Annotated in this window: 50 protein-coding genes, 1 tRNA gene and 1 pseudogene (1 of these 52 running past the window's edge); 29 read left to right on the forward strand and 23 right to left on the reverse strand. The window is 63.0% G+C overall.

The genetic code is table 11. The annotated features are described in order from the left end of the window. Positions 1-718 precede the first annotated feature (718 nt). Complete coding sequence (locus ARC39_RS22565) at positions 719-1,360, forward strand: DUF4386 family protein (RefSeq protein ID WP_068118348.1); 642 nt, start codon at positions 719-721, stop codon at positions 1,358-1,360. An 832-nt stretch (positions 1,361-2,192) separates the two neighbouring features. Here the strand turns inward: ARC39_RS22565 and ARC39_RS22570 are convergent. Beyond that, positions 2,193-4,526 (reverse strand): sulfatase family protein, encoded by a 2,334-nt coding sequence (locus tag ARC39_RS22570; protein ID WP_068118349.1) that lies wholly within the window; start codon positions 4,524-4,526, stop codon positions 2,193-2,195. Between the two features lie 155 nt (positions 4,527-4,681). Between ARC39_RS22570 and ARC39_RS22575 the strand changes: the two genes are divergently transcribed. From ARC39_RS22575 to ARC39_RS22585, 3 genes are all read left to right on the forward strand, one after another. Then, the gene (locus tag ARC39_RS22575) at positions 4,682-5,386 is read left to right on the forward strand and encodes a Crp/Fnr family transcriptional regulator (protein ID WP_068118350.1); all 705 of its coding nucleotides are present in this window, start codon (positions 4,682-4,684) and stop codon (positions 5,384-5,386) included. Between the two features lie 361 nt (positions 5,387-5,747). Then, positions 5,748-6,983, forward strand: coding sequence for an AI-2E family transporter (locus ARC39_RS22580; protein WP_068118351.1), 1,236 nt, complete (start codon positions 5,748-5,750; stop codon positions 6,981-6,983). Positions 6,984-7,031: 48 nt separating this feature from the next. Next, positions 7,032-7,532 (forward strand): DUF1269 domain-containing protein, encoded by a 501-nt coding sequence (locus tag ARC39_RS22585; protein ID WP_068118352.1) that lies wholly within the window; start codon positions 7,032-7,034, stop codon positions 7,530-7,532. 398 nt (positions 7,533-7,930) lie between these two features. Here ARC39_RS22585 and ARC39_RS22590 read toward each other — a convergent pair whose 3' ends face one another. Next, entirely contained in the window at positions 7,931-8,965 is a 1,035-nt protein-coding gene (locus ARC39_RS22590; protein ID WP_068118353.1) for a zinc ABC transporter substrate-binding protein, read from the reverse strand. A gap of 86 nt (positions 8,966-9,051) precedes the next feature. On the opposite strand from ARC39_RS22590, the gene ARC39_RS22595 reads away from it, so the two are divergent. The 8 genes and pseudogenes from ARC39_RS22595 to ARC39_RS22630 all read left to right on the forward strand — a co-directional run bounded on the left by ARC39_RS22595 (position 9,052) and on the right by ARC39_RS22630 (position 14,970). Next, the gene (locus tag ARC39_RS22595) at positions 9,052-9,537 is read left to right on the forward strand and encodes a Fur family transcriptional regulator (protein WP_068118354.1); all 486 of its coding nucleotides are present in this window, start codon (positions 9,052-9,054) and stop codon (positions 9,535-9,537) included. Continuing rightward, a complete protein-coding gene (locus ARC39_RS22600) occupies positions 9,534-10,274 on the forward strand; it encodes a metal ABC transporter ATP-binding protein (protein ID WP_068118356.1) in 741 nt (246 codons plus the stop codon). Before ARC39_RS22595 ends, ARC39_RS22600 begins: the two co-directional genes overlap by 4 nt. Next, positions 10,271-10,657: pseudogene (locus ARC39_RS22605) on the forward strand (metal ABC transporter permease); the annotation flags it as partial. The gene ARC39_RS22600 and the pseudogene ARC39_RS22605, both read left to right, overlap by 4 nt. Positions 10,658-10,701: 44 nt before the next feature. Beyond that, complete coding sequence (locus ARC39_RS22610) at positions 10,702-11,784, forward strand: CobW family GTP-binding protein (RefSeq protein ID WP_068118357.1); 1,083 nt, start codon at positions 10,702-10,704, stop codon at positions 11,782-11,784. Then, positions 11,781-12,692, forward strand: a complete 912-nt coding sequence (locus ARC39_RS22615; RefSeq protein ID WP_068118360.1) for an NAD(P)/FAD-dependent oxidoreductase — start codon at positions 11,781-11,783, stop codon at positions 12,690-12,692. Before ARC39_RS22610 ends, ARC39_RS22615 begins: the two co-directional genes overlap by 4 nt. After that, on the forward strand, positions 12,689-13,885 hold the full coding sequence (locus ARC39_RS22620) for a GTP-binding protein (protein ID WP_068118361.1): 1,197 nt from the start codon (positions 12,689-12,691) through the stop codon (positions 13,883-13,885). Before ARC39_RS22615 ends, ARC39_RS22620 begins: the two co-directional genes overlap by 4 nt. A gap of 162 nt (positions 13,886-14,047) precedes the next feature. Next, positions 14,048-14,686: a DUF1826 domain-containing protein gene (locus ARC39_RS22625; RefSeq protein ID WP_068118362.1), complete on the forward strand. Its 639-nt coding sequence runs from the start codon at positions 14,048-14,050 to the stop codon at positions 14,684-14,686. Further along, positions 14,683-14,970, forward strand: coding sequence for a DUF6525 family protein (locus ARC39_RS22630; RefSeq protein WP_068118363.1), 288 nt, complete (start codon positions 14,683-14,685; stop codon positions 14,968-14,970). The genes ARC39_RS22625 and ARC39_RS22630 overlap by 4 nt, the downstream gene beginning before the upstream one ends. A gap of 157 nt (positions 14,971-15,127) precedes the next feature. Here the strand turns inward: ARC39_RS22630 and ARC39_RS22635 are convergent, their stop codons facing one another. After that, on the reverse strand, positions 15,128-15,787 hold the full coding sequence (locus tag ARC39_RS22635; RefSeq protein ID WP_068118365.1) for an outer membrane protein: 660 nt from the start codon (positions 15,785-15,787) through the stop codon (positions 15,128-15,130). Positions 15,788-16,084: 297 nt separating this feature from the next. On the opposite strand from ARC39_RS22635, the gene petA reads away from it, so the two are divergent. From petA to ARC39_RS22650, 3 genes are read left to right on the forward strand one after another with little or no spacing between them, the layout of a single operon-like run. Then, positions 16,085-16,663, forward strand: a complete 579-nt coding sequence (petA, locus tag ARC39_RS22640) for a ubiquinol-cytochrome c reductase iron-sulfur subunit (RefSeq protein ID WP_068118367.1) — start codon at positions 16,085-16,087, stop codon at positions 16,661-16,663. Between the two features lie 11 nt (positions 16,664-16,674). Next, on the forward strand, positions 16,675-18,012 hold the full coding sequence (locus ARC39_RS22645) for a cytochrome b (RefSeq protein ID WP_068118369.1): 1,338 nt from the start codon (positions 16,675-16,677) through the stop codon (positions 18,010-18,012). Between the two features lie 19 nt (positions 18,013-18,031). Further along, entirely contained in the window at positions 18,032-18,826 is a 795-nt protein-coding gene (locus ARC39_RS22650) for a cytochrome c1 (RefSeq protein WP_068118371.1), read from the forward strand. Positions 18,827-18,902: 76 nt separating this feature from the next. On the opposite strand, the gene ARC39_RS22655 is transcribed toward ARC39_RS22650, so the two are convergent. Next, the gene (locus ARC39_RS22655; RefSeq protein ID WP_068118375.1) at positions 18,903-19,487 is read right to left on the reverse strand and encodes a DUF1349 domain-containing protein; all 585 of its coding nucleotides are present in this window, start codon (positions 19,485-19,487) and stop codon (positions 18,903-18,905) included. 180 nt (positions 19,488-19,667) lie between these two features. On the opposite strand from ARC39_RS22655, the gene ARC39_RS22660 reads away from it, so the two are divergent. From ARC39_RS22660 to ARC39_RS22675, 4 genes are all read left to right on the forward strand, one after another. Further along, positions 19,668-20,318 (forward strand): GDSL-type esterase/lipase family protein, encoded by a 651-nt coding sequence (locus tag ARC39_RS22660; protein ID WP_068118377.1) that lies wholly within the window; start codon positions 19,668-19,670, stop codon positions 20,316-20,318. 107 nt (positions 20,319-20,425) lie between these two features. Beyond that, on the forward strand, positions 20,426-21,529 hold the full coding sequence (gene aroC, locus ARC39_RS22665; RefSeq protein ID WP_068118380.1) for a chorismate synthase: 1,104 nt from the start codon (positions 20,426-20,428) through the stop codon (positions 21,527-21,529). A gap of 232 nt (positions 21,530-21,761) precedes the next feature. After that, positions 21,762-22,643: an SPFH domain-containing protein gene (locus ARC39_RS22670; protein ID WP_068118382.1), complete on the forward strand. Its 882-nt coding sequence runs from the start codon at positions 21,762-21,764 to the stop codon at positions 22,641-22,643. Beyond that, positions 22,643-22,927, forward strand: a complete 285-nt coding sequence (locus ARC39_RS22675) for an NfeD family protein (RefSeq protein WP_068118385.1) — start codon at positions 22,643-22,645, stop codon at positions 22,925-22,927. The genes ARC39_RS22670 and ARC39_RS22675 overlap by 1 nt, the downstream gene beginning before the upstream one ends. 108 nt (positions 22,928-23,035) lie before the next feature. Here the strand turns inward: ARC39_RS22675 and ARC39_RS22680 are convergent, their stop codons facing one another. From ARC39_RS22680 to ARC39_RS22730, 11 genes are all read right to left on the reverse strand, one after another. Further along, positions 23,036-23,356, reverse strand: a complete 321-nt coding sequence (locus ARC39_RS22680; protein WP_068118389.1) for a 2Fe-2S iron-sulfur cluster-binding protein — start codon at positions 23,354-23,356, stop codon at positions 23,036-23,038. Then, the gene (locus tag ARC39_RS22685; RefSeq protein ID WP_068118392.1) at positions 23,353-24,789 is read right to left on the reverse strand and encodes an amidase; all 1,437 of its coding nucleotides are present in this window, start codon (positions 24,787-24,789) and stop codon (positions 23,353-23,355) included. Before ARC39_RS22685 ends, ARC39_RS22680 begins: the two co-directional genes overlap by 4 nt. After that, a complete protein-coding gene (locus ARC39_RS22690; protein ID WP_068118401.1) occupies positions 24,789-26,168 on the reverse strand; it encodes a glutamine synthetase family protein in 1,380 nt (459 codons plus the stop codon). The genes ARC39_RS22685 and ARC39_RS22690 overlap by 1 nt, the downstream gene beginning before the upstream one ends. Before the next feature lie 18 nt (positions 26,169-26,186). After that, positions 26,187-26,918, reverse strand: a complete 732-nt coding sequence (locus tag ARC39_RS22695; RefSeq protein WP_068118404.1) for a type 1 glutamine amidotransferase — start codon at positions 26,916-26,918, stop codon at positions 26,187-26,189. A 10-nt stretch (positions 26,919-26,928) separates the two neighbouring features. Next, positions 26,929-27,969, reverse strand: coding sequence for an NAD(P)/FAD-dependent oxidoreductase (locus ARC39_RS22700; protein WP_068118407.1), 1,041 nt, complete (start codon positions 27,967-27,969; stop codon positions 26,929-26,931). Further along, a complete protein-coding gene (locus ARC39_RS22705; RefSeq protein WP_068118411.1) occupies positions 27,966-30,005 on the reverse strand; it encodes a molybdopterin-containing oxidoreductase family protein in 2,040 nt (679 codons plus the stop codon). Before ARC39_RS22705 ends, ARC39_RS22700 begins: the two co-directional genes overlap by 4 nt. A gap of 17 nt (positions 30,006-30,022) precedes the next feature. Continuing rightward, complete coding sequence (locus ARC39_RS22710; protein ID WP_068118414.1) at positions 30,023-31,129, reverse strand: ABC transporter ATP-binding protein; 1,107 nt, start codon at positions 31,127-31,129, stop codon at positions 30,023-30,025. Continuing rightward, positions 31,126-32,226, reverse strand: coding sequence for an ABC transporter ATP-binding protein (locus ARC39_RS22715; RefSeq protein ID WP_068118417.1), 1,101 nt, complete (start codon positions 32,224-32,226; stop codon positions 31,126-31,128). Before ARC39_RS22715 ends, ARC39_RS22710 begins: the two co-directional genes overlap by 4 nt. After that, positions 32,223-33,083, reverse strand: a complete 861-nt coding sequence (locus ARC39_RS22720; protein ID WP_068118421.1) for a carbohydrate ABC transporter permease — start codon at positions 33,081-33,083, stop codon at positions 32,223-32,225. The genes ARC39_RS22715 and ARC39_RS22720 overlap by 4 nt, the downstream gene beginning before the upstream one ends. Further along, a complete protein-coding gene (locus ARC39_RS22725) occupies positions 33,083-34,072 on the reverse strand; it encodes a carbohydrate ABC transporter permease (RefSeq protein ID WP_078059433.1) in 990 nt (329 codons plus the stop codon). The genes ARC39_RS22720 and ARC39_RS22725 overlap by 1 nt, the downstream gene beginning before the upstream one ends. 78 nt (positions 34,073-34,150) lie before the next feature. Next, positions 34,151-35,710, reverse strand: a complete 1,560-nt coding sequence (locus tag ARC39_RS22730) for an ABC transporter substrate-binding protein (RefSeq protein ID WP_201455794.1) — start codon at positions 35,708-35,710, stop codon at positions 34,151-34,153. Between the two features lie 188 nt (positions 35,711-35,898). Here ARC39_RS22730 and pdxR point away from each other — a divergent pair, with 188 nt between their 5' ends. Continuing rightward, complete coding sequence (pdxR, locus tag ARC39_RS22735; protein ID WP_068118425.1) at positions 35,899-37,434, forward strand: MocR-like pyridoxine biosynthesis transcription factor PdxR; 1,536 nt, start codon at positions 35,899-35,901, stop codon at positions 37,432-37,434. 173 nt (positions 37,435-37,607) lie between these two features. Here the strand turns inward: pdxR and pyrF are convergent, their stop codons facing one another. From pyrF to ARC39_RS22755, 4 genes are all read right to left on the reverse strand, one after another. After that, positions 37,608-38,318, reverse strand: coding sequence for an orotidine-5'-phosphate decarboxylase (gene pyrF / locus ARC39_RS22740; protein ID WP_068118427.1), 711 nt, complete (start codon positions 38,316-38,318; stop codon positions 37,608-37,610). 288 nt (positions 38,319-38,606) lie between these two features. Then, positions 38,607-42,002, reverse strand: a complete 3,396-nt coding sequence (locus ARC39_RS22745) for a M10 family metallopeptidase C-terminal domain-containing protein (protein ID WP_068118429.1) — start codon at positions 42,000-42,002, stop codon at positions 38,607-38,609. A gap of 305 nt (positions 42,003-42,307) precedes the next feature. Beyond that, the gene (locus ARC39_RS22750; RefSeq protein WP_068118431.1) at positions 42,308-43,345 is read right to left on the reverse strand and encodes a CAP domain-containing protein; all 1,038 of its coding nucleotides are present in this window, start codon (positions 43,343-43,345) and stop codon (positions 42,308-42,310) included. A gap of 92 nt (positions 43,346-43,437) precedes the next feature. Beyond that, positions 43,438-44,028: a LuxR C-terminal-related transcriptional regulator gene (locus ARC39_RS22755; RefSeq protein WP_068118432.1), complete on the reverse strand. Its 591-nt coding sequence runs from the start codon at positions 44,026-44,028 to the stop codon at positions 43,438-43,440. 106 nt (positions 44,029-44,134) lie between these two features. On the opposite strand from ARC39_RS22755, the gene ARC39_RS22760 reads away from it, so the two are divergent. Genes ARC39_RS22760 through ARC39_RS22785 form a run of 6 tightly spaced genes read left to right on the forward strand, consistent with a single transcriptional unit; the run spans position 44,135 to position 49,792 of the window. Continuing rightward, on the forward strand, positions 44,135-45,331 hold the full coding sequence (locus ARC39_RS22760; protein WP_068118433.1) for a substrate-binding domain-containing protein: 1,197 nt from the start codon (positions 44,135-44,137) through the stop codon (positions 45,329-45,331). Between the two features lie 60 nt (positions 45,332-45,391). Next, complete coding sequence (locus tag ARC39_RS22765) at positions 45,392-46,156, forward strand: ABC transporter ATP-binding protein (RefSeq protein WP_068118434.1); 765 nt, start codon at positions 45,392-45,394, stop codon at positions 46,154-46,156. Beyond that, positions 46,153-46,857, forward strand: a complete 705-nt coding sequence (locus ARC39_RS22770; RefSeq protein WP_068118437.1) for an ABC transporter ATP-binding protein — start codon at positions 46,153-46,155, stop codon at positions 46,855-46,857. The genes ARC39_RS22765 and ARC39_RS22770 overlap by 4 nt, the downstream gene beginning before the upstream one ends. 7 nt (positions 46,858-46,864) lie before the next feature. Next, positions 46,865-47,857, forward strand: coding sequence for a branched-chain amino acid ABC transporter permease (locus ARC39_RS22775; RefSeq protein ID WP_068118572.1), 993 nt, complete (start codon positions 46,865-46,867; stop codon positions 47,855-47,857). Positions 47,858-47,864: 7 nt separating this feature from the next. After that, positions 47,865-48,938, forward strand: coding sequence for a branched-chain amino acid ABC transporter permease (locus tag ARC39_RS22780; protein WP_068118439.1), 1,074 nt, complete (start codon positions 47,865-47,867; stop codon positions 48,936-48,938). After that, a complete protein-coding gene (locus ARC39_RS22785) occupies positions 48,935-49,792 on the forward strand; it encodes an alpha/beta fold hydrolase (protein ID WP_068118441.1) in 858 nt (285 codons plus the stop codon). The genes ARC39_RS22780 and ARC39_RS22785 overlap by 4 nt, the downstream gene beginning before the upstream one ends. Positions 49,793-50,422: 630 nt before the next feature. On the opposite strand, the gene ARC39_RS22790 is transcribed toward ARC39_RS22785, so the two are convergent. After that, positions 50,423-50,499: transfer RNA gene (locus ARC39_RS22790), tRNA-Met, on the reverse strand. Positions 50,500-50,662: 163 nt separating this feature from the next. Further along, positions 50,663-51,727: a tRNA 2-selenouridine(34) synthase MnmH gene (gene mnmH, locus ARC39_RS22795; protein ID WP_068118444.1), complete on the reverse strand. Its 1,065-nt coding sequence runs from the start codon at positions 51,725-51,727 to the stop codon at positions 50,663-50,665. A 340-nt stretch (positions 51,728-52,067) separates the two neighbouring features. Between mnmH and ARC39_RS22800 the strand changes: the two genes are divergently transcribed. Beyond that, positions 52,068-52,964, forward strand: coding sequence for an isopenicillin N synthase family dioxygenase (locus ARC39_RS22800; protein ID WP_068118447.1), 897 nt, complete (start codon positions 52,068-52,070; stop codon positions 52,962-52,964). A 32-nt stretch (positions 52,965-52,996) separates the two neighbouring features. Here the strand turns inward: ARC39_RS22800 and ARC39_RS22805 are convergent, their stop codons facing one another. Beyond that, positions 52,997-55,531 (reverse strand): ABC transporter permease, encoded by a 2,535-nt coding sequence (locus ARC39_RS22805; RefSeq protein ID WP_068118449.1) that lies wholly within the window; start codon positions 55,529-55,531, stop codon positions 52,997-52,999. Further along, complete coding sequence (locus tag ARC39_RS22810; protein ID WP_068118451.1) at positions 55,528-56,217, reverse strand: ABC transporter ATP-binding protein; 690 nt, start codon at positions 56,215-56,217, stop codon at positions 55,528-55,530. Before ARC39_RS22810 ends, ARC39_RS22805 begins: the two co-directional genes overlap by 4 nt. Here ARC39_RS22810 and ARC39_RS22815 point away from each other — a divergent pair. After that, positions 56,204-56,923, forward strand: a complete 720-nt coding sequence (locus ARC39_RS22815) for an arylesterase (protein WP_078059434.1) — start codon at positions 56,204-56,206, stop codon at positions 56,921-56,923. The genes ARC39_RS22810 and ARC39_RS22815 overlap by 14 nt on opposite strands. A gap of 15 nt (positions 56,924-56,938) precedes the next feature. Continuing rightward, a protein-coding gene (locus tag ARC39_RS22820) for an FAD-binding oxidoreductase (protein WP_068118453.1) crosses the window boundary here: on the forward strand, positions 56,939-57,671 show its 5' portion. 680 nt of this gene lie beyond the right edge of the window; the window shows 733 of its 1,413 coding nt (coding positions 1-733); it begins with the start codon at positions 56,939-56,941; the stop codon falls past the right edge of the window.

Genomic DNA, 57,671 nt, shown 5'->3' on the forward strand with positions numbered 1-57,671 from the left:
ATGGCAGCTACGGGCCGTTCGCGACGTTGGCAACGATGTATCGGCTGCCAAGTCTCGCACATACCCAAACGACGTGAACGGCCCAGAGTTGACCTCGGCGCACGTTCGCGGCGCTGCGGTGCAGCCCGCCATTCCGGACCTTCGCTGCGTATGCTTGATCACCCGACGGCCGAACGGCAGGGGCGCGGGACCTTGCTGACCTTCGACCGATTCCCACGAGCACCCGCAACGTCGCGCAACGCCGACATTGGAGCAGGTTGAGGAAAGGTCGGAAATGCGGGACTATTCCGTCGTTCATCTGCTCGGCCCGTGCGGCTGCTATCTGCGCATTGCCGTCATCGAGCCGATCTCGCAGCTTCGCAGTTGCAGCAACGCTGTTTCAACCGGAGGCGGCCATTTGTGCCCGACGCGACTAAGGGCAGCGAGGAGCCCAAAGCGGATGGTCATTTGACTTGCCGGACACCCCAACCCAGCAGATGACGGTTTCGAGCCGAAAGCACCTGATACTGCGGCATGCAGTCAGGACTATCCCCATGCGCATTCGCCGAGGATTGTGGTCAGCAAGGCTATCCCCGGACTGACTTCAGACTTGGATCGGGTGAGCAAGATCTCCCTAGACCTTCCCTGTTATTGAACCTACATGCTTGCGAATTCGAAGGGGAGGCCTTCCGCAGAAGGCGCCCCTGTTTCTTCTTTATGAATCGGAAGGTGCTTTGTGATGGCGCAACTTGGAAAAATCGGTGGGTTTGCCGCACTTTACCTAGGGCTGGCCTATGCTGCCGGGATCGGCTTGTTTTTGGTTGTCCTTGACCTTCCGAGCGTCACAACCGCAGAACAGAAACTGGAACTCGTGGCGGCAAATGCGCTTGTGTTCCATGGCATGCACCTGGCCATCTATGTGATCTTCGGCGTCGTGCTCACGGCCTTCGTATTCGCTTTGCACGAATCCCTGAAGGACGTGGCTCCAATGTCCGCCCGGTTCGCGTCCGTTTTGGGTTTCATTTGGGCCGGACTATTGATCGCGAGTGGCATGGTCACGATCGCCGGGATCGACCCCACTCTCCGGCTGATGGAGACGGACCCGAGCGCGGCTGCGCTCTACTGGTCCGGTATTGAAACGGTCGCCGAAGGGGTCGGTCTGGGGCAAGGGGAAATCCTTGGCGGGCTGATGACGCTGATTTTCTCATTGGCAGCGCTGCGCGGTGGGATATTCCCAAAGATCTTGAACTACCTTGGGATCGTCGTTGGAATGGCGGGATTGGTCTCGGTCCTGCCTGGATTGCACGACGTGGCAGCACTGTTCGGTATCACCCAGATGGTTTGGTTCATCTGGTTGGGGGCGGTCTTTTTGAGGTGCTGACGTTGTGCCGAACAGCCAAGCGAAGGCGCGCGTCGCTTGAAACACCTCTCGATCATGGCAATGGCTGCTATGTCAGCATGTGAGACGGTCAACGCGCCTGCAGCGAACGACCGGATTGTCTTTCGACCCGTCTGGCCTTGTTGAGTGCTGGAGTAATCCAAGGTTCCGCGCATTTCGGCCTGATCATGTGGTTGGCTCGAGGTGGGAGGATCAGCACAGCATTGCCCATCCAGATTAACCGGCCCAACGACATACACGCACAGGTCTCGGCCATTACACTGGATGGATTTGTCGACTGAGATTATTTTCCGCCGGGCATTCGCGCTCGTCGCCACGTCCAACATCCGGCACGTTCAGGGGGAATCTTTGAGGGTACGGATTGGGTTTTGATTCTGAATGATATTTCATATGAATGGCTTGGGAATATTCTGCGAAGCCGCCCCCGGGCACCATCAATATCAAACAGTTAGACTGAACCGCACGACATTCGTTTCCGGCGGAGTCGTTGTCCAATCTGGGTGCGAATGAGTTACTCCCCAATCGTTGGACAGGATCTGGTTCGTTTCAAGCTACGCCCTGCTCTTGCTGATCGGGTTTGATGGTTTCGTTCGTCAGTCAGTGGACCACGGCCGGGTTCTTTCCGCGTGCTGAATGCGGGCGCTTCCGGCTGACGGCATCCATCCGATCCGCCTTGTCGGCGGCGTACTCATCTCGCGGCGACGAGACGTGATGTGGGCGTCTTTCACCGGGATCGGCGAGAGCGTCGGGATGGCGGCTAGGGCGGCCGCTCGTTGAAGGTCCAAGCGAGCGGCTATCCCGTTTTTTGCCGTCGTCACTGCACCTCTATCACGACGCTCTCGATCACGCCTGTGAAGGCGAAGGGTGGCTCGTAAGCGGTTGTGACGGGCTGGCCGCTGTCTTCGCCGATGCCGAAGGTGTCGATGCCGAAGCGCCCGGCCACGGTCGAGTTCATCGTTGCGGCCGCCACCTCAGTGCCGTTGACCGCGAGGGAAATCTCGGCACCCTTGCCAGCCTCGCCCTCGGCGCCCTGGTAGGCAAAATCGACGGTGATCTGGGCCTCGCCCGCCGGCAGCGGCTCCGTTCCTTTCAGCACCGTATGCTCCTCGAAGAGGTTGTAGTCGAAGACCGGCACCCCGCCGTCGAGATACAGCACCATCCCGGCAGCGACCCCGCCGAAGCCCATGATCACGCCTTCGGTTTCGGCCCCATCGGTCCCGACACTTGCGCTCAACGCCCAGGAACGGTTCTTCATCGGCGGCGCGGCGGGTTCCGCGATGCGAATAGCGCCTTCGTAATAGGTATAGGTCCTGGTATCCTCGTCGGCCCCGGGCACTGGCGGTTTGGCGCTGGCAAGGCGGCCCGCGCCCCGATCATCGAGTGGCAACACACCGTATTTTCCGAACGCCTCGTCGAGCATCGCCTTCAACTCTTCGAGCTTCTCGGGGTTCTCGGCGGCGAGGTCATTCGCCTCGGAAAAATCCTCTTCGAGGTTGTAGAGTTCCCAGTTATCCTTTTCCCACTCACCGGGGGCGAAGTCCTGCCGCCAGGGGAAGGTGTGCTGGGCGTTTGCCTTCCAACCGTCGGCGTACATCGACCGGTTGGAGAACACCTCAAAATACTGCTGGGTGCGGCCCATATAGCCCGGGTCGGTGAAACTGGTGAGGAAACTTTCGCCCTCCAACGGTTTCTGACCGATGCCGTTCACGGTGTCCGGCATGGGGATACCGGCCGCGTCGAGAATTGTCGGCACGACGTCCACCAAGTGCAGGAAGGCGGTGCGCGGGGCGGCGTCATGCTCGATCCGCGCGGGCCAGCTGATGACCATCGGGTTGCGTGTGCCACCCAGGTGCGAGGCAACCTGCTTCACCCATTGAAACGGCGTGTTCCCGGCCCAGGCCCAGCCTACCGGGTAGTGCGGTTCGGATTCCGGCCCGCCGAGCTTGTCGAGATTTGCCTTGATGTCGTCGATGTTCGAGGGGATGCCGTTGAGGTTCATGATCTCGTTCAGCGTGCCGTCCGGTCCGCCCTCGGAGGAAGCGCCGTTGTCGCCGACGATGTAGATGACCATGGTGTTCTCGGCGTCGGGGAGGACCTTCACCGCGTCGAGCAGTCGGCCGACCTCGTGATCGGTGAAGGCGAAGTAGCCAGCGTAATTCTCGAAAAGCGCGTTGTAGACTTCCTTCTGTTCCTCGCTGAGGGTGTCCCACGCGGGCACCCAGTCAGGGCGCGGTGTCAGTTCCGTACCTTCGGGCACGATCCCCATTTCCTGCTGCCGGGCAAAGACCTGCTCGCGGTAAGCCTCCCAGCCCATGTCAAAAGCGCCGTCGAACTGCTCCCGCCATTCGGCGGTGACATGGTGCGGCGCGTGCATGGCGCCGGGCGCGAAATACATGAAGAACGGCTTGTTCGGTGCGACCGACTTGGCAAACTTCATCCGTGCAATGGCCCGATCGGTCATGTCGGTCATGAAGTGATAGCCCTCTTCGGGCGTTGTTTCGGGCTCGACCGGCACGGTGTTCTCGAACAGCACAGGGTAATACTGGTGCGTCTCGCCCGAGTTGAAGCCGTAGAAATAGTCGAACCCCATGCCGGTCGGCCAGCGATCGAAGGGGCCAGTGACGGTCTGCTCCCAGTCCGGCGTGTTGTGGTTCTTGCCGAACCACCACGTGGAATAGCCATTGCCCTTGAGGATCTCCGCGATTGTCGCGGTCTCCTTTGGCAGCATGGTGGAGTAACTCGGGAATCCCGTCGCCCATTCCATCAGAAAACCGTTTCCGGAGCTGTGGTGGTTGCGCCCGGTCAGAAGCGCAGCCCGCGAGGGGCCGCAGATGGCGGTGGTGTGGAAGCGGGTGAAGCGCAACCCCTCCTCGGCCAACTGGTCGAGCGCGGGGGTCGGGATAAGACCGCCAAAGGTCGAGGTCTGGCCGAAGCCCACGTCGTCAAGCAGGATGACGATGACGTTGGGCGCTCCCTCGGGTGCCGCGACCGGCTCCTGCCAGTCGGATTCCGAGTCCTGATACGTCTCGCCGATGCTACCCTCGAAGGGAGCAAGTGGAATGGGAAGGTTATTGCGGTCGGGCCAGTCCTGCGCGTGAACTTGGGTCGCCAGAAAAAGGGTGGCCGCTGCCAAAATGAATCTCGCCATATCAGCTCCTCTGTCTTCAACGGCTGCAAAACTTGTCGGAGAATTCCATGTTTCGAATGGGTTAAACCGGGCCGAATCGGCCCTTTGTCGCTTTGATTGATTATCACGATGGCACGAAGTAACTTGCACAGAATTGTGCAAGCCACGGAAATGGTATGAGCCACGCAGACGCCGCGGAGATATTTCACCGCAAGGGCTGGCTGGCCACACAGCCTAAGCCGTTTCGCGATGCCTGGATGGACGTTGGCGAATTTCGCAGCGTCCCGCGCGGCATCCGCCTCTATTCGCTGGGCGATCCTCCCAGCGGGGTCTATGGGATCGCCGAAGGGTTTGCGGATGTGCTGGTGGCTTCGAGCTACCTGCCACCCGTTCTGGGCCACATCGCACGGCCAGGCTGGTGGGTCGGCGAGGCGGCGGCCGTTGCCGGTTCTCCGCGACGCGTCGAGGTCCGCGCCCGCACGGATCTGCGGGTCTGCTACGTCTCGCCGCAGAACATCGAAGAACTCGAACGGCGTTTCCCCCGCCTTTGGCGCGCGTTGGGGGAATTGACCGTGATGCATCTGGACAATGCGCTGATGTATGCTTCCTGCCTGGTGAAGGGAGACGCGAAGACCAAGATCGCCAACACCCTCATCCGCCTTGCCGGCCCCGAGATGATGATTGACGCTGCGGTTTCGATCCCCTGTTCGCAGCAGGAACTGGGCGAGATGGCCGGCCTGTCGCGCAACAGTGCGGGTCCGGCGCTGAGGGACATGGCGCGCAATGGTCAGATCTCACGCGAGGTCTATGGCCAGGTTACGTTCAATCCGGTGCAGCTGGCGAAGATGCTGGAGTCTGGCTTGGAACGCGGCGCAAGATGACCGGCATCTGCGCCGGCCAACGAGCCTCGCGCCAGAGAGTGGGAATGCGCAATGATGGATGGTGCGGGTCGAATGAGCCAAGCCCGTACGCGCTTCGCGCACAAACTCCGGCGTCGTTGCTGCATTCCTGATCGCAGGTCATTCCGCGCAGCATGGCGGTTCGATGCGCTGTAGCTGGAAAACTGATAAAGTGCCGGCACGTGGAGGACGTTGAATGTTGCGGGAATCGGATAGTGATTGTGTGGAGTTTCGCGGCACATGCGGCGACAACCGGGGAAGTGGCAATTAGGATCAATCGGGCGACTGTGCGCAACCAACGTAATCGGCGGGAACATTGCGCGCTGATCCAATGGAGCACGGGATGACGCGGACCTCTTCCGACACATTGAAATGGATGGCGCTTCTCTCCGTAACGCTGATCGTTTCAGTGCTCTTCGTGGGAACGATCAAGTCGTTCCTCATCGCGATGACGCTTGCCGCGATCGCGGCGGCGATGGCTGCGCCGCTACAGGCACGCATGATGATCATGACACGCAAACGCGCGGGGCTTGCCGCCGCGTTGACACTGACCATCATCGCCATTGCCGTCATCGCCCCGCTGTTCGGCGTCGTCTGGCTCGCTGCCTCGCAGGCGGAGGGGCTGGTGGCCGGTGCCGAGGCGCTCGTCGAACAACTGGAGGGATTGTCGCCCGATGATCCGCTGCCCGATTGGGTGCCGTTCCGGGATGAGATCGGCCGCTATTCCGCGCAGATCACCGCCAAGCTCGGCGAGATCGCCAGCGCCGTGGGTGGGTTCGCCGTCTCCGCCTTGACCGAAGTGACAAAAGGCACGGTTCAGTTCTTCCTCGATCTCTTCGTCTTTGCCTATGCGCTCTTCTTCTTCGTACAGATGAAACGCCCCGTTATCGCGCAGATCCTGACCTATTCGGGCTTGCCGAGCGATACCCAGGCGGAACTGGCGGAGCGCATGGTCTCTATCAGCCGTGCGACGCTCAAGGGAACCCTGTTGATAGGGGCGGCACAAGGCGCGCTCGGGGCGCTCGGCTTCTGGGCAACGGGCATCGAAGGGGCGGCGTTTTGGGGTGTGGTGATGGCGGTTCTGTCGATCATTCCCGGGCTGGGACCGCTCTTTGTCATCGCCTGCGGCATCATCTGGCTCTTCTCCCAAGGCGAAACCGTCTATGCCATTGGCCTCGCCGTCTGGGGCTTTGGCGTCGTCGGCACGATCGACAACGTGCTGCGCCCGATCCTCGTGGGGCGCGATTCCGGCCTGCCGGACATTCTAACGCTGATCTCCACCCTTGGAGGTCTCACGGCATTCGGCGCCGCCGGTCTGGTGCTCGGTCCGGTGCTGGCGGGCCTGTTCTTGTCGCTCTGGGAGACGGTGCGCAAAGCCAGCCAAGACGGTTTCACGAGAGAAAGTGCGACTATCGACTCCAGGGCACCGGGCGACGACGACACCGAGGATCCGGAAAACGAGCCGGACACCTACGACAGTGTCCTGGATGCGGACATGATGTCTGAGTTGAGGGAACTTCGGCGTCTGAAAGCCGAGCGGGAGGCGCAAGCGCAATCGAGAAACACGCCGGAGGTTTAGGCCCGCGGCCGAGGGCTTGGACACAGCCGACAGGGGAGGAAGAACACGATGAACTTCGTTGCAATTCTGATGAGAGATGTCGAAGCCGCCAGGGAGGCCCGACGAGAGATTGCCGGGATGACCCGGAAAGCGCTGGTGCAACTCGAAGATGCGGTCGTGGCTTATACCGAAGACGGAGAAGTCAAACTCGACCAGACGGTGAACCTCACCACAGCCGGGGCTCTCGGAGGAATGTGGGTCGGGATCGTTGTCGCCGGCACCCTCGGCTTCATGAGTGGAAACCCGGGGCTGGGCCTTGTTGGCGCAGCCGCTGGCGCCACCGGAGGTGCACTGACCGGGCCGTTCATAGATGAAGGGATATCGGACGACATGATGAAGCGGACTTCGGAATCCCTCGAAGAAGGAAAGGCGATCCTCTTTCTCCTTGGCGGAACCGACAATCCTGAATTGGTCCTCGAAAAGCTGTCGTCCTTCGAGGGAGAGGTGATACGGTCCGATCTTCCCGACACACTGGTGCAGCAGATCAACGAAGCGCTCAAACAGCTTTGAGATCGGTTGAAGCGCGCGCCAGGATCGCCTTCTTCGGGTTCACGCACGCCGCCGATCACGCCGGCATCCGTCGAGACAGACCTATGCAGGTGGGTGTCCCCGAAGAACACCCGTGCAGGAAAGTGGTCGTCTACACAGGGCGAATATTAAGCTTTCGGCGCACCGATTTGATCCTCCGGCGGAAGGGGTCGTGTCTCGTTTGAATTTCCCCGCTGCGGCTTTTGGTAGGGGCCGCGTTTTTTCGGCCTTGCCGGAGGCGTGGCATCCCTCGGGTGATCGGGTCGCTCGAGATTGGCGGTCGATTTCGCTCAGGCCATTGGCTTATTGCGACATCGAACCGTTTGGTCGCCGCTCGCAGGCCGGGAGACCCGGCCTGTTCAGATCGTGCTGCCGGGTCTCTACTTGAGACAATCGGCGAGGTTGGTGCCGAGGTTCTCCAGCAACAGCGGGTAGAGGTCCGGACCGATGTCCAGATCCGTACCAAGCGGGTCCAGAATGCCGGTCTTTGCGTCCGTACCCTGGAACACAGTTCGTACCAGACCGGGGTTGAACTGGGGTTCCGAGAACACACACGACACACCCAGTTCCTGAACCTTGTCTCGGATCTCCTTGATCCGTGCCGGGCTCGGATCGGAGGCGTCGCCCAACGAGATCGACCCGGCAGCTGCAACATCGAAACGGTTCTCGAAATACTGGTAGGCATCGTGGAAGACGATGAAATCCCTGCCTTGAACCGGCGCCAGATCGGCAATTACCTGGTCGATAGCCGCTTCTATCCGGGCTTTTCCGGCCTCGGTATTGGAGCGGTAGGTTTCGGCATTGTCCGGATCGACCTTCGACAGTTCATCCGCGATCACATCCAGCCAGGCGCGCCCGTTCTCGGGGTCGAGCCAGCCGTGGGGATCGTGGCCATGATGGTCGTGGTGGTCCTCATGACCTGCTTCTTCGTGCCCGTGATCCTCACCTTCGTGCTCGGCGGTGCCCTCCTCGCCGTGATGGTCCTCTTCACCGTCGGCGTGTTCATCTTCGTCGTGATCGTCATGATGCTCGTCGTCGTCATGCGTGTGCTTTTCGAACGTGGCGCCTTCGCGAAACTCCAGTTCGGTGGTCCCCTCACTTTCCATCAGCTCGACCACGGTCGCATCGGCGGCGAGCGTTTCGATCGAGCCTTCGAGCCAGGGTTCGAGTGCTTCGCCGACCCAGAAGACGACATCGGCCTTTTCGAGGGCCTGTGCCTCAGAGGGACGGAGCGCGTAGCCGTGGGGGGAAGCGCCGGGCTGCACCAGCAAGTCGGGCGATCCGACGCCGTCCATGACCATCGCAACCAGCGAATGCACCGGGGGGATATCCGCCGCAACGGACGGGGTGTCGGCATTGGCTCCACCGGCCACTCCAAGAGCGGAGACGGTTGCAAGCAGCAGATTTCGACGCATGGGAGACTCCACGATATAGAATAACATCGACTGGACAATTATACGCAATGTTATAACATAGCAAGTCGAACCAAACGAGGATCCACATGGGCGATGTCGCGGTTGGCGAACACAGGCCACCACTTTGCGTAGAGGGCATGATCTCCGGGGCGGAGTCCTATTGCGCCAAGCATGGACTCCGCTTCACCGATTCCCGTCGGCGGGTTCTCGAACTGCTCCTGGAAGCGCCGAAAGCCGTGGGAGCCTATGAGTTGCTTGAACAGTTGAGGCGAGAGAAACGCGGCGCACAGCCGCCGGCCGTCTACCGCGCGCTCGACTTCCTGGTCGCGCATGGATTCGTTCACAAGATCGACCGGTTGAGCGCCTTCGTCGCCTGCGCGCACCCGCATGAAGACCACCTGCCGGTGTTCATGGTCTGCAACAGGTGCGAGTCCGTCACCGAGCTTTGCTCGAGCCAGCCGACCGATTTTCTCGACGCGGCCGCGAGGGAAGTCGGATTCCTGCTCGAGGAGACCGTCGTGGAGGCCTTCGGGATCTGCACAAGGTGCAAGGAGGCCAAACAACCCGCATGAATCTGTTTGACGCAAAAAACCTCACCGTGCGGTTCGGGGGCCATGCCGTGCTGCGCGATGTCTCGGTGAGTATGGAAACCGGTGAGATCGTCACGATAGTTGGGCCGAACGGATCGGGGAAATCGACATTCCTACGCGTCCTGATCGGCTCGCTGACGCCATCGGAAGGGACGATCATCCGCCAAGACGGACTGCGCCTTGGCTACGTGCCGCAGAAGCTCCACATCGATCCAACGCTCCCCATGACGGTTCACCGTCTCATGAGGCTGGCGCGGCGCGGCAGTCCGGACCGCATCCGCGACGCGCTTGCGCAGGCCGGTGTCGAAGCGCTCGCGAATCGGCAGGTCAGCGCCCTCTCTGGCGGGCAATTCCAGCGCGTGATGCTGGCTCGTGCCTTGCTGTGGGAGCCGGAATTGCTGGTGCTCGACGAGCCCACACAAGGGCTCGATCAGCAGGGCACGGCCGCTTTCTATCGCCAGATCGAGGACGTCCGGCAAAGGCTCGGCTGTGGCGTTCTCATGGTCAGTCACGATCTGCATGTGGTGATGAGCGCGAGCGACCGGGTGATTTGCCTTGACGGTCATATCTGCCGCCAGGGCGCGCCCCGGCATGTCGCCTCCGCCCCGGAATACCGGGCGCTCTTCGGGACCGGTACGCAAGGCGCGCTGGCGCTCTACCCCCACCAACATGGCGCCCCCTCGGCCGCCGAAAACACGGAGATCGAAGCGGCCGAATGACCTTCCTCGACGATTTCATGATGCGCGCGGCGCTCGCCGGGCTGGGCCTGGCAATTGCCGCCGCTCCACTTGGCTGTTTCGTGGTCTGGCGACGCATGGCCTATTTCGGCGATGCCACGGCGCATGCAGCGATCCTTGGCGTTGCGCTATCCCTTACCTTCTCGGCGTCGATCTTTGCCGGCGTTCTTGTGGTTTCGCTGGTGATGGCCGTCACCGTCTCCACGCTTTCAGGGTGCGGCTTCGCTATGGACACGTTGCTCGGCGTAGCGATCGCATGCGGATCTGTCGTGGCGGGTTTGCAGGCGTCCTTTCATTTCGACACACCCACCGGCCCGACCATCGTCTGCGTCACGGCGGTCCTGTTCGCGCTGTCCCTGTCCGTCGCGGCTTTGCTGCGATCCAAGGCCCTCTCCCGGAAGATCCGACCATGACTGACCCCTGTCTCCCTGTCACGCTGCTCACCGGCTTTCTCGGCGCCGGAAAGACAACGCTTCTCAACGCGATCCTCTCAGACGCCTCTTCGGGCCGCATTGCCGTGATCGTCAATGAGTTTGGCGAGGCCGGACTCGATCACGACCTGATCACCGAGGTCAGCGAAGAAATCGTGCTGATGCAGTCGGGATGCCTCTGTTGTTCGGTGCGCGGCGATCTCGCCCGGACCATGGCCGAGCTGCTAGACAAGCGGGACTCGGGCGAACTGGTCTTCGACCGCGTGGTGATCGAGACCACTGGCCTGGCCGATCCGGCTCCGATCCTGCAAACCCTGCTGATCGACCCGTTCCTCGCCCGCGCGACCCGAATGGACGGGGTTGTCACCCTCGCCGATGCGGCCAATGGACATGCGACGCTCGACGCCCAATTCGAGGCCATATCGCAGGTCGCGATGGCTGACTTGATCGTGCTGAGCAAGACCGACTTGGTCATGCAAGACAGGGTACGGGATCTCGAAAAGCGGCTTCGCGGGATCAACCCGAGCGCCCGGATCATTCACGCCGTGCGAGGCGATGGAGTCTCTGACAAGATCTGGAGTTTGAGCGCGCTGCGCAAGGGCGCAAACCCAACTGACGTGCTAAGCTGGACGATGGGCTCTGAACGTGGCTCGGATGCGTTGGCGAACCTCTCCGGCCTTGCCGATCCACCACCGCAGCACTCCGGTTTTTCGCCGCATGACAGCCGGATCGGAACCGCGTCGGTCATCCTCGACGATCCGATCCCGGACGCGATTTTCGACGCGTGGCTCGACACGCTCATCGGGCTGCGCGGCGCCGACATCCTGCGGGTGAAGGGGATCGTCTTCCTCGAAGAGATCGAGTTTCCCTTCGTCTTTCACGGGGTCCAGCACGTCTTCGACCTGCCTGTGCCGCTCAAGGACTGGCCGGGCGACGACCGCCGCTCGCGCATCGTGGTCATCGCCCGCGATATCTCCCGCCCTGCACTCCAGCGCAGCCTCGACATGCTGCGCGCCAGGCAGGTGCCCCTTGCGGAGCAAGATGAGGTCGTACCCACATGATTGACGTCGCAATCATCGGCGGCAGCTTTTCCGGTCTTACCGCTGCCCTGCAATTGGGGCGTGCAAGCCGCTCGGTCACGGTGGTCGATGCCGGCGCGCCGCGGAACCGCATGTCGCCCGCGGCACATGGCGTTCCCGGGTGGGACGGGGTGCCGCCCTCGGAAATCCTCGCGCGCATCCGGGCGGATGTCATGGCCTATCCGACCGTGAGGTTCGTCTCGGACGAGGTCATGGGCGTGGCCCGCGACACGGACTGCCTCCGGCTCGAGTGTGCCAATAGTGGGTCGGTTGAGACGCGGCGCGTCCTGCTTGCGCATGGCATCCGGGACCGGCTCCCGGACCTCCCCGGGGCGGCGGAGGCATGGGGAACGCGCTTGCTGCACTGCCCCTATTGCCACGGATTCGAGCTGCGCAATCGGCCGCTTGCCGTGCTGGGCATCCACCCCATGTCGGGCCATCAGGCCACCATGCTACGCGCGGATTGGAGCGATGATGTGACGCTACTCACCGGCATGGGCGTAGACGTCGACATCGACGGGCTTGGGGGCGTCAGTCTCGACGCCCGGCCAGTTACAGCGCTGCGCGAAAGTGACGACGGCATCACGGCCGTTTTCGAGAACGGCACGTCCTCCGTGTTTGCAGGCGTGTTCGCAGCGCCGCGCGTCACTCTCGCGGACACGCCAGCCGAAATGCTCGGCTGTGCGATGGCCGATGGTCCGCTTGGGCCATTCGTTCTCGTCGGGCCGATGGGCCAGACATCCGTGCAGGGTGTCTTCGCGGCCGGCGACTGCGCAAGCCCGGCCCATAGCGTCACGCCCGCGCTCGGCGCCGGAGCGATGGCCGGCGTCGGCTGCCACCAATCCCTGCTCTTTCCGGACATGTTTCCACCGTTTGAGGTATCCAAATGACCGACACCCGCCTTCCTGTCACCGTCCTCTCCGGCTTCCTCGGCGCCGGCAAGACCACGCTGCTGAACAGAGTGCTGAACAACCGGGACGGGCGACGCGTCGCGGTTATCGTGAATGACATGTCCGAGGTGAATATCGACGCCGATCTGGTGCGCCAGGGCACCAAGCTTTCGCGCTCCGAGGAGACGATGGTGGAGATGTCGAACGGTTGCATCTGCTGCACGCTGCGCGACGATCTGCTGAAGGAGGTGCGGCGGCTCTCCGAGGAGGGCCGGTTCGACTACCTGTTGATCGAGTCGACGGGCATATCAGAACCGCTCCCCGTGGCCGCCACTTTCGACTTTCGCGACGAGATGGGGCAGAGCCTCTCGGATGTCGCCCGTCTCGACACGATGGTAACGCTCGTCGATGCGGTGAACCTGCTCAAGGATTTCTCCAGCCATGATTTCATCAGCGACCGCGGCGAATCCCTTGGCGATGGCGATGACCGCAGCCTTGTGACCCTGCTGACCGAGCAGATCGAGTTTGCCGATGTGGTGATCCTGAACAAGGTTGCCGATGCCGGACCCAGGGCAACCGAGGCCGCCCGCGCGATCATTCGAAGCCTGAATGGCGATGCGCGGATCATCGAAACGACCCATGCGGATGTACCGGCCGATGCGATCCTCGACACCGGACTTTTCGATTTCGACACGGCACAGGAACACCCGATGTGGGCCAAGGAGTTGTACGGCTTCGCCAATCACGTTCCGGAGGACGCGGAATACGGGATCACCTCCTTCGTCTACAACGCACGCGCACCCTTCGACCCGACGCGGCTTCACGCGGCGCTCAATGGGCCGCTGCCCGGTACGATCCGCGCCAAGGGCCATTTCTGGATCGCAACGCGGCCCGACTGGGCGGTGGAGTTCAGCCTTGCTGGCGCCATCTCTTCGATAACACCCCTCGGACGCTGGTGGGCCTCGGTCCCGGAAGAACGCCTGCCGACCCACCCGGAAGTACAGGCCGAGATTGCCCGAAACTGGGCCGAGCCGTGGGGGGATCGGCGGCAGGAGATCGTCTTCATCGGCGTCGGACTCGACCGCGAGACAATCTGCGCAACCCTGAACGCGGCGTTGATCGACGCGCGTGAATTCACACCTGCGGCCTGGGAGGGACTGCCCGATCCGTTTCCAATGTGGGGCCCGCAATGATGGAGCGGGCCGGTCTCCCAAACAGGCTCCAATCCGGTGGAGCAAGCCCGCTTTCGACGGTTGACGGCGGTTTCGCCTATCAATCGCCAGAAACGTTACAACACATCACACACCCTGCCGTGTTGCCGATGGGGGCACACGCGCAGGGTTTGGAGGCGCCGAATGAGCGTTGTTGATGAGCTTCACCGGGATGCGGTTTCGGGCGTCAGTGTTACCGAGGTGCCGGAAGGCCTGTCGGCTATCGCCAGTTCCAATTGCCCCGCGGTGATCTGGCGACGGGACGCAACGCGGGAGTTCCAGGCTTGGATCGACGCTCTCCCGCCCGAGCAATTGCCGAAGGCGCGCGCGATCCTGCGTCCTGAAGCCGTACGAGATGCCATGACGCACGTTTGCGAAGCAAGTGGCACGCCGGATTTTCCGGAACGAAGGCGTTTGATCGACGATATCGCCGCACTGGCGGACGTCTTCGCCTCCGTGATGGGCGCGCCGTGGTTGCGCCTCCGGCTGGATGCGATGACCACCAACGCCTGCCGGAAATTCCATGTCGATGCAGTCACCGCCCGGCTGGTCTGTACGTATCGGGGGACAGGCACCCAATATGGGATGTCGGCCGGTATGGGCGATCCCGATCGGGTCTTCACGGTCCCAACCAGTGCGCCAATCGTTCTGCGTGGCACGCTCTGGCCAACCGGAGAGGACACCGGTTTCCTGCATCGCTCGCCTCCGATCGAGGGAACAGGCGAGACGAGACTTGTTCTGGTTCTGGATCCGATCTTTCACCCGGAAGAGGACTTCAGATGAGCGGCAATCGCGGCAATACCAGCCTGAAGAAGAAGCGCCGATCAGGCGATCCCATGCGTGAGTTTGACCGGCTTTCGCCGGAAGTCCGGGCGTGGTTGGCCTCGGCGATTCTGCCCTGGCGGCCGAAATCGGCGCAGCGTGCCTTTGACCGGGCCTACTCGCGTACGCAGGATACGGATCAGGCGCTGAGCGAGCTGGACCGGATGCAGGAGAAACTCATCGCACGGGACGCGCGGGAGATCTGGGGAGAGGGGCATCCCTCGGCAACGCAGGCAAACGCATAACAGGCGGCTGCAGTCAGGGCACGAGTACCTCGGCAGTGACGATTGCGTCGGGCCGCCCAGTGGTCGTCTTTATGTCTCCTGACGCCAATCTACAGTTCTGAACCGCGCCGCCGAGCGTCGAAACGGCGCGGGGGGCAACGAAATCCGGGCACCGGGATCAGAAGCTGTAACTCACGCCGATGTTCAACGCGTTGGTTATGACGTCGGTTTCCATCTCGCCGCCATTGTCCAACTCGATGTCGTTGGAAGAATAGGAGCCCTTGTACTCCCCGAAGACCGACCAATTCTCGTTGATCGCCCAGGACGCACCCGCGACCAGAATCACCGCCGGCCCGGTGAACTGGTACTCGAACGTATCGCTATCGCCGCGTTCCACATCCACATGGGGAACCGACACGCCGATACCGCCACCCACGTAGGGCGTCAGTCGGCCCGTCGCCCACTGGCCGGGCCAGCGATAGAAGACGTTCGCGGTGAACAGGTTAAGCCCGTCGGTCAGTTCGAGGTCGGCGAAACCCTGATCCTCGCGATCCGCGTCCGAGGCATAGACCTTTGCATGGTTGAACTCGAGCCCGTACCCCAGCCGCTCGCTTCGCCACCAGGTCGCGCGAAACCCGTAGTAAGGCGGCATCGCCGCGGATTTGCCTTCCCAGTCGACGAGGAAGTTGAAATCCTCATCGCCGTCGTTGCCTTTCACGCGGGAGTGCGGCGCATCCTGATAGCCGGTGTAAAAACTGAGCTCGACTTCGGCCGACGCGGGAAGCGCCAGAACGACGGCGGCGCCCGCCGCCAGAAGGGCAGTCACGGTACGGGACACTTGCGGGACTCCTTTTCTCCGGTTCGCTTCGCCATATCACACCCGCGTCGCCGCGCCAGCACAATGCGATTCCCCGTGATCGCCGGAAATCGCGACCAAAAAGCGTGACCGCGACCGCGCGACACATGCCAAAATGCCGATCTTTCAAGCCATTTGCGACACCGCGCCGCACCTGCGCGGCTTTGCTGGCTGGACGGGCCTGAGCCATCCCTCTACTTAGCTGTGCAGACCCGGTTGCGCCCACGCGTTACCGGATACCCGTTTTGCGAATGCCATGCCAGGAAAGGGAGATCACTCGTGTCCCAAGCAGAAGACCACGACGGCACCCGTCGCGACTTCCTATACTACGCCACGGCGGGCGCAGGCGCTGTGGCGACTGGCGCCGCCGTCTGGCCGCTGATCAATCAGATGAACCCCTCGGCCGACGTCCAGGCGCTGAGCTCCATCCTCGTCGACGTCAGTTCGATCGAAGTGGGCTCTCAGATCACCGTGAAGTGGCGCGGCAAGCCCGTGTTCCTGCGGCGCCGGTCCGAGGCCGAGATCGAGCAGGCGCGCTCTGTCGATCTGGGCGAGCTTCCCGACAAGCTGGCACGCAATGACAACGCCAACGCAACGGCAGATGCAGAAGACCAGAATCGCTCTCTCGACGAGGCTGGCGAGTGGCTGGTGATGATGGGTGTCTGCACCCACCTGGGCTGCGTTCCGCTGAACGATGCCGGCGACTATGTCGGTCCGGATGGCATCGGCGGATGGTTCTGCCCCTGCCACGGCTCGCACTACGACACGTCCGGACGCATTCGCAAGGGTCCGGCACCCGAGAACCTGCCCGTGCCGGTCGCAGGGTTCGAAGACGAAACCACCATTCGGCTCGGCTAAGGGAGAAAAAGATGTCTGGAATTCCCCACGACCCCTACGAACCAAAGACCGGTGCCGAGAAGTGGGTCGAGAAGCGCATTGGCGCAATCGGCCTCGTCCACGGCACGATGATGATTCCCACTCCCAAGAACCTCAACTGGATGTGGATCTGGGGCATCATCCTGGCCTTCTGCCTCGGATTGCAGATCGTCACCGGTATTATCCTGGCGATGCACTACACCCCGCATGTCGATCTGGCCTTTGCCTCGATCGAGCACATCATGCGCAACGTCAACGGCGGCCACTTCCTGCGCTACCTGCACATGAACGGGGCGTCGCTGTTCTTCCTCGCGGTCTATCTGCACATTTTCCGCGGGCTCTACTACGGCTCCTACAAGTCTCCCCGCGAGATCACGTGGATTATCGGTATCCTGATCTACCTGTGCATGATGGGGACCGCCTTCATGGGCTACGTGTTGCCCTGGGGCCAGATGTCCTTCTGGGGCGCGACGGTGATCACCGGCCTCTTCGGGGCTATCCCCTTCATCGGTGACAGCATCCAGACCTGGCTGCTGGGCGGCCCGGCGGTGGACAATGCCACGCTCAACCGCTTCTTCTCGCTGCACTACCTGCTGCCTTTCGTGATTGCGGGCCTGACGATCGTCCACATCTGGGCTTTCCACTCGACCGGCAATAACAACCCGGCGGGCATCGATGTGCGCACCGCATCGAAGGATGAGGTCAAGAAGGACACCGTGGGCTTCTGGCCCTACTTCGTGATCAAGGATTTCTTCGCGCTTGCCCTGATCCTGGTGATCTTCTTCGCGATCGTCGGGTTCATGCCCAACTACCTTGGCCACCCTGACAACTACATCGAGGCCAACCCGCTGGTGACTCCGGCGCATATCGTGCCGGAATGGTACTTCCTGCCGTTCTACGCGATCCTGCGGGCGTTCACCGCCGATGTCTGGGTGGTGATGTTCACCGACTGGATCACCTTCGGCATCGTCGACGCGAAGTTCTTCGGCGTCATCGCGATGTTCGGCGCGATCATCGTCTGGGCGCTGGTGCCGTGGCTCGACACCTCGCGCATCCGCTCCGGTCGGTTCCGGCCGATGTTCCGCTGGTGGTTCGCAATCTACTGTGTGGACTTCGTGGTGCTTACCTGGGTCGGTGCCATGCCCGCCGAAGGGATCTACCCCTACATCGCGCTGGCAGGGGCGGCTTACTGGTTCGCCTACTTCCTGGTGATCCTGCCACTGCTGGGCGTTCTGGAGAAGCCCGAGCCGATGCCGGAAACCATCGAGGCGGATTTCAACGCTCATTACGGCAAGCCCTCGAGCGAAACCGCGGCCACCCCGGCCGAGTGACAGAAAGGATCGTTCTGAAATGTTCAGGAAAATCGCACTCACCGCGGCCGCAACCCTCGCCCTTTCGGGCGGCGCGGCGTTGGCGGCAGGCGGCGGCGGCCACACCCACGACGTGGCCTTCTCCTTCGAGGGGCCGTTCGGCACCTTTGACCAGATGCAGCTCCAGCGCGGTTTGCAGATCTACACCGAGGTCTGCGCCGCCTGCCATGGCCTGCAATACGTGCCGATCCGGACGCTCAGCGACGCGAGCGGCCCGGGGCTGCCGGAGGACCAGGTGCGCGCCTACGCCGAACAAACCTTCGAAGTGTTCGACGAGGAGTTGGACGATTACCGTCCCGCCAAGCCGACCGACCATTTCCCGGCGAACACCGATGCCGGCGCACCGGACCTCAGCCTGATGGCCAAGGCCCGCGCCGGCTTCCATGGCCCCTATGGCACCGGCCTCAGCCAGCTCATCAACGGCATGGGCGGAGCCGAGCATATCTACTCGATCCTCGTCGGCTACACCGGCGAGGAAAAGGAAGAGGCCGGCACCATCTTCTACGAGAACACCGCGTTCGACGGCGGCTGGATCTCGATGGCACCGCCGCTCTACGGCGAGGACGTGGAATATGCCGATGGCCATTCCAACTCGTTGCACCATGAATCGGAGGACGTGGCAGCGTTCCTGATGTGGGCCGCGGAGCCGAAGATGATGGCGCGCAAGCAGGCCGGTTTCGTTGGCGTGATCTTCCTCACGATCCTCACGGTGCTGCTTTACGCCACCAACAAGCGGATCTGGAAGCCGATCAAGAAGGCTGCCAAGGAAAGCTGAACGGATACGAACCGATCTGAAGGGGCGTCCTGCGGGGCGCCCCTTTTTGTTTCGTCCGGCGGCGCGGGCGGCGACGCTACCCGCCGATGTAGAGTGGGTCTTCGGGCACCGGCCCGACCCGCAAGGGAGAGAACCGGACCGCGAGCCCCGCGCTGAGCGGCGAACATGCCATTGGCCCAACACGCGCGCCACGGGCAACGAAATCGGTAACCCGCAGGATCTGCCACGCGCCGCGCCCCCGTGCATGCAGGATTGTCGCCGAGTCGGTTGCCGTGAGCCGGATCGTCCAATCCTCCGTTTCCGCGTCGGCAGGCGCCATCGACCAATCCGAATGCCCGTCGGTGACCACGACCGCGAGATTCGGCCGACCATCCGCAAACTCGACACCCGCCTTGATCCAGCGCGTCTCGTCCTCCCAGAGCAGCAACCCGGCTTGTTCGTACCTTGACTGGAAGCGCCCGGTAAAAGGCTGCTCGACCACAAACCGCGCTGGTACGTCGAACAGAAGCGCATGGCCCGACGCCCGTTCGAACCCATAATGCGTCCGGCGCCAGAAATCGGTCTGCTCGGCGGTTTCGATCTCCATCGCCGCATCCTGCACGCGACACACGGGCGGCGGGTTCAACCAGGCTCCCTGATCGAACGGCACTGACTCGAACATCCCGTCCCTCCTGTCCGGCTCATCTGCCAGAACCACAATTGCCGCTTTCCGCCTCGACACAACCCATTTGCCGAACATGGAGCCCATGCGAGCGCCTTGGACCGAGCGCGCATCGCGGTAGGAGCCGGGCCAGGGCCATGTCCGCTCCCTATCCTGTCCGGTTCCTGCTATGAGGCGGTCATGAAACGGATCCTCTGCTTCGGCGACTCACTGACCTGGGGCTATTGCGCCACCGCCGACGATAGCGCCCCGGGGCGTTATCCGGCGCACCAAAGATGGACCGGGCGCCTTGCCGCGCACTTCGGCGCTGATGCTGCGGTGGTCGAAGACGGGCTCAACGGACGCACCACCGACCTCGACGACCCCGAGGCGCCCTATCGCAATGGCGCCGCCGCGCTGCCCATTGCCCTGCGTAGCCAGACCCCGCTCGATCTCGTCGTTCTCATGCTCGGCACGAACGACAGCAAGGCGTACTTTCGGCGCACCGCCGTCGATATCGCCGTTTCGTTGTCGGGGCTAACGCGGCAGATCGCGGGTTTTTCCGGCCCAGATGCCGCTGGTGCACCGGCACCGAAGATCCTGCTCCTGAGCCCTCCCCCTGTCCGTCCGGACCCCGAAAGCTGGGCCGGCCGGCTGTTCGAGGATGCCAACGCGCGGCTTGGCCCCCTGCCCGGTCACCTCTCGGCGCTTGCCGCCACGCGTGAGGCGGGTTTCCTGGATGTCGGGCGGGTGCTGACCACCGGCGGGACGGATGGCATCCATTTCAGCGAGGCCAACAACGCCGCGCTAGCGGAGGCCGTTGCCGATGCCGCCGCACCATTGCTCGCCTGATCCGCACCAGCGGCGCGGCAGACGCACCAGCCCGGCTCGCCGCGCCACCAAGCCTCTTGAGCCGCCACCGCGCGACCACTAAACCGGGCGGACAAAGGAGCCCCGCGATGTCGTTCAACACCTTCGGCCACCTCTTCCGCGTCACGACCTGGGGCGAAAGCCACGGGCCCGGCCTGGGCGCGACCGTCGACGGATGTCCGCCGGGCATTCCTGTCTCGGAAGAAGCACTTCAACACTGGCTCGACAAACGTCGCCCGGGCACCAGCCGCTTCACGACGCAGCGGCGCGAACCCGACGCTGTGGAGATCCTCTCCGGGACGTTCGAAGGTGAGACCACTGGCACGCCGATTCAGCTGATGATCCGAAACACCGACCAGCGCTCGAAGGATTACGGCGATATCGCCGCGAAGTTCCGCCCTGGCCATGCAGACATCACCTATTGGCAAAAATACGGGATTCGCGACTACCGCGGCGGCGGCCGCTCGTCCGCGCGCGAAACCGCCGCACGGGTCGCCGCCGGGGGCATTGCCCGCGCCGCGCTGGCCGCACTGGCCCCGGACCTGAAAATCACCGGTTACATGGTGCAGATGGGCGAAAAGACCATCGACCGCAGCCGCTTCGACCTTTTGGAGATCGGCAACAACCCGTTCTTCCTGCCAGATGCGGGCGCGGTGGAGGATTGGTCCGACTACCTCGACGGGATCCGCAAATCCGGAAGCTCCGTCGGCGCCATGGTGGAGCTTTGCGCCTCCGGCGTCCCCGCCGGCCTCGGTGCCCCGGTCTACGGGAAGCTGGACACCGACCTTGCTGCCGCGATGATGAGTATTAATGCGGTCAAAGGCGTGGAGATCGGCGAGGGAATGGCCGCCGCCATTCTGACGGGCGAGGCCAACGCCGACGAGATTACCATGGACGAGAACGGCCCGGTCTACAGTTCCAACCACGCGGGCGGTATCCTGGGCGGTATCTCCACCGGGCAGGACGTGATCCTCCGCTTCGCCGTCAAGCCTACCTCCTCGATCCTTACCCCGCGCAAGACGATCACCAAAGCGGGCGAGGCCACGACGATCGTCACCAAGGGTCGCCATGACCCCTGTGTCGGCATCCGTGCCGTGCCCGTGGGCGAAGCGATGATGGCCTGCGTGCTGCTGGATCATCTTCTGCTCCATCGGGGGCAGGTTGGCGCAGGGCCGAGAGGCAAGATCGGCTGAGCGGCGCGTGGTGCGATCCTAGGCCTGCAGACCGGGACGGATTGCAACGCGATCCGCGCTTCTGAGACCCTGCAAAGGCATTCTCCCTCATTCGGGTACGAGTTGTCTGCGCAACTTCGCCCGCCACAAGTGCGTCACTCGCGCGAAATCCCTCTTTTCCGCTATCTCGCTGTAAAGATTTACCGATATACAGATGCCGATATTACCGGCAAAAGCCTTCGAAGGAGCCGTTATGAACCAGCTTCCTCTCGCCGGCGGGAGCATCGTCCTGATCCTGCTGGCCGTTTTCATCATTCTTTGCGTTTTTCTCGGCGTACGTGTCGTCGGGCAGTCGGAAAAATACGTCGTTGAGCGTTTCGGTCGCTTGCATTCGGTGCTTGGACCGGGCCTCAACCTGATCGTCCCCTTTCTCGACCGTGTTGCGCACCGCGTCTCGATTCTCGAACGGCAGCTGCCGAATGCCACGCAGGATGCGATCACCAAGGACAACGTGCTCGTTCAGATCGATACCTCCGTCTTCTACCGCATCAACGACCCGGCGCGCACGGTTTACCGGATCCGGGATGTGGACAGTGCCATCGCGACAACCGTTGCCGGGATCGTGCGTGCAGAGATCGGCAAGATGGAGCTCGACGAGGTGCAATCGAACCGTGCGCAACTCATCCAACGGATCCAGGAGTCGGTCGAGGACGCCGTGGACGACTGGGGGATCGAGGTGACGCGGGCGGAGATCCTTGACGTCAACCTCGACCAGGCGACCCGAGAGGCGATGCTCCAGCAGCTGAACGCCGAACGCTCGCGCCGGGCGCAGGTGACGGAGGCCGAGGGCATGAAACGTGCGGTCGAGTTGCAGGCGGATGCCGAACTCTATTCCGCCGAACAGATCGCAAAGGCCCGCCGCATTCAGGCCGATGCCGAAGCCTATGCCACTGGCGTCGTGGCCAAGGCGATCAAGGAGAACGGTCTTGAGGCTGCGCAGTACCAGGTGGCCCTGAAGCAGGTCGAGGCGCTACAGGCGCTCGGATCTGGTGAAGGCAAACAGACGATCGTTCTTCCGGCCGACGCGGTTGAGGCTTTCGGCAACGCGTTCGGGCTTCTGAGGGGACGCGGCTGATGTGGTGGTCGACCTGGTGGGTCTGGATGGTCGCTGGACTCGCGCTCGCGATCCTAGAAGTTCTGGCGCCCGGCTGGATATTCCTCGGCTTCGCGATCGGCGCAGCGGCAACCGGCGGGCTGCTTTGGATCGGCGGGCCTCTTTCCTTTGCCATCGAGGGATCCATGCCATTGACGCTTCTGGTATTCGCCGTGGCATCGCTGGTCGCATGGCTCGTTCTACGGAAGGTCTTCGGGCTGCGGGGTGGCTCGGTGAAGAAATACGACGACGATATCAACGGCTGAGTTCCTGCGGCAATTCTCCGGCGGCGACCAGGTGGATGGCTGGCGACCGCCGTCGGCATGCGGTGAAGCGATTGACTGATTTCAACCGGGAGGGGCCGTCGACCGCGCCTACTTCGGTCGGGAAATTGTCAGTCCATTGATGTCCTTGCTCACTTTGAGTTGGCAAGACAATCGCGAGGAGCGGCTCAGGTTGAATGCGACATCCAGCATGTCCTCTTCCTCCTCGCTTGGCGCTTCGAAGGCGGCCTCGAACGCCGCATCGACCCAGACGTGACATGTGGCACAAGCCAACGACCCACCGCATTCGCCGTCGAGAAGCCCCGCTGTCCGTAGGACTTCCATGACCGACAGACCCGGCTCTGACAGGAGGTGGTGGCGCGTATTGTCGGCATCAACAAACGTGATGGAAATGGCGGCATCTGACGTCATGTTCGTGCCTCGGCAAGCATCTTTGGACGTCGTCCAACCAGGTCGAGGCGTTGCTCCACCGCGCTGCCCAAGCGAAGCAACGTTTCCTCGCCGCCCCTGCGAGCGGCAAGCTGCACACCAAGCGGCAATCCGTCGTCATCAAACCCGGCAGGCACGGCCAGCGCCGGCTGGCCGGTCATGTTGAAGATGTAGCAGTAAGGGCACCAGGACCAGTCATCGGGGACCTCTCCCGCAGGCGCTTCGCGATCTATGTCGAATGCCGGCCCTATGACCGATGGACAAATCACCGCGTCGTATTCGGTAAGAAATGCGTGACTGGCCGCCGTGATTGCCAGCCGCTCGTCAAGCGCATTGAGATACGTCTCAACCCCAAGTTCCCGTCCCGCTTCGGCAAGGTCGCGAATAAGCGGAGAAACCAGGGCCGCATGTTCCGGCGGGGCGGCGAAGTACGAACTGACATACCCGGTCTTCCAGAAGATCGAGAAAGGCCTTTCGGGTGGCACTGGCCAACAAGGCGAAGCCGGTTCGACGATGGCCCCGTGCGCCTCAAGCGCAGTGGCGACGGCATCAAGCGCACGTAGGATCTCAGGCGAGGGCGTCCGGCCCGTTCCCATGTCGGGCGAGACCGCGATCCTCATGCCCGCAACCGGACCCTGTGCGGCCGACGGCTCGAACGGGACAGGCCATGAAAATGGATCAAGCGGCTCATGGCCGGCCATTGTCGCGATGAACGGCACCAGATCTTTCACACGCCGGGCCATCGGCCCCGTAACCGAATGCGGCATGTCTGCATCCGGCGGCATGAACGGAACACGACCGAAGCCCGGTTTGAGCCCCGCAAGATTGCAGAAGGCCGACGGTATACGGATTGATCCTGCACCGTCGGAACCCGTTGCAAGCGTGCCCATGCCCAATGCGAGCGCAGCCGAAGCGCCGCCGCTCGAGCCACCTGGCGTCCGGCCCGGATCGTAGGGATTGCGGGTGACGCCATGCACGGCGCTCCGTGTCACGACGCGCGATCCGGCCTCGGGTGTCGCGGTCTTGCCGAGAAAAACCACCCCGACCTCGCGCAGGCGTTTCACGGGCGGCGCGTCCTCGGACGCGACTGCATCGGTGCCAATCGCCGCAGATCCGCGCCGGCAGGACCAACCGGAGAGCTTCGTCAGGTCCTTTACGGACACGGGGATGCCGTCGAGCGGACCAAGCGGCCCTCCCGATGCGTAACGCCGCGCCGAGGCCTCGGCCATCGCGCGGCTTGTTGCGCGATCCTGATAGACGAAGGCGTTGACACGGGGATCGAAAGCATCGATCCGTGCGAAACTGGCTTCCAGCGCATCGACCGGCGAGAACTGACCGGCGCGGAACCCGGCCCCGAGATCCGCAACCGAAAGATCGGCGAGGTCTCCGTGCAGATGATCGACGAGTCCGTCCATCAGTAGAGATCGAAGTATTCGGCCGTTTCCGCAGCCGGGATCTCGTCCCGCAAACGCGCCGTCTCCTGCCATTTCATCTTGAGATAAACCTGGATGAACTCCTCGCCGAGGTACTCCCGCAGGGCAATATCGGCATCGAGTGCCTCTAACGCATCCTCGATCGACGTCGGGAGCTTCTCGAAACGGTCGTCATCTTCCTTCGGTCCGGAGGCGGCCGGGCTGAGTTCGCTGCCCTGGATCACGCCAAGCAAACCCGAGGCAAGCACAGAGGCCGCAAGCAGGTACGGGTTCGCCATTGCCGACGGCACCCGAACCTCCAGGTGCGTCGCCTCGTCCATACTGGCCTTGACCCGCACACTGGCAGACCGGTCCTGGATGCCCCAGGAGATATTGGAGGGTGCATAGGTGCGCGGGCGGATCCGCCGGTAACAGTTCGGTGTCGGATTCCAGATCGCCATCGCCGCGCGGGTATGCTCCAGGATGCCTTGAATGAAGGAGCGCATCAGTGCGGAAAGCCCGTCTTCCATTTCCGGATCGAAGAAGGCGTTCCTTCCGGTGTTCTTGTCGATCAGCGAGACATGAAAATGCGAGCAGCTACCGGACCGGCCCTTGTACGGCTTGGTCATGAAGGTGCCGTGAAGGCCGTGGAGCGGCAAGAACTCCTTCACTGTTCCCTTGAACACGAAGGCGCGGTCAGCCGCGGCCACGCCGTCCATCGCGTCGTAGTTGATCTCGATCTGACCGGGTCCGTGCTCGACATTGTATGTGATAATGTCGATACCCTGCTGCTGGAGCGTGCGGACCAATCCGTCGATGGCCGGATTCTGGTGCGTGCGCGCGGTGACGAAAATCGGCTGGTCCGGGAAGAACGGCTCACCGCTTTCCTTATCGACGGCGTAAAACTCGTACTCGTGCCCCATCTTGACGGTGAAGCCGAGCGCATCGGCCTTGGCCAGCATCTTCTTCAGGAGCATCCGGGGGGCGGCCCATTGTGGCGTTCCGTCGTACCACATGGTGTCACAGATCACGCGCCCGGTCTTTTCCAGCCACGGCACAGGCGTCAACGTCTCGACGTCCGGGATCATAACCGCGTCGCTGTAGTTGCGCTCCTCGTTGTAGCCAGACCCGCGTACCGGGATGGAATAGCTGTCGAGTGCAACCGTGCCGCCGTAGAGGTTCAAACCCTTTCGCATGTAGCCGGCGATATGGTCGATAGGGATCGTCTTGCCGCGCGAGAGCCCCGCCATATCGGCAAATTCGAAGCGCAGGAACTCGAAGCCTGACGCACGGACCTGTTCGACGAAGGCGTCCGCGTCTTCACGGGTGAACAGCGCCAGTTCGGGGAGCGCTTCTGCAGATTCCTGGAGTGTGTCGGGCATTACTCTATCCTCTTGGGCTCAGGCGGTTTCGATCCGCCGGGTGACGATCGACATGAAGCGCGCATTCAGCCTTCCGGCGGCGGCTTCGAAGCTGGGGAGTTCGGCATGAACCTCCTGTTCGAGCCTGGCGCCGCCTCCTTCTCCAAAGATCTCGGCCAGCGACGCGGCGTATTCGGGAAGAGCGCGCCACTCGGGCACTGTTCTCTCCGTCAACTCGACATGGAACTGCAGTCCATAGGCACTGCTCCCATAGCGGAATGCCTGCACCGCACATGCCTGATTGCGCGCCAGAATCTCCGAATTTGGCGGCAGTTCGGTAACTTCGGCGCTGTGCCATTGAAAACACTGCATCTGAGGGCCAGCGGGGCCAAGCAGTGGGTCCGCCATCCCCGCGTCGGTTAGCTCGACCGTCCCGAAGCCCACCTCCGAAACCGCCCCGGCCGCGACCTTGCCACCGATGGCCTCTGCAAGGATCTGGTGGCCGAGGCAGATGCCCAGATAGGGTCGCTTCAGGTCCAGAACCCAGCGTCTTACCGCATCCTTTTCAGCGACGAGCCAGGGGTGCAGGTCTTCCTGCCAGACATCCATCGGCCCGCCCATGACCACCAGCGCATCATAGGCGTCCAGTTCCGGTATGGGGTCGCCCGCGTCCAGCTCGATCTGATCGAACCGGACACCGTCCTCGCGCCAAAGAGGAAGAAAGGAGCCAGGGTGCTCTACCGGGACATGTTGAAAGACGAGAAATCGCATCGGCCTACCTCTAATCCGTTACTGCTGTCTGAATTGGGTCTGCTCCGACGGGGGCGCCGCGGGACGTCGAATGCTCATGATGAAGCGCCTGACCCGGGAAGACGCGGCCGTAGGCGGCTTCCGCCGCGCTGGCGGCTTCGGCGAAACCGGTCAGGATGAGCTTGCGCTTGCCCGGGTAGGCGGCGAGGTCGCCGATGGCAAAAATTCCCGGGCGGGAGGTTTCGAAATGTGCCGGATCAACGCGGACGCACTTGCCCTCGAACTCGATGTTCCAACCCTGTAACGCACTGAGATCGCTGGCCAGCCCGAAGAGCGGAATGAGTGCATCGGCTGGCAATACCTGACGGTTTCCCGCCATGTCGGCGATAACGACGCGATCCAGAACGGGCGCGGTGCCTTCGATACCCGCCAGTTGCCAACCGAGATGCAGCGCGATGCGCGGGTCCGTCGTCATCCGGACGACCTCGGCGGGAGCGGCCCGGAATCGGGCGCGCCGGTGCACGACCGCGACGCTTGCCGCCACATCGGCCAGCGAAAACGCCCAGTCGACCGCACTGTCGCCACCGCCGGCGATCACGACATGACGTCCGGAAAAATCCTCCCGGCGCCTCACATGGTAGTGGACAGACGCGCCCTCAAAGGGCTCGATCCCCGCGAGCGGCGGACGGTTCGGTCCGAAAGCCCCCAGACCGGCGGCCAGGATCACCGCGCGGGCCGTGACGGTCCGGCCATCGCATAGCGTGACTCCGAAGCGTCCATCGGCCTCTGATACCCGTGTGGCGGATGTTCCCAGCAGGAACGTCGGACGATAGGGTGCGCCCTGCGCGATCAAGTCATCGATCAATTCGTCCGCGCGTACCCGTGGCCGGCCGGGAATGTCGTAGATGGGCTTCTCCGGGTAGAGCGCAACAAGCTGACCGCCGGGGTCGGGCAACGCATCTATCACCGCCGACCGCATACCGAGTTGACCGCAGGCAAAGACGGAAAACAGCCCGGCAGGACCTGCGCCCACGATGGCGACATCGGTTTCGATATCTTCCCCAGCACTCATTCCGCAGCATCCACCCGCCGGATCGAGACCTCGATATTGTGGACGGCCGTGGCCTCGGCGATGTCGCTTTTCCGGCCGGCGTGAAGGACATTGACGTTCGCGCCACTGGCCTCCTGTCTCGGCCACCGCCCTTTGTAGACAATCCCGACACCGGGCTGGGCGATATCGCTGAGCGAAACCCGCAGCGCGAGTTCTCCCGCCGAATTGGCCAGCACGACCGGGTCGCCATCTGATAGCCCGCGCCGCGCGGCTTCATCCGGGTGCAGCAACACCGAATTGGGGCCGATCTTGGCAACGACACCCGGATCGTTGGCGTAGCTTGCGTTCATCTGCCAGGCTGAAGCAGGGGAAAGGATGCGTAGCATCCCCTGATCCGACGGCACGTCCGCGTGCGGCTCCGGCACGGCCGGCAACCCTGCTTCTATGGCCGCCTCCGAGTAGAGTTCAATCTTGCCCGATGGTGTCGGGAAGACAAGGTCCTCGAATTGCCGGCGCGGTTCGGAAAAGAGTTGGACGGTACCTGCTTGGGCAAGTGAGGCGAAATCGCCGTCAAAGGGCGTCATCGCGAGAATTCGCTCCAGCAGGGTGACGTCCGGTTCGAACAGCTGCGGATCCGACAAGCCTGCCGCGCTTGCAAGGCGGCGGAAGATTTCCTGGTTGGGCAAGGCCTCACCCGGCGCCTCCATGACCGCGACCTGGGCCGAAAGCGTGTGATGGAAATACGGCGCGACGATATCGTCGAATTCGAGGAACGAGGCCGCCGGCAGAATGATATCGGCGAAGTCTGCGGTATCGGTGGGAAAGATATCGCAGACGACCGTGAAAAGGTCCTCTCGCGCCATCGCGCCGCGCAGACGCGCCTGATCGGGCGACGACGCGAGCGGATTGCAGTTCCAGGCAAAGAAGATCTGGGCCATCGACGGGTCGGCGAGAGTCGCCGCCAAGTCCATGTGGCTCACCGACTTGCACCCGATATCGAGCGCGGGCGGTGTCAACAGATCCATGTCAATTCCGCGGCTCCCCGGCCCGTTCATGTAACAGAAGCCGGCGCCGGGTTTGCCGAGGTTTCCGGTGAGCGCCACCAACGCTGAGAGTGCCCGGAATGCATTGCCGCCGCGGGCGGTGCGCTGCATGCCCTGCCCCATCCAGAGCAGCGACGGCCCTTCGGCATAGGCGGTTCCGACCTTCACGATCAGATCCGCGGGAACGCCTGTTCGCGCCGACGTGGTCTCAGGATCGGCCGCCTCGATGTCCGGCAGCAACGCCTCGAAGCCGCGGACATGGGCAGCGATGAAGTCCTCGTCCAGCAATCCCTTATTCAGTGCAACATGCATCAGCCCAAAAGCCAGCGCCGCGTCCGTTCCGGGACGGGGCTGCAGATGGAGGGCCGCGCGTTCCCGCGCGGTTCCGTGCGCCACCGGGTCGATGGCGACAATCGTGGCGTCCGTTTCCCTCAACCAGTTCTTGTGCATATGCGGCGCCGTGTGGCTGGGATTGGCCCCCCAGACGAGAATTGTCTTCGCGTCCTTCACGGATTCCGGATCGAACCCTTCGAGGCTGTCGCCGAAAGTCATCTCCAGCGCGACGTGCCCCGCCTTGTTGCACACTGTGTCCGGGTCGACCTCGGTTGCACCGATAGCCTGAAAGAACCGAAGCGGATACCAGCCCGCGATCAGCCCAACGGTTCCGGTGTAATGGGCATGGACCACCTGTCTGGCGGGTCTCCCGCCAATGTGCGGAGCAAGTTTCCCTGCAATCTCGGCAAGCGCCTCGTCCCACGAGATCGGTGTGAATTTCCCGCTCCCCTTGGGTCCACTGCGGCGCATCGGCCGGGTCAAACGCGCAGCCGCGTCGCGCCAGACACCATTATAGGCAATTGCGCATTTCCCGCAGAGCGCACCGCGCGCAACGTGGTGCTCGGGGTCGCCGAGGATTTTCCGCACAACGCCGTTGTCGCGCACCGCCACCATTCCGCAGGCATCGTAGCAATCCCGCGGACATGTCGTTTTGAGTCTCTCCCGGATGGCCTCGGCCATGTCCTGCCTCCGTATTGTCAGTTGGATTGGGGCCGGCCGAGCCGGACACCCGTATCGGCGTCGAAGCAGAGGCATTGGCCGATGTCGAATTCGACGTTGACCGGTTGGCCCACTGCGAAAGCCTCGCTGTCATGTTCGGGGATCGTCGCGCGGAAGACGCCCTCGCCGGTATCGACCGACAGGGCTGCCCGCAGACCAAGTGGCTCGCTGTCGAGCACAATTGCATTGCCCGGACCCGAGCCGGCCGACAGAACGCGAACGTTTTCCGGCCTCAATCCCGCATCGAAACGCGCGCATGCGCCATTGAAAATCGTCTTGTGATTGTCGATTGCCGGCATCGTCTTGCCGGCAATGCGGATGTGGCCACCTTGGCCGGGATCATATTCCGCCGGACAGAGGTTTATCTCGGGCGCCCCGACGAACCGCGCGACGTCGCGATCGACGGGATTGTCATAGACCTCCTGCGGCGTACCGACCTGGCGGACACGCCCGTCAAGGAGGATCACGAGTCTATCCGCGACGGCCATTGCCTCGGTGAAATCCGGCGTCGCATAGAGAAAGCTCGCGCCACGCTCCCGTTGCAGGCGACGAAGTTCGGCGCGCAATTCGATGCGGAGTTGCGCGTCCAGACTGGAGAGCGGCTCGTCGAGAAGGAAGAATGCGGGGTTTCGAACCAGAGCGCGGCCGAGCGCAATGCGCTGGCGTTCTCCGCCGCTCATCGTTTTAGGTGGCCGCCCGAGGATGTGCGGAACGTGCAGAGTCCGGGCAATGTCGTGAACCAGGTCCTCGATCGAAGCAGCGTCCATATTCCGGATTCGAAGGGGCGCCGCGATGTTCTCGAAGCCGGTTTTGTCGGGATAGAGCGCCAGGCTGTCGAAGATCATCGCGACATCGCGATCCCTGGGCTCCAGCGCCGTCGCCTCCTGGTTTCGGATCTCGATATGCCCCGCGTCCGGAACCTCGAGACCGGCGCAGATCCGAAGGAAGGTGGTTTTGCCCGCGCCCGCTGGCCCGAGCAAAGCCACGAACGCACCATCCTCAAGCGTGAGGTCGACGCCGTCGAGTGCCTGGGTCTTTCCGAACCGCCGGCGGATCCCGCGCGCATGCATTACCGGACCCTTCATGCCAGTGCCTCCGTGAGGTTTCTGTTGGTCTCTCCATCGAAGAAGGTGAGCCTGTTTTCGTTGAATGCGATGCCGACGGTGTCGCCGTCCTGCGGACAGCCGTGGGACCGGGCCATCGCCGAAACGAAGTGATCGCCAATCGCAAGTGTCAGGATCGTCTCGGCGCCGCGCGGCTCCACTCCTACCACCCGCGCCGTTCCCTGGCTCACTTCGGGCGCGGCAAGGCGGATTGCATCGGGGCGAATGCCCAGAACCAGCTTTTCCCCACTCGCCACACGGCCCTCAGCGTCCTGCGCAGGCACTCGAAAGGCATCGGAAACGAACTCGCAACGCCCGTCGGTCACATCCAGCGAGCCGGGCAGGAGATTCATCGGCGGTTCGCCGATGAAGCCTGCAACGAAGGTGTGCGAGGGTTTTTCATAAACGACCTCCGAGCGGTCGCATTGGCGCAGCTTGCCGTGGCTCATCACCGCGATACGGCGCGCCAGCGACAGCGCCTCGATCTGGTCGTGGGTGACATAGATGATGGTCAGCCCCGACTCTGCTTGCAGCCGGCGCAATTCGCGCCGCATCGTGGCGCGCATCTCGGTCTCCAGATTGGAGAGCGGCTCGTCCAACAGCAACAACGCCGGGCGCGTTACCAGCGTGCGCCCGATGGCGACTCGCTGGAGTTGAGAGCCCCCCAAGGACGCCGCGCGCGCATCGAGCATGTCGGTCAGACCGAGCAGTTCCGCCACCTCCTCGACGCGCTCGCGGGTTTCGACCCTACCGACCCCGCGCACCTCCAGGCCGAAGGCCAGGTTCCGGCGTACGCTTTGATGGGTGAAGACCGCGTAGTCCTGAAACACAAGGCCGACATTGCGCTTGCCCGCCGGTTGTTCGGTTGCCGAAACCCCGTCGATCAGGATCTCGCCACGGGTCGGGGTTTCGAGGCCGACGATCATGTTGAGCGTCGTGGATTTCCCGCAACCGGATGGGCCAAGGATAGCCAGCGTTTCACCGGCCTCGACCACAAGGTCGAGATCCTCGACCGCCACGACCTGACCGCCGTCATATTCCTTGCGCAGGGAAACAAGTTCGAGCTTTGGGGCGGTCATCGTTTCACGGCTCCGAAGGTCATGCCGCGGGCGAGGTGCTTTTGGATCAGGAAGCCGACGACGATGAGGGGGGCCATGGCGAGCACGGCAAGGGCAGCTTGCACGCCGTAGAGCGTGCCGGCAGTGGCGGTTACGTATTTCGCAAGCCGTACCGGGATGGTCTCGATGTTGGTGTAGGACAGCACGAGGGCGAAAAGGAACTCCGACCAGTTCAGGATGAAGATGAACAGCGTCGTGGCGAAGAGCCCGCCCTTGATCAACGGAAGGGTGACGGTCAGATGGGCCTGCAGCCGGCTCTTCCCGTCGATCATCGCCGCCTCCTCGACTTCGCGCGGGACCTCGTCGACGAAGCTCTTCAGCATCCAGGTGGCAAAGGGCAGCGTGATTGCCACGTAGATCGCGATCAACCCGAGATAGGTGTCGATGAGCTGGGTCGCGGAAAAGATGATCACGAAGGGCACGGCGATTGCGGCCGGGGGGAACATGCGGCCCGACAGGATCACGAGCGGCGTGAAGCGGTTGATCCTGGCGTAGCGAGCCAGCCCGATGGCGGCAAAGAACCCGATCGAAACCGAGATCAGCGTCGCCGTGACCGAGGCGAAAATCGAACCGCCGACGGCGGCGGTGGCACTCTCGCTGACGCCGCCGACGCCGTATTTCCCGATGGCTTCCGGGTCGAACAGGGTCCGGAAATTGATCAGCGTTGGTTCGGAGGGAACCCATACCGCGGGAGCTGCGTTCCAGTCGGTCGGCGGCTTGATCGCCGTCATGAGGATCCAGAAGATCGGAAAGAGGGTGAGTGCCAGCGCGACAAGGAGAACGAGCGCCAAAAGCGGAGTGAGCGGGCGTTTTGGCATCAGGACGACTTTCCGAGTAGCTGGTCGCGCACCGGCGCAAGCAGCATGTGGACCATGAGAAGCGTACCGATCAGGACGAGGAAGGCCGCTGCGGCGCCATAGGCCAGCTGGAAGTCCTGAAACGCGAGCTTGTAGATGTAGAGACTGATCGTTTCCGTCGACGTCGAGGGGCCGCCGCGGGTCAGCATGAAGACCTCGTCAAAGAGTTTGACGACTTCCATCGAGCGGATGACGAGCGCGACAATGATCACCGGTTTCAGCATGGGAAGAACGACGCGCCAGAAGATCTGTCGCGGGTTGGCGCCAAGGATCACCGCGGCCCGGATCGGATTTTCGGGAAGCGAATTCAGACCGGACAGCATGATCAGGAAGAAGAGCGGGGTCCAGTGCCAGACCTCGGTGATAATGACCGCCGTCCAGGCGAAGCCGGCGCTCCTGAACCACTCCGGCGCTGTCCCGAAGAGCAACATCAGGACCTGGTTGATCGGGCCGTTCGATTGGAACAGCATCCAGAACGTGTAACCAACGACCACGGGCATCACCATCATCGGGGTGAGCAGGGTCGAGAAGAGAACCGACTTCCCCTTGAACTCGCGCAGGAAGATCACCGCGAGGCCAAGGCCGATTGCAAGTTCCAGCGAGAGGCAGATCACCGTGAACGCCAGTGTCCTGAACACGGCTTCGATGAAGCGGGTGTCGTAGACGAGCAGTTCCTCGTAGTTGAACAGACCCTCGAAGGAGGCGTCGAAGAGAGAACCGCGGGTGGGCGACCACGTGGTGAAGCTCATCGCCAGCGCCACAAGAAGCGGTACGACGAGGACGAAGAGCGAAATAAGTTGGCCCGGCATCGCGAGATTGCGCGCGAAGCGCTTTCGGCGCCGCCCGGCTTCGCCGTGGCCAAGGACTGAATCTCGTGCCGGCGATAAAGGTGCCGCGGCAACGGCATGATCGCGCTCGGGCGTAAGGACTGAAACGGAATCCTGGGACATCGCTCTCACTTGGCTGTGTCTCTGCTGGGGAGGAACCGGCCGCCGCATCGCTGCCGCGACCGGTCGGAACGTGTCGGGTCAGGACCAGCCGTCGGCGCCAGTGGCCTGCTTGATCGGATCCGCAAGGTTCTGTGCCAGTGACAACCAGGACTGCTTGACCTTGTCGCGGCCAACGCGGCGAGTGATCCTGTCAACGGCCCGGGCGGCATCGTCGAGCGCCTGCTTCGGTGACTTGTCCCCGGTCATCGCGGCGTGGATTTCCTTGTCGAGCGCATCCTGATACTCGAACCCGCCCGGCAGGCAGAAGTCCGGCACGGTGTTGACCATGTTGTCGTAGAGCGTCTCCAGATACTCCGGCGAGTAGGTTTCGATCAGCCGCGGGGTCGGCGATTTCATGTGATTGACGCGATAGGGGTCCGAATAGCCGCCCAGATAGGGAATGGCATCGGCGCCGATGGTGGGCGAGGTCATCCACTGCGCATAGGCATAGGCAAGCTCGGGATTGGCCGAGTATTTCGACACCGCATAGCCATAGCCCCAGCAGAAGAGGCCCGCATACAGCGTCTCGCCCGACTTGGTGACATCGGCGGGCATCACGGTCGCGGCGATATTGCCGGTGGTCGCGGGTCCGGTCGACGGCGCCTTGGAATATTTGAAGCCCGAGGGCCAGACGATGTTCATGAAGCCCTCGCCCCGGCCGAAGGCGTTGTAGTTCGATGACCAGGTGAAGGAGAAGGCATCTGGGTGCAGATAGGGGTTCACCGCCAGCATGTCCTCGATGGCGGCCAGGCCCTCGTCGCCATTGAAGGTCGGGTTCATGTCGCCGTCGAAATAGAGCATGCCCTTGGACATCAGCCGCTGCATGAACATCCACTTGACGTAGTAGCGCGAGCGGTATTCGAGGCTGCCGTAGAAGCCGTTCTCCGGATCGTGGAAGAACGCGGCCATCTCGTGGTATTCTTTCCAGGTGTTCGGCGTGGAAACCTCACGACCGAACTTGTCGGCAAAGGCGACGGCCTTTTCGGCCATCTTGTCCGAGCGGCAGAGCAACGTGATCTGATCGCCATCGTTCAGCAACCCTGCGACGCGGCCGTTATAGAGCTGGGCGTGGTGGCTCGCGGGGAAGACAACGCCGTAATCGGGATTGAAGAGCTCGGGATTGTATGCCTCGACCCAGTCGGTGAGATCGAAGATCACGCCACTATCGATCCAGTCGGGATACGACATCGCGGTGGGCATCATCACGTCATAGCGACCGGTCTTGGCGACGGCCTCCTGCATGCCCTTGGTGTGAACCACCTCGTCGGGCTCCTCGATGAATTCGAGGGTGATGCCCAACTCGTTCTTCCACAGATCCGCATAGGGCGTCATGTTGCCGATCGATCCAGTGGGGATCAGCAGAGTCAGCGTTTTTTTCTCGGCCTTGGCGGCCATCTCCTTGGCGAGCGCCCAGGCCCGGTCCTCAGGCCCTTTGATTCCGGCCAGCGCCTCCTGCGCACTCAGCGGCGAGGAGGTGATGTAGTTCGCGACGCTCGCGGTGGCACCGAGCGCCAGAAGCCGCCCGAGGAGCGCCCTCCGCGTCATTCCGCCTTCGTCAAAAATGACACAGGCCTCTTGGAGTCTGGATTGGTTCTTCATGATCGATCCCTTTCTTGGCCCCATTTCGGTTTTTGGCTTCTGCCGCGCCCGAATTTCGGCTTGGGGGAGGTGGCGATGCGCGGCCAGGTCGGTCTTGACGCCATAGATCGGTGGGGGGAGAGGAGGAGAAAGAACCATTATGAACCGAAGCTTGGAACCATTTTGAGTTTCACGAGGCGCGTGGATAGATGCCGAAAACCAATGCGAAGGGGCTGAGCCCGTCCGTCACGCTCGACCGAGATTCCCATCGGCCGCTGTACCTTCAGCTCGTCGACAGCCTGCGCGCGTCGGTTGAAAACGGAACCCTGGAGATGGGCACGCGCCTCGCCTCCACGCGCAAGCTGGCCAGCGATTGGGGCGTCTCTCGAAATACCGTCATTCAGACATTTAATGTACTTATTTCAGATGGTTACATCACATCCCGCACGGGTGACGGCACCTATGTATCAGATGCCACTACGCCGCCAGGAACCGCGGCTCAGACGAACTCGGAAACGACCGCTAGCTATCCGTTCCGCGGCCTCTCGCGTCGCGGGCGGCGGCTGGTTGTCAAGCGTGCCATCGGTGTGCCGGAACGGCCGCTGCCTTTCATGCCGGACGTGCCGGATTTGCGGGAGTTCCCGATGCGCTCATGGCTTCGGCTTTTGAACGAGGTATCGGGCGGACTGACCGGCAATGCGTTGGCGGTTGCATCAAGTATGGGCTATCTGCCGCTTAGGAAGGCAATTTCACATCACGTCTCGGTCACCCGCGGTCTCCCGTGCAGCGCTGATCAGGTTATCATCACGACCGGTTCGACTCAGGGGCTCGATCTGGTGATCCGCCTGCTGACGGATCGCGGAGACCCCGTCTGGATGGAAGACCCTGGCTATGTGGGCACCCGTGCGGCGCTGGTTGCGAATGGCTGCAACCTGCAACCAGTACCTGTCGATGGCGATGGTCTCCACGTGGAGACAGCAATTGCGAACTGCCTTTCCCCCAAGCTCGTTGCTGTCTCGCCGGCCCGGCAATACCCGTTGGGCACAGTCCTATCGAAGGCCCGCCGCAAGCGCCTGCTTGACTTCGCCGAAAAGACAGGGGCCTGGATTCTGGAAGACGACTACGATTCCGAGGTCTATTACGACGGCCCACCGCCCAGGGCGCTCAGCACCGAGCGCGGGAACGATCGGATCGTCTTTCTCGGCACCTTTTCAAAGACGCTCGTACCCTCGCTTCGATTGGGATACCTCATCGTACCGCCCGATCTTGGCGAGCACTTTGCCAATGCGCGGGTGAATTCGCAGGGACACGCCCCTCTGCTTGAGCAGATGGTGCTCGCGGAAATGATGAACCGCGGCCTCTATGCAGCGCATGTGAGGCGCATGCGCGTGCTCTACCGAGAGCGGCAGACGGCATTGGCGCAAGCATTGGCGGAGACCCTGGATTATCGGGTGCCGAAGCGAGAGCTTACGGCCGGTATGCATCTGGTCCTACCGCTCGTCCCATCGGTGTCGGATGCCGAGATCGCGCTGCAGTTGCTCGACAAGCGCGTCGTGACTCGGCCGTTGTCACCCTATTTCACCGGGTCTCCGGCGCAGCAGGGCCTGTTGTTGGGGTTCGCCGCCTTCAATCCCGAGTCGATTTGGGAGGCAACCAACCGACTGGCAGCACTTGGCCACCACATCTCCCGCGCGGGATCACACCTCGACCGAGTTACGCCACCAACGGGGCGACGCAATCCGTAACCACTGATCGGCGTCTTTCTGATCCGGAGCATTCAACGCCAGACCGGACGCCGCGTGCCCACCGCGCGGTTTTCGCGATTCACCGAAGAGACGGGAAACGTCGGAACCCGGCCCCGCGAATCCTGGGTGCCCTTGGCGTCGAAGGGATACCCCTGGCGCACCGCGCGTGTCGTTCAGAGTGCTGCGAGTTCCGCGCGCACCTGTTCAGCGGCCGCCCGTGGATCTGCGGCCTGCCAGATCGGACGACCGACGACAATATGATCGGCACCATCCGCGATTGCGCGTGCAGGGGTCGCCACGCGCTTCTGGTCACCGAGCGCGGCGCCGGCCGGGCGCACACCGGGCGTCACGATGAGGCGGCCCGCGGCCTCGGGAAGGGCACGGATCAACGGGGCTTCCTGCGGCGAGGCGATCAGCCCGTCGGCACCGGCCTCCAGCGCCTTTGCCGCGCGTTCGAGCACGATCTCCTGCACCGTGCCGGGCTTGATCAGGCTTGCGTCGAGATCGTCTCGGTCGAGCGAGGTCAGGATCGTGACGGCAAGGATCTTGAGATCCTTGCCTCCCTTTCCTTCCCGGGCTGCCCGGACGACATGGGGGTCGCCATGGACGGTCAGGAAGTCGAGGTCGAACTGTGCAAGTCCGCGCACGGCCGCTTCGACCGTCGCACCAATGTCGAATAACTTCATGTCGAGGAAAATGCGTTTGCCGTGCTCAGCCTTCAGCTCATTTGCCAAAGCCAGTCCGCCACCGGTGAGCATACCCAGACCGATCTTGTAGAACGACACCGCGTCGCCGAGTCGCCCCGCCAGCTCCAGCCCCGCTATCGCGTTCGGCACGTCGAGGGCGACGATCAGACGGTCATCTGCGGTCGTGAGATTTGGCATGGAAACTGTCTCCTGGTGGCTCCGGATCCTCATGGCGGCCGGACACCCTGGGGTCAAGTTGCGATCCCGTCGAGCCGGGCATTGACCCGGCGGTCTAAGTAGCGAAGCCAAGGCTTGCCAGTACAGAAACCTGCATGACGGCGGACGGTATCGACGCACAATGAAGGTCGTGCGGACGGTTTCTGCCGGTTACATCCGGGGCGCGGCCGGGTAACTCGGCAAGGCTGGCGGCCCGGGCAGGCCAATCTGCATGCCCGGACCATTGTGCCTGATTACGATACGCCGGTCCTAGAGTTCGAAGTAGGTCGACGACAGGAAGGTGACGTCATTCAGGAGAACACTGAAATCAGCCGTCCCATCTCCATTAACATCGGCCAAAACCAGTGCATCGCTCCCCTGAAGCTCGTAGCGCAACTGCCCGGCCGTGCCGGTGAAGAAGCTGGTCCCGATGTACGTGAAGGCCTGGTTTCCCCCGACGGTCGTGTTTGCATCAATGGCCGAGACGTCGATCCTGTCGCCCTCCGCCCCGCTGAAATCTGCGATCCGATCCCGTCCTGACGTCAGCACGGTCGAGTCCGACCGCGACTTGTACAGGAATGTATCGGAGTCGTCGCCCCCGCGGAGCGTATCGCCGCCATTGCCGCCCTCGAGCGTATCATCGCCAGCGCCACCGACAAGCAGGTCCTTCCCGGCGTTGCCGCGCAGCACATCGTCGCCATCGTCGCCGTAGAGGTCGTCATTGCCGGTACCACCAAGCAACCTGTCATCATCTCCACGGCCGCGGATTTCGTCATTCCCGGCACCACCCTGGATTACGTTCCCGATCGCGCTACCCAGGATCGTGTCGTTGAACTTCGAACCGATTGCATCCTCGATGGCGGTCTGTGTCGCCAGCGTTGCCGCATCCTTGATCACCTTGACGATGTTACTTGAATCCGCCTCCAGAGAGACCACGCCGCCATAGCCCAGCTCATCCACGAGGTTCTCGTAGGTCGTGGTCGAAATGTCCGTCACGGCGAAGATCGGGAAGATCCCGGACTTGTTCAACGCCTTCGCGAGTTGCTCTACGCTTGGGTAATCTTCCTTCGTCCCGTCCCCTTCGATGACGGCATCGCCGTCGTTGGGCGTGGTGATCCCTGCCGAGGCACCGTCGCCCGCTTCATGGTAGGACGCGTCGGTGAAGATCACCGCGGCGCGCTGTGTACCCTCGCGGAATCCGACCTCGCCATCGGCGCGGGCCGCGGTCTGAAAGAGCGCCTCCAGCTGGGCTTCGTCACCGTCGGCGCCGCTGAGAATGTCCATCTCGGCATAGGACTCGACGATCCGGCTGCTCGACTTGGTGATCGGGGTGAAGAGCTTGTAGACGTAGTCCGTTGTGCCGCCGAATGGCGATATGGGCTTGTCCACGAAACCCACCACGCCATAGGCGCTGTCGGGATTGACGTTCTTGATCGCCTTCACCACCCGAGGCACGAGCGTCCGGACGGTGGTGATATCATCGCCGAACGATCCGGAGAGATCCTGCAGGAACATCAGATCGAGTGGCAACGTGCTGGTTCCGCCTGCCGCGAGCGTCAGGGTTTCCCCGCCGGATGTCGAGGACTTGCCGGTTGCAAGGTTGATGTCGGCTGCCGACCGGGACTTGCTCGCATCCACGACATCGCGACTGCCGAGCGAGTCCTCGATGATTCCGGAGCCCTTGCCCGTGCCGAGCAGGTAGCGGTCGTTTCCAGAACCGCCAATCAGGCGTTCATTCTTCCCGGCGCCCGCGTCCAGCACATCGTTGCCAGCCCCACCGATCAGGATGTCCGAGCCGTCGCCGCCAACAAGACTGTCGTCGCCACGTCCGCCGTCCAAGATGTTTCCGTTCTTGTCTCCGAACAGGCGGTCGTTGCCGTTCCCGCCGGTGACGTTCTCGATACTGATCAGCTTGTCCCGGTCACCGCCGCCCGTGTTTTGGAAACCGGTATTCGACAACCGCACCGTCACGGCCTTGCCGATGTCGGAGTAGTCGGCAGTGTCGCTGCCGGCGTCACCGCGCAGCACATCCTCGCCGCGACCGCCGCGGAGAATGTCGTCCCCTTTTCCGCCAGACAACGTATCGTTGCCGTTGTTGCCGATCAGCAGGTTGTTTCCACCGTCACCCTTCAGCGAGTCGTTGGCCGATCCGCCTTCCAGGCCCTCGATGCTGACAAGCTTGTCTTTTCCGGCCTTCCCGGCCTTTTGCGCGGTGGACGAGGCGAGCGACAGGTTAAGCTTGGTCTTGATCTCGGCATAGGACGCGACATCGAACCCCGCACCACCGTTCAGCAAGTCGTCGCCAGCCTTGCCCTGAAGGAAGTCGTCGCCACCCCGGCCGAACAGGTCATTCCTGCCTCCGTCGCCGACCAGCATATCGTCAAACTCGGTACCGCCGAGCCGCTCGATCGAGATCAACTGGTCGCGCCCGGCGCCGCCGGTCTGTTGCTTGCCCTTTGCTCCCAGATCAACGGTAACGCCAGTGCCGATATCGGAATAGTCGGCCATGTCGCGGCCGCCCTTACCGTTGAGCACGTCGTTGCCAAGGCCGCCGATCAGGGTGTTCATCTGGCCGTTGCCAGTGAGTTCATCGCTAAAGGCACTTCCGATCAGGTTCTCGATACTGGTCAGCCGGTCGTTACCAGCGCCCCGTGTGTTCTGAAATCCTCCCTTGGAAAGCGATACGAACACCTTAGCCGTGGCGTTTTCGTAGCTCGCCGCGTCGGTTCCGCCTTCGCCGTTGAGCCGGTTCCGCCCCAGCCCGCCGATCAGGATATCGTTGCCCCCGCGGCCAAGCAGATTGTCATCCCCATCGGCACCGTCGAGAGTATTGGCGCCGTTGTTGCCCTTGAGAGTGTCGTTGCTGTTGCTGCCGATGAGGTTCTCGATCGAGTTCGTTCTAATCGAATAGCTGCCACCGAAACCCCATACGGACCGACCGTTCACGGTCGCGTTCACTTCCGAGAACGCGTTCTCGAATGAAAGCGTGTCAATGCCGCTCTCGCCGTTAAACGTGGTTCCGCCATAGGTCGCAAGGAAGGTGTCGTCGCCCTTGCCGCCATAGGCCATGCCAGAGCTGTCGAAGGAGTCCCGGAAGGTATCGTTGCCGCCATCTCCAAAGAGCGTGTTCTTGCCGGCATCTCCGGAGATCAGATCGTTGCCGTCACCGCCCCGGATGACATCGTTTCCGGCGCCACCGTAGAGTGAATCGGAGCCGTCATTTCCGAGGATCGTGTCTTTGCCGTCATAGCCGTAGACCGTGTCGTTCCCACCTTTGCCCTCGATCCGGTTCGCGCCGTCGCTGCCGGTCAGATAGTCGTCGAAGTTGGTGCCGATGAGGTTCTCGATACTCGCAAAGGTCTTGCTGCCGCCCAGGATGAACTGCGTAAACGTGGATGAGAGCGAGGCAGAAACAGAGCTACCCGCGGTCAGAAAACTGACCGTGTCCGAGCCCTTTCCGCCATCGACCGTGTCGGTTCCTTCGCCCGGCAGAAGGATGTCGTTTCCCTCGCCGCCCAGCAGGGTATCGTTACCGGCACCGCCAAACAATTGGTCGTTGCCGCCAAGTCCACGGAGCGTGTCGTCGCCGTCCAGCCCCTTGAGAATGTCTTTGCCACCGGTTCCCTTGAGATTGTTCGCTCCGGCGTTTCCAGTTTTCGTAACCATAACTTTCCCCCAACAATGTTCCGCTCTAACGGAAGTCTACACTAAATCTGGTGATTTCCCTCAGTCAATTACCCTACGTCCACTGATCGGATCTTCTGTAGGCGATTGCGATCCACGGCTCGCTACGACGGCGTCATATCCCCAGATGGTGGAGCGAGGGTTAAGCAACGCAGCAGGACGTCCTGCCACGCAAGTGGGCGGATATAATGCAAAGGGAGGTTTCGCGCAGCAGCCAGACCACCCCGCCAATGGCCGCTTGGGTGGACGGTATCAGTTGCTCACCGTTTCAAGGTGGAAAGATCGACTCAGGCAATCACCAGATCATTGCTCAAGTCGGCGGGGCGTTCGAAGTCCACGATCACCAGCTTGTCCTTTCCGAAGTCGAAAACCGTGTTGCCGTTCTCGACGCTGGCAAATTTCCTGATGACCTCGGCCTTGGTCAGCGTACCTGACCAGAGCCTGTCATCCAGCAGGATCGAATCCAACTCATCCACGAAGTCAACGATACGGTCTGTGCCGTAGCCTGCGCGAAACTCGAACGTATCCGCGCCCTTGCCGCCCTGAAGCCGGTCATTTCCGCCGCCGCCATTGAGAACGTCGTCCCGGTTGCCGCCGAACAGCTTGTCACCGCCACGGTTCCCGTTGAGCTCGTCCTCGCCAGTTCCCCCCTCAAGCGTATCGCGCCCGCTACCGCCATTAAGCCGGTCTGCGCCCCGGTTGCCTGTAAGCCGGTCGCTGTCAGCACCGCCGAACAAGAGGTCCTTTCCCTTTCCGCCTATCAAGATGTCTTCACCGGCGTGGCCCCGGAGTTCATCGGCTGCGTTCGTCCCGTTCACGACATCGTTGCCCGGGCCCGCGGTTGGGGCGGAGGTTCCGGTATCACCGGTGTCGAGCGCCACGGATGCGGAGGTGGCGGCAAACGTCTGCGTTACGATCACCGCATCCCAGCCGTTGTAGTTGCCCCGCTCCACACCGATCCCGACGTAGTCGAAGCTCGAAGAAAGGATGTTGGCCCGGTGCCCGGGACTGTTCATCAGGCTGTCGAAGAGGTCCTCGACATCGTCTGAGATACCGGATGCGCCGCGTTCGCTCTGCCAAGCGATATTCTCTCCCCAGGTCCAGCTGCCACTGAACACGACGCCGGCATCCGACATGCGGTCACCCGCCGAAGACCCTCCCTTTCCGGTGTGAGAGAAGGTGTTTGTATCGAGCATCCAGATGCTGTGGTCTTCGGCGGCCTCGTTGAGGTCGAGAGCGAGCGACAAGGGGTCCACACCGGCCTTGGCGCGTGCCGCATTTATCAGATCGAGCATTTGCCGCTCAACGGCGGTGGCGACTGACATGGTTGCCGTCTCTCTTCTTCCGTTACCAACAACCGATTGGACCGCAGGAATCCGTCAAGAGAGTGTCAAAAACGAGGCGTTCAATCCTGCGGCTAGCGGACAATGTGCCCGCCGTCGATATCGCCCAAGGCCTGAACCAGCGCATTCGAATTCGCGACACCGAATTTCTTCAGCAGCTTCGCCCGGTAGACCTCGACCGTCCGGTAGGAGATCTCGAGCTTAAGCGCGATCTCCTTGCTGGTGAGCCCGTCCGCGAGGTAGGAAACGATCTCCCGTTCCCGCCGCGTCAGGTCCCGGTAGGGCCGTATCTCCGACAGATCGGCGAAACTCCAGACGGCCCTCTGCAACGGTCGGTCGGGGGTGAAGGAATGCCCGCGCACCCGACACCAGAAGAGGCTGCCATCCTTTCGGGCCATGATCCGCTCGTCCCAATACGTGTTGGTTTCACGCAATTGCTTTACGCCGCGATCGCGCACGTTCGCGAATTCCTCATCGGTCGGGTAGAGAATTGAAAAGACGCGGTCTTTTAGCTCATCCTTCGCGTATCCAAACATTTCGGAAAAGGCGAGGTTGCACTCCCGGATCACCCGGTTTTCGGTCACCACCAGCCCGACTGGCGCATAGGTGAAGGCCAGTTCCGCGAAGCATCCGTCGCGGTAGCAGTCGTCGATACGTGTTTCCACGATATTGCGAGCTCCATGACCGTCTGAGACCCTTGTGGCGGAAAGCTAATCCAAGGGGAGGGCCCGGCGCAATGCGCGGGGCACCGTTCGTTTCAGGGAGGAACCGATGACCCTACGTGCAATTCTGGCCGGCGCAGTCGCGCTTGGCCTATCGGTGGCAGGTACGGCATTCGCGCAGGAACCGGTGAAGATCGCACTGGTCCACGGCGTATCCGGTCATAGTTTCGAGGTGTTCTCGAAACAGGCCCAGACCGGGTTCGAGCTTGGCATCGAATACGCCACGGGCGGAACTGGAGAGGTCAAGGGCCACCCGATCGAGATCGTCCACAAGGACACCCAGTTCAAGCCGGACGTGGCACGCGCCGTTCTGGCCGAAGCCTACGGTGACGACGAGGTGCTTCTTGCCGTTGGCGCAACATCCTCGGGAGTCACCAAGGGGTTGCTCCCCATCGCCGAGGAATACGAGAAGATCCTGATCGTGGAACCGGCCGTCGCCGACAGCCTCACCGGCCCCGACAGCAATCGCTACGTCTTCAAGACATCGCGCAATTCCTCGATGGACATGCAGGCCCAGGCGCTTGCACTGAAACCCGACGAGAATCTCTTCGTCGCCACGCTGGCCGAGGACTATGCCTTTGGCCGCGATGGTATCGCCGCATTCAAGGCGGCTCTGGAGGGCTCCGGCGCTACGGTGGTGACGGAGGAGTATATTCCACAAGGCACCGCAGATTTCACCGCCCCGACAGAGCGGATGTTCAACGCGCTCAAGGACCAGGACGGCCGCAAGGTGATCCTGATCTACATTGCGGGCGGCGGCGACCCGATGGGCAAGATCAAGGCAATGCAGCCCGAGCGCTTCGATATCGAGATATCCACCGGCGGTCATATCCTCCCGGTTCTGCCCACCTACAAAGCTGTCCCCGGCATGGAAGGGGCGATCTACTACTATTACGAGAGCCCGCAAAACGAGGTGAACGACTGGCTCGTCGCCACGCATCAGGAGCGGTTCGACAGCCCGCCCGATTTCTTCACCGCCGGTGGCATGGCGGCGGCCATGGCTGTGGTCAAGGCGCTTGAGACGGCTGAGGAATGGGAGACCGAAGCGCTGATCGAGGCGATGGAAGGCATGAGCTGGGAAACCCCCAAAGGCACCATGACATTCCGGCCTGAGGACCATCAGGCGCTGCAAAGCATGTACCACTTCAAGATCCGCGTGGACGACGGCGTGGACTGGGCGATCCCGGAGCTGGTGCGCGAGATCAAGCCCGAGGAGATGGATATTCCGCTCGGCCGCTCCGAGTAATCCATTCCACCCAACTCCCGGCCCCGAGGCGGGCCGGGAGACGCGACACAGGTGCGCTCCATGTCACATCCATCCCTGGTCACTGAGGATCTCACGATCCGTTTCGGGGGGCATGTCGCCGTGAACACGGTGTCCTGCGCCTTTCGCCCCGGCGAACTGACAGTCATCGTCGGACCGAACGGCGCGGGCAAAACCACGTACTTCAACCTGATCTCCGGGCAATTGACTCCAAGCGCCGGAAAGGTGCTGAAGGACGGCCTAGACGTGACCCGGTTTGCGCCCTCTGCCCGGGCCCACCACGGAATCGGCCGCGCCTTCCAGCTCACCAACCTGTTTCCGCAGCTGTCGGTTCTCGAAAACATCCGCCTGGCCGTTCAGGCACGCGCGGGTGAGGGCTGGCGCCTCTTCCGCCGCGTTGACGCGCTGACTGAGCTGACGGCGCGGGCGGAACGCTACCTGGAGGCGACCCGGCTGGACAGTGTCGCCCACCTGCCCGCCGCCGCCCTGCCGCATGGCGACCAACGCAAGCTGGAGGTCGCGCTTCTAATGGCGATGGAGCCCGACATCTACATGTTCGACGAACCGACCGCGGGCATGTCGCTTGACCACGCGCCCGACGTGCTCGACCTGATCGCCGAGTTGAAACACGACCACACCAAGACAATCCTGCTGGTAGAGCACAAGATGGATGTGGTGCGCGCGCTCGCCGACCGGATCATCGTGCTCCACAATGGCGAGTTGCTGGCCGACGGGCCGCCCGAGGAGGTCATGTCGAGCCAGATCGTGCGCGACGTCTACCTCGGCAAGTCGACGGAGGCCGCATGAGCCTGCTGTCGCTCACATCCATGCAGACCAATATCGGCCAATATGCCGTGCTCCACGATGTGTCCCTGGAAGTGCCGGAGGGCGGGGTCTTCGTCCTGCTGGGCCGCAACGGTGCCGGAAAAACCACAACACTGCGCTCCATCATGGGGCTGTGGAAGCCTTCGCCGGGATCGGTCGCATTTCGAGGAACGGACCTCACGGGGCTCCACACCGCCGATATCGCTCGGCTCGGCATCGCCTTCGTGCCCGAAGACATGGGCATTTTCGGCGGTCTTACGGTGGAGGAAAACCTGGTGCTCGCCACCGCAAACGGCACGTTCGACAGGGACGCGCTGGCCCGCATATGGCGTCTTTTCCCGGCATTGGAGACGTTCTGGACCAAGCCGGCGTGGGCACTCTCGGGTGGACAGAAACAAATGCTCTCGGTGGCCCGCGCAATTATCGAGCCACGGGAGCTGATCCTGATCGACGAACCGACCAAGGGCCTGGCACCGTCGATCATCGACGCGATGGCAGAGGCCTTCCGGGAGATCTCGGCCAACACGACGATCCTGCTTGTTGAGCAGAACTTCGAGTTCGCGCGGTCGCTTGGGCGCCAGATGGCGGTGATAGACGACGGGCGCATCGCCCATGCGGGCAGCATGGAGGACTTCGTCGCCAACAAGGACTTGCAGGAAAACCTGCTGAGCCTGTCTGCATGAGGGAATGATGGACGGACTTCGTACAGCAATCGACCGGCTCGGAGGGGTCAACCTTCTGCCGCTCGCCGTTGCGCTCGTGGCCTTCGCCCTGATCGGCGCACCCTCATCCTGGGTGACGCTGACGGTGGCGGGGCTCGCCATGGGCATGATGATTTTCCTGATGGCCTCGGGACTTTCGCTCGTCTTCGGCCTGATGGATGTGCTCAACTTCGGCCATTCCGCCTTCGTCAGTTTCGGCGCTTTCGTGGCGGCAAGCGTACTGGCATGGCTCTCGGGCTGGCTCGGTGCGGAGAGCGTCTTGCTGAACGTCGCCGCACTCCTTGCGGCCTTCCTCGCGGCCATTGCCTTCGGACTGGCGGCGGGGTGGTTTTTCGAGACCGTCATCATCAAGCCAGTCTATCGCGACCATTTGCGCCAGATCCTGATCACAATGGGCGCGCTGATCGTCGCGGAACAGATGATCCTCGCGGCCTGGGGTGGCACGCCGATGAACGTCCCGCGCCCGCGTTTCCTCGAAGGGTCCGTTCTGTTCGGCGATGTAGCCATCGAGAAATACCGCGCCTTCGCCTTCCTGCTTGGCCTCGCGGTCTATCTCGCGCTCAAGTTGACGCTGAACCGCACCCGGGTTGGCCTGTTGATCCGCGCCGGCGTGGAGAACCGCGAGATGGTCGAGGCGCTCGGCTTCCGCATCGACCGGCTCTTCGTCGCCGTCTTCATGGTCGGCTCCGCGCTCGCCGCGCTCGGTGGCGCCATGTGGGCCGGCTACGAGACGCTGATCACCCCCGCGCTCGGAGCGGAGATGATGATCGTCGTCTTCATCGTGGTCATCATCGGCGGGCTCGGCTCCATCGAGGGCACGCTTCTCGGTGCCATCATGGTGGGGCTGGTGGCGAACTACGTGGGTTTCCTGGCGCCGAAACTGGCGCTGGCGTCCAACATGATCCTGATGATGGCGATCCTTCTGTGGCGGCCCAACGGGCTCAGACCAGCTGTGAAATGAGGCGAAAATGATCCGTCAAAGCACCCGGGGCGAGATGTTGGTGAAGGGCGTGGTCCTGCTGATTGCCGCCCTCCTCCTCTTCGCCCCCTTCCTGTTTCAGGACATCCGCTCGCTCGAGGTCGCGGCGCGGATCTGCGTCTTCATCGTTCTGGTGGCCAGCTACGACCTGCTTATCGGATACACCGGCATCGTCAGCTTCGCCCATACGATGTTCTTCGGTTTCGGCGCCTATGGCGCTGCGATCTCTCTACGGCAGATGGGGCCGGGATGGGACGCGGTGATCCTCGGCGCACTGGCAGGCGTGTTCGTCTCGCTGGTAGTTGCAGTGGCCATCGGGCTGCTCTCGCTACGGGTGAAGGCGATCTTCTTCGCGATGATCACGCTGGCGGCGGCGAGCGTCGTCATGGTGCTCGCCAGCCAGCTCTCGCAGTTCACGGGCGGCGAGGACGGCATCACCTACAAAGCGCCCGACCTTTTCAAACCGGCGACAAAGCTCGCGGTGACCGAGGAAGGCAAGGTCGCCCGGCTCTTCGGGGTCAAATTGAATGGCAAGCTGGCCGCCTACTACTTCGTCTTCGCCTCCTGCCTTGTGCTCTTCGTGCTGATGATCCGGCTGGTCGGCGCGCCCATAGGCACCGTCCTGAAGGCGATCCGGGAGAACGAAGCCCGGGCAGAGGCCATCGGCTATCGTGTCGTCGCGTACCGGACCTTCGTCTTCTGCGTTGCCGCGGTGATCGCCTCGCTCGCGGGCACGGTCTATGCCGTCTGGCTGAAATACACCGGTCCGGACACCGCGCTCAGCTTCTCGATCATGATCGACATCCTTTTGATGGTCGTGATCGGCGGCATGGGCACCATGTATGGTGCCGTCATTGGCGCCGTACTGCTTGTGCTGGCGCAATACTACCTGCGCGACCTCATGGGCAGTGCCGCCGAGGCGCTCGCGAATGTCCCGCTGCTTCCGTTTATCCTGGAGCCTGACAGGTGGCTGTTCTGGCTCGGCGTGATCTTCATCCTGCTGGTGTACTTCTTCCCGAAGGGTATCGCCGGAACCATCGCCGGAAAGGAGGCACGGACATGACATCCCCCCGGTTCCTGTTTGTCCCAGTCATGGACCACGAGATCCACGTGACGCTCTGGGGCGATCCCTCCGCCCCGCCGCTTGTCATGTGGCATGGCCTTGCACGCACCGGGCGGGATTTCGACGAACTCGCCGCAGCGCTTTCCGACACATATTTCGTAATGTGCCCCGATACCATCGGGCGCGGATTGTCGAGCTGGTCTGAGAATCCCGAAGCCGAGTACTCCATCGAGTACTATTCAGGGATCGCCGCGGACCTGCTGGACCATTTCGAGATTGACACCGCCGGATGGATCGGCACCTCGCTGGGAGGGCTGATCGGAATGCGAATGGCCTCCGGACCGCTCGCCGACAGGCTCTCCTATCTGGTTATCAACGACATTGGGCCGGAGATCCCCCAGCCCGCTATTGACCGAATACTCAGCTATGCGAACTCACCGCCGGAGTTCGCGACCATGCACGAGGCCGAAGCGTGGTTTCGCACGACTTATCGGCCTTTCGGTCCGGCCAGCGACGGGTTCTGGACCCGCATGGCGCGAACCTCCGTCCGCAGACGCGACGACGGCAGGTTCACGACACACTACGACCCGCGCATAACGGTACAGTTCCTGGCTTCGCCCGCAGAACTCTCCACCTGGGACAGGTATCAGCGCATCCATATCCCGGTTCACGTCATTCGTGGCGCCGAATCCGACCTCCTGCCCGTCTCGACCGCGGCCCGCATGGAAACCACCGGTCCTCGCCCGGAAGTTTCGGTGGTCGAATCTTGCGGACATGCGCCCACTCTGTCCAGAGACGGCGATATCCGCCATGTCCGGACACTGATCGAGTCCCTCGGCGTGCAGGCCAAATAGCCGTAGTGGGCCGCAGAAAATCAAAGGTCTGCCCTTTGCCGAACAGCACCGCCCCGTCACGGACGTCGGTCTCGACGGGCGCTCTCCAGTTGCGGTTCGGACATGGCCTCCCTTGGCGACGGTCACACAATGACGCCGTTCGTGCACGGGCACCGATCTTGCTTATCGGGCATGCTGGGCGTTGGCGGGCTGCTATTCCGTGGCGTCTCTCCTTGGTTTCGTCCGTCCGCTTGGCTGCCCCTAACCAAAATCAAGATCGGATTGCGCCGCCGCGCTCAGGGGCGGTTTCGACACGACAGGCCAGAAGGCAACGAACTAGGTGATGAAAGCGCCGCTCCATGCGGCGACCGCAAGACCGTGCAGATCGAGCCAAATAGCCTCGCAACCACCAACGTGGATCTCTCGGGAGCAACCGAGCCGCTCAGGTGACTGTGCCCCGGATTGCCGCTCCGGATGGCCGAGGATTCGCAGTGCGCTCGGGAACCAGCGCATTCCGGATTAAGCCAACCCTGATTTTTGGGGACAGGTCACAACCGCGAACACCCGATAGGATTGATCCACATACGTCCCCGGGTTCGAGATACCCAAGGCCCGACAGGCGCGTTCTTCCAACGATGTGAGTGGTTTCTTTGGTAGCGGAGGAGGGACTTGAACCCCCGACACGCGGATTATGATTCCGCTGCTCTAACCAGCTGAGCTACTCCGCCCCGAAAACGTAGGCGGGAGGTAATGGACGGGAAGCGAGGCGTCAAGCGGATTCGCGAGATGTGCCGCAATGGTGCTCGGGCGTCGGTCGAGGCGGCGCGCCGATGCTTCGGATTGGCTCCACATGGCCGGCGAAAGCGGCCAGCGTCATGCGATACATGACCGTCACGTCGGGTCTTGTTCAGCAACCTTGTCAACGAGTGGAAGCAGCGCATCGGCCGCCCGCGCCATACCGTCCGGGTCGAGCGTCACGTCCAGCCGTGCAACGGGTGCGCCAGCGTCCTTGCGCGATGCCGCGTATCGGCTGTCGTAGTGGCGCGTCACAAGCTCCAGTGCGAGGGCCTCAAACGCGCCGGCATCGACCATCGCCTGCCATTCGGCCACACGCGCACGGCCCTGAAGCCGTACAAGTTGCCCGAGAATCTCCTTGAGGTGCCCCCTGTCCTGAGAAATGTCGGTGTAGGTGCGGGCAAGGTAACGCGCCCGGTCCTCCACGCTCGCCTGCATCCTGATCCGCGGAGCCGCGCGCATCGCCGACCAGAGGGACGGCGGCACCAGCAGATCGCCGACCTTGCTGCTTTCGGCCTCGACCAGCACGGGGCGTGCGGGGTCGAGTGCTGCAAGCGCCTGCACCAGCCGGCTCTCGAGCATCTTCTGACTCGGTTGACCGCCCGGACGCGGCCCGAGGACCGATCCCCGGTGATTGGCCAGTCCTTCGAGGTCGAGCACCTGTCCGCCACGCGACGCCACCATGTGCAGCAATTCGGTCTTCGCCGTTCCAGTGTCTCCGTCGATCAATACCAGACGATGCGCCAGCGCATTGCCATAGAGCGCGGCAACGACGGCACGGCGATAGCTCTGGTAGCCGCCCTGCAGCACATCCGCACGCCAACCGATCTGCGCGAGGATTGAGGCAAACGAGTTCGAGCGCTGCCCCCCGCGCCAGCAATAGACCAGAGGACGCCAGCCGCCGTCTTTCTCTGCCAGCGCCGTCTCGATATGGCGGGCGGCGTTTCGCGCCACCAGGGCCGCGCCAACCTTGCGCGCCTTGAACGGGCTATCTTGCTTGTAGATCGTCCCGACGAGCGCGCGTTCCTCGTTGTCGAGAACCGGCAGCGATATCGCCCCGGGCACGTGGTCCTCCGCATACTCGGCCGGGGACCGCACATCGATCAGCGAATCGAACGGGAAATCCAGCGGTTTGGAGAGGTTGGGCAGATCATGGGCCATGGGAGGCCTGTCTAGCGCAGCTTTCCCCGGCACGAAAGAAACGTCTGAAGCCATCGGCCAGACACAATCTGCACAGTTTGCGTGCAACGCGAGTTGGCACCGCACAGTCGAAGCCCTTTGGTTAAAAAAGTTCCATGTTTTCCATGCGATCCCTTTGGGCCGATCGTCGCCGCAAGTCGTACGATGTGATCGTTGACGGTAGTGCGGTTACAAACACGCGACAAAGGGGTGTGAAGATCACCTGAGGCCGAGCGGCCGAACGCGGCGGGCAGGACAGCTCCCACTCTGCCCGCCGCCCTTTTTTCGTCGTGCGACCATAAAAGCGAGAGGAGACAATAGGTTGATTCCGATACTGGACTGGAGTCGCTTTTCCCGGGGAAGCGATCGTGTCGGCTTTGTTCGCGAATTCGGTGCGGCCTGCCGGGAGTCGGGGTTTTTCCTGCTGTCTGGCCATGGAATCGACCAGCCATTGATCCAGTCGGTATTCGAACAGGCGGACCGTTTTTTCGAACTCACCGAAGCCGAGAAACGCACGCTCTCGGTTCCGTCAATCGCTCAGGAACGCGGCTGGTCCAAGATCGGCACCGAATCCCTGGAAGAAGGCAGCGACCGGCCGGACCGGAAGGAAGCCTTCGGTATCGGGCCGGAGGCCCCTGGCGACACGCCGGCGGTTCGTTGGGGGGCGCCCTACCGCGGCGCGAACCTGTGGCCGGACATCCCCGGTTTTCGCGAGACGATGCTGCGGTTTTTCTCCGCAGCGCAGGTACTGGCCATGTCGCTGCATCGCGCGGTTGCGGCCGACCTCGATCTGCCCGAGGGATGGTACGACAACCGCGTGAAAGATCCCGACGCCCGCTTGCGGCTCCTGCACTACCCGCCGGCCAGCGGCGCGCGGGGGGAGATGGGAGCAGGAACCCACACCGACCCCGGTGTGCTCACCTTGCTCCTGACAGACGGCGAACCGGGCCTCCAGGTGCGCCCGACGCCCGATGGTCCGTGGATCGACGTGCCACACAATCCGGGAAGCTTCGTCGTCAATGTCGGGGACAGTTTGATGGAGTGGTCAGGCGGACGATATATCTCCAGCCCTCACCGGGTCGTCCCGCCGCAACATGTCCGCCGCTCGGTGGCTTTCTTCCTGCGGCCCGAACCGACCCGCTCGCGCGGCTCTGCCGTCGAGACCCGCTCCGGACAGGCCTGGGCAGACAGCGCCCTGCAAAGCTACGCCCGCGCCTGAGGTCATCGGGCGCCGGGAGCAACCGCGCCGCGTCACTCCCGAGCCCGCAATACCTGCGCCGGGCGCGCGGATAGCGGGCGCCAGGCAAAGGCCAGACCGGCAAACAGAGTGGCAAGGATACCGCCGATCACGATGAGCAAAGCGGAGACGGGTTCGAAGGCGAAATCCGTCTCCATGACAAACGTCGTCACCGCCCATCCCGCAAGCCCGCCGCACAGGATGGCGACGGTTCCGGCGGCTGCGCCGAGCAGCGCAGAGCGGATGGCGAAATACCCCAGCACCTGCGCGCGCACGGCTCCCACCGTCTTCAGGACGGCCGCCTCGAACACGCGCATCCGCTCACCGGCTGCCGCCGCACCGATCAGTACCGTCACACCGGTCACAAGCGTCGCGGCCGCGCCATAGGTGATCGCCGCCGCGATGCCTGCCAGCACTTCGGACACCCGGTCGATCGCGTCCCGAACCCGGATCGCGGTGATGTTCGGATAGGCATGGGCCAGATCCCTCAGGATCGCCGCCTCAGCCTCCGGGTCGGCGTAGATCGTGGCGATGTGGCTGTGTGGTGCCCCAGCAAGGGCGGCGGGATTCATCGACAGGATGAACCCGATTCCAGCGGTTGAAAAATCCACTTCCCGGAAACTGGTGATTTCGGCGCTGATGTCGCGACCGAGGATATTGACCGTGATCTCGTCGCCGAGTTTCAGCCCCATCTCCGCGGCCTCTTCCGCCGCAAAGCTCACCTGCGGGTCCCCCGAATAGTCATCCGGCCACCATTCCCCGTTGGTCACGGTCGTCTGTTCGGTCGGCCGCGCGGAATAGGTGACGCCTCGGTCGCCGTTCAGCACCCAATGGTCGCCCACGGCCTCGCGGGCGGGCGCGCCGTTGATCCGCGTGATGATCCCACGCAGCATGGGCGCGGTTTCCACCCGGCTTACGCCGGCGTCGCCCTCGACGCGCTCCAGGAAACCGTCGAGTTGGTCGGGCTGGATGTCGACGACGAAATAGGAGGGGGCGACCTCGGGCAGGTCGCGTGCGATGGCGCCGCGCAGATTCGCGTCGATCTGCCCCACAGCGGCCAGCACCGTCAGCCCGAGCCCCAGCGAGAGTACGACCGACGTTGCTTCGCCGCCCGGGCCGCCGACGGCACCGAGCGCGAGGCGCAGCGCGGTACGGCCGCGAATGGCCGGCGCACGTGCCAGGCGGTGCGCCAACCGCCGAATGCCCTGTGCCGCAAGCACCAGCAGCACGAGCGACCCGATGACCCCCGCCGCCGCGTAGAGCGCTAGGCGCGGCACTCCGGAAAACCAGGCGGCACAGGCGACAAGACCCGCGGCGAGCAAGCCGGTCACGGCAAGATACACCGGTCGCGGTGCGCGCCACTTGCCTGAGACCACGTCGCGGAAAAGGGACGCCGCCCGGACCTCCTCGGTGCGCGCAAGCGGCCAAAGCGTGAAGAGCAGCGCGGTCAGCGCACCGTAAAGCGCGGCCTCCGCGAGCGGCGCGGCATAGAGGTCAAACTCGGCCGGAACGGGCAGCTGCGCCTCTATCACCGGCGCAAGCAGCAATGGCACGGCACCGCCAAGCGCCAGACCCAACGCGATTCCGGCAAGCGACAGAACGCCGATCTGCATCAGATAGGCGGCAAAAATCGTGCGGGCATCCGCGCCGAGCGTCTTCAGGACGGCAATCACCTCGCGCTTGCCGTCCAGATAGGCACGCACCGCCGCCGAGACCCCCACGCCACCGACCGCGAGCCCTGCAAGCCCGACGAGCACCAGGAACGCTCCGAGCCGATCCACGAATGCCGCGACGCCCGGCGCGCCGTTGCGGCTATCGCGCCACCGCATGCCGGAATCGCGAAAGAGGCCGCGCGCCTCCGTCTTCATCGCGACAAGATCCGTACCCTCCGGGAACTCCAGGCGATAATGCGTCTCGAAAAGTGTGCCGGGCGCCAGCAGCGAGGAATTGGCCAATGCCTCGGTCCGAACGAGCGTGCGCGGGCCCAGTCCGAAGCCGTCACCGGCATCGTCGGGCTCACGCTCAAGTATGGCCGCGAGGCGAAACACCTGCGTGCCAAGGCGAAAGGTGTCGCCTGTATCAAGCCCAAGGCGCTCCGCGAGAACGCGTTCCATCAACGCGCCGGGGAGACCGTCCTGCTCGGCAAGGGCGGTGGCCAGCGGCATCGGCGGATCCAGCCCAACCTCGCCGTAGATCGGCCACATGCCGTCCACGCCCTTGACCTGCGTGAGCGCACGTTCTTCGGTCTCTCCCTCGCCGACCACCGCCATGGAGCGGAAATCCACGATCTCGGAGATCGTGCTGGCGTTGGCCTCCATCCATGCCCGTTCCGCCGGTTCGGCGTAGCGGTAGGTGAAGGACATCTCCGCGTCACCGCCCAGAAGGACCGCGCCCTCCCGTGCGAGCCCCGCTTCGATGCCCGATCGTACCGAGCCGACCGCGGCGATAGCCGCCACGCCCAGCGCGAGGCAGGCGAGAAACACGCGGAACCCTCGCAGGCCGCCCCGCAGCTCACGCCGCGCGATCCTGGACGCGACCCGCAGGCTCATTCCGCCGCCCTTGCCGCGCTGTCGAGCCTGCCGTCGCTGAGCCGGAGAACCCGGTCGCAACGTGCGGCGAGATCCGGCGCATGAGTCACGAGTATCAACGTCGCCCCATGGCGATCCCGCAGACCGAAGAGCAGATCCACGATGGCGTCGCCGGTGTTACCGTCCAGGTTGCCTGTCGGCTCGTCGGCCAGCAGAAGTCGCGGCCGCGGCGCTGCCGCGCGCGCCAGCGCCACGCGCTGCTGCTCGCCGCCCGAAAGCTGGGCAGGGTAGTGATCCATCCGGTCTGCCAACCCAACCGCCCGCAATTCCTGCGCTGCCCGGTCGAATGCGTCGCCCGCGCCCGCCAGCTCCAGCGGGGTTGCGACGTTTTCCAGCGCCGTCATTGTCGGAATCAGATGGAAGCTCTGGAAGACAACGCCCATATGATGGCGGCGAAACCGGGCCAGCGCGTCTTCGCCCATCGCCGACAGGTCGTGGCCATCCGCCACGATACTGCCGGAGGTGGCGCGCTCAAGCCCGCCCATGAGCATGAGGAGAGACGACTTGCCAGACCCGCTCGGCCCGACCAGCCCCAAAGTCTCGCCCTCCGCGACATCCAGCGAGATACCATGCAGGATCTCGACCCGGCCCGCATTGCCGTCGAGCGACAGGGTGACGTCCGCAAGGGACAAGATGGGCTCGGGCATCGGGCGGGCCTCCAGATCGTTCCACCGGCTTGCATATGGGGCGGCGCGCGCGTTGAACAAGGTATGCATCGCTGCCGTACTCACCCTGTTACTGCCTCTCGCCACCCATGCGGAGACATTTTCCATCGCCGCGCTCGGCGACAGCCTGACCCAGGGGTACGGCCTGCCGCAGGAACAGGGATTCGTTCCGCAACTCGAAGGCTGGCTTCGTGAACAGGGGCACGACGTCCGCGTGATCAACGCCGGGGTTTCCGGCGACACCACGGCCGGCGGCCTCTCCCGTGTCGGCTGGACACTCACGCCAGAGGTGCGCGGCATGATCGTGGCACTGGGCGGCAACGACCTGCTACGCGGCATTGACCCGGCCAATAGCCGGGCCAACCTGCGCGGCATTCTGGAAGCGGCGCGGGAAGCGGATGTACAGGTTTTGCTTGTCGGGCTCCAGGCACCGGGCAACTACGGCCCCGACTTCAAGGCGGACTTCGACTCCATGTACCCGGAGCTCGCGGATGAATTCGGCACGCACTACGTACCCAGTTTCCTGGCTGGCCTGACCGACGGCATCGCGGAGTCCGAGGCAATGGGCCGCTTCATGCAACCCGACGGGCTACATCCGAATGCCGATGGCGTCGCCCGGATCGTCGCGACCCTCGGCCCGGAGGTCGAAACCCTGATCGACCGGATCGAAGCGGCCTCCCAGGACTGAGCGAGGAAAACACGCATGACCCTGATCGACACCCTTCGATCCGCTCTCGGGGCGTCGCATGTGCTGACCGGAGACGACACCGCCCGGTATGCCTCCGACTGGACGAACGTCTACCAGGCGGCGCCGCTCGCCGTCGTGCGCCCGGCAAACACCGAAGAGGTCGCCACAGCCGTCCGCATTGCCGCCAAGGCCGGGGTGGCGGTTGTCCCGGTTGGCGGCAACACCGGGCTCTGCGGCGGCGCCCATGCGCCGGGCGCACTGATGATCTCGCTCGAACGGATGAACCGGGTTCGGGAGATCCGGCCGGATGCGCGCATTGCGGTGGTCGAGGCCGGGGTGGTACTCGACGCATTGCACGCGGCCGCACGCGCCCATGACCTGATCTTCCCGCTTTCCTTCGGCGCCCGCGGATCGGCAATGATCGGTGGCTGCCTGTCGACGAATGCCGGAGGGGTCAACGTCGTGCGCTATGGCTCCACCCGACACCTCTGCCTGGGGCTGGAGGTCGTGCTTGCCTCCGGCGAGGTGCTGGACCTGATGACCGCCCTGAGGAAAGACAATTCGGGCTACGACCTGAAGGATCTGTTCATCGGCGCCGAAGGCACGCTTGGCATCATCACGGCCGCCACACTGCAACTCGCCCCCGCGCCTTCGGCCTATGCCTCCGCGATGGTCGCCCTGCCAACACTTGGCGACGCGCTGTCGCTGCTCAATCGCCTGCAATCGGCAACCGGAGGAGCGGTCGAGG

Origin of the sequence: Tropicimonas marinistellae, from assembly GCF_001509585.1 — a bacterium.
GTDB lineage: Bacteria > Pseudomonadota > Alphaproteobacteria > Rhodobacterales > Rhodobacteraceae > Tropicimonas > Tropicimonas marinistellae.

Bases quoted from the DNA above. Each gene is read 5' to 3' on its own strand.
- ARC39_RS22565 (WP_068118348.1), top strand. From the start codon at position 719: ATGGCGCAACTTGGAAAAATCGGTGGGTTTGCCGCACTTTACCTAGGG.
- ARC39_RS22570 (WP_068118349.1), bottom strand. From the start codon at position 4,526: ATGGCGAGATTCATTTTGGCAGCGGCCACCCTTTTTCTGGCGACCCAA.
- ARC39_RS22575 (WP_068118350.1), top strand. From the start codon at position 4,682: ATGAGCCACGCAGACGCCGCGGAGATATTTCACCGCAAGGGCTGGCTG.
- ARC39_RS22580 (WP_068118351.1), top strand. From the start codon at position 5,748: ATGACGCGGACCTCTTCCGACACATTGAAATGGATGGCGCTTCTCTCC.
- ARC39_RS22585 (WP_068118352.1), top strand. From the start codon at position 7,032: ATGAACTTCGTTGCAATTCTGATGAGAGATGTCGAAGCCGCCAGGGAG.
- ARC39_RS22590 (WP_068118353.1), bottom strand. From the start codon at position 8,965: ATGCGTCGAAATCTGCTGCTTGCAACCGTCTCCGCTCTTGGAGTGGCC.
- ARC39_RS22595 (WP_068118354.1), top strand. From the start codon at position 9,052: ATGGGCGATGTCGCGGTTGGCGAACACAGGCCACCACTTTGCGTAGAG.
- ARC39_RS22600 (WP_068118356.1), top strand. From the start codon at position 9,534: ATGAATCTGTTTGACGCAAAAAACCTCACCGTGCGGTTCGGGGGCCAT.
- ARC39_RS22610 (WP_068118357.1), top strand. From the start codon at position 10,702: ATGACTGACCCCTGTCTCCCTGTCACGCTGCTCACCGGCTTTCTCGGC.
- ARC39_RS22615 (WP_068118360.1), top strand. From the start codon at position 11,781: ATGATTGACGTCGCAATCATCGGCGGCAGCTTTTCCGGTCTTACCGCT.
- ARC39_RS22620 (WP_068118361.1), top strand. From the start codon at position 12,689: ATGACCGACACCCGCCTTCCTGTCACCGTCCTCTCCGGCTTCCTCGGC.
- ARC39_RS22625 (WP_068118362.1), top strand. From the start codon at position 14,048: ATGAGCGTTGTTGATGAGCTTCACCGGGATGCGGTTTCGGGCGTCAGT.
- ARC39_RS22630 (WP_068118363.1), top strand. From the start codon at position 14,683: ATGAGCGGCAATCGCGGCAATACCAGCCTGAAGAAGAAGCGCCGATCA.
- ARC39_RS22645 (WP_068118369.1), top strand. From the start codon at position 16,675: ATGTCTGGAATTCCCCACGACCCCTACGAACCAAAGACCGGTGCCGAG.
- ARC39_RS22650 (WP_068118371.1), top strand. From the start codon at position 18,032: ATGTTCAGGAAAATCGCACTCACCGCGGCCGCAACCCTCGCCCTTTCG.
- ARC39_RS22655 (WP_068118375.1), bottom strand. From the start codon at position 19,487: ATGTTCGAGTCAGTGCCGTTCGATCAGGGAGCCTGGTTGAACCCGCCG.
- ARC39_RS22660 (WP_068118377.1), top strand. From the start codon at position 19,668: ATGAAACGGATCCTCTGCTTCGGCGACTCACTGACCTGGGGCTATTGC.
- aroC (WP_068118380.1), top strand. From the start codon at position 20,426: ATGTCGTTCAACACCTTCGGCCACCTCTTCCGCGTCACGACCTGGGGC.
- ARC39_RS22670 (WP_068118382.1), top strand. From the start codon at position 21,762: ATGAACCAGCTTCCTCTCGCCGGCGGGAGCATCGTCCTGATCCTGCTG.
- ARC39_RS22675 (WP_068118385.1), top strand. From the start codon at position 22,643: ATGTGGTGGTCGACCTGGTGGGTCTGGATGGTCGCTGGACTCGCGCTC.
- ARC39_RS22680 (WP_068118389.1), bottom strand. From the start codon at position 23,356: ATGACGTCAGATGCCGCCATTTCCATCACGTTTGTTGATGCCGACAAT.
- ARC39_RS22685 (WP_068118392.1), bottom strand. From the start codon at position 24,789: ATGGACGGACTCGTCGATCATCTGCACGGAGACCTCGCCGATCTTTCG.
- ARC39_RS22690 (WP_068118401.1), bottom strand. From the start codon at position 26,168: ATGCCCGACACACTCCAGGAATCTGCAGAAGCGCTCCCCGAACTGGCG.
- ARC39_RS22695 (WP_068118404.1), bottom strand. From the start codon at position 26,918: ATGCGATTTCTCGTCTTTCAACATGTCCCGGTAGAGCACCCTGGCTCC.
- ARC39_RS22700 (WP_068118407.1), bottom strand. From the start codon at position 27,969: ATGAGTGCTGGGGAAGATATCGAAACCGATGTCGCCATCGTGGGCGCA.
- ARC39_RS22705 (WP_068118411.1), bottom strand. From the start codon at position 30,005: ATGGCCGAGGCCATCCGGGAGAGACTCAAAACGACATGTCCGCGGGAT.
- ARC39_RS22710 (WP_068118414.1), bottom strand. From the start codon at position 31,129: ATGAAGGGTCCGGTAATGCATGCGCGCGGGATCCGCCGGCGGTTCGGA.
- ARC39_RS22715 (WP_068118417.1), bottom strand. From the start codon at position 32,226: ATGACCGCCCCAAAGCTCGAACTTGTTTCCCTGCGCAAGGAATATGAC.
- ARC39_RS22720 (WP_068118421.1), bottom strand. From the start codon at position 33,083: ATGCCAAAACGCCCGCTCACTCCGCTTTTGGCGCTCGTTCTCCTTGTC.
- ARC39_RS22725 (WP_078059433.1), bottom strand. From the start codon at position 34,072: ATGTCCCAGGATTCCGTTTCAGTCCTTACGCCCGAGCGCGATCATGCC.
- ARC39_RS22730 (WP_201455794.1), bottom strand. From the start codon at position 35,710: ATGAAGAACCAATCCAGACTCCAAGAGGCCTGTGTCATTTTTGACGAA.
- pdxR (WP_068118425.1), top strand. From the start codon at position 35,899: ATGCCGAAAACCAATGCGAAGGGGCTGAGCCCGTCCGTCACGCTCGAC.
- pyrF (WP_068118427.1), bottom strand. From the start codon at position 38,318: ATGCCAAATCTCACGACCGCAGATGACCGTCTGATCGTCGCCCTCGAC.
- ARC39_RS22745 (WP_068118429.1), bottom strand. From the start codon at position 42,002: ATGGTTACGAAAACTGGAAACGCCGGAGCGAACAATCTCAAGGGAACC.
- ARC39_RS22750 (WP_068118431.1), bottom strand. From the start codon at position 43,345: ATGTCAGTCGCCACCGCCGTTGAGCGGCAAATGCTCGATCTGATAAAT.
- ARC39_RS22760 (WP_068118433.1), top strand. From the start codon at position 44,135: ATGACCCTACGTGCAATTCTGGCCGGCGCAGTCGCGCTTGGCCTATCG.
- ARC39_RS22765 (WP_068118434.1), top strand. From the start codon at position 45,392: ATGTCACATCCATCCCTGGTCACTGAGGATCTCACGATCCGTTTCGGG.
- ARC39_RS22770 (WP_068118437.1), top strand. From the start codon at position 46,153: ATGAGCCTGCTGTCGCTCACATCCATGCAGACCAATATCGGCCAATAT.
- ARC39_RS22775 (WP_068118572.1), top strand. From the start codon at position 46,865: ATGGACGGACTTCGTACAGCAATCGACCGGCTCGGAGGGGTCAACCTT.
- ARC39_RS22780 (WP_068118439.1), top strand. From the start codon at position 47,865: ATGATCCGTCAAAGCACCCGGGGCGAGATGTTGGTGAAGGGCGTGGTC.
- ARC39_RS22785 (WP_068118441.1), top strand. From the start codon at position 48,935: ATGACATCCCCCCGGTTCCTGTTTGTCCCAGTCATGGACCACGAGATC.
- mnmH (WP_068118444.1), bottom strand. From the start codon at position 51,727: ATGGCCCATGATCTGCCCAACCTCTCCAAACCGCTGGATTTCCCGTTC.
- ARC39_RS22805 (WP_068118449.1), bottom strand. From the start codon at position 55,531: ATGAGCCTGCGGGTCGCGTCCAGGATCGCGCGGCGTGAGCTGCGGGGC.
- ARC39_RS22815 (WP_078059434.1), top strand. From the start codon at position 56,204: ATGGGCTCGGGCATCGGGCGGGCCTCCAGATCGTTCCACCGGCTTGCA.
- ARC39_RS22810 (WP_068118451.1), bottom strand. From the start codon at position 56,217: ATGCCCGAGCCCATCTTGTCCCTTGCGGACGTCACCCTGTCGCTCGAC.